The sequence below is a fragment of the Pseudomonas sp. Ps21-P2 genome, from assembly GCF_039672565.1.
Taxonomy (GTDB): Bacteria; Pseudomonadota; Gammaproteobacteria; order Pseudomonadales; family Pseudomonadaceae; genus Aquipseudomonas.
Genome location: NZ_JBDFPL010000011.1, coordinates 56,657 through 113,843 on the forward strand (window position 1 = coordinate 56,657; position 57,187 = coordinate 113,843).

Annotated in this window: 52 protein-coding genes and 2 pseudogenes (2 of these 54 cut by a window edge); 22 read left to right on the forward strand and 32 right to left on the reverse strand. The window is 57.6% G+C overall.

Annotated elements, in window-relative coordinates; translation table 11 throughout:
- Window positions 1-109, reverse strand: the 5' portion of a protein-coding gene (zigA, locus tag ABEH28_RS24395) for a zinc metallochaperone GTPase ZigA (protein WP_346631307.1). The gene continues 1,094 nt to the left of window position 1, outside the view; the window shows 109 of its 1,203 coding nt (coding positions 1-109); its start codon is at window positions 107-109; its stop codon lies off the left edge, out of view.
- 149 nt (window positions 110-258) lie between these two features.
- On the opposite strand from zigA, the gene ABEH28_RS24400 reads away from it, so the two are divergent.
- A complete protein-coding gene (locus ABEH28_RS24400; protein WP_346631343.1) occupies window positions 259-585 on the forward strand; it encodes a glutamine synthetase in 327 nt (108 codons plus the stop codon).
- Between the two features lie 245 nt (window positions 586-830).
- On the opposite strand, the gene ABEH28_RS24405 is transcribed toward ABEH28_RS24400, so the two are convergent.
- Window positions 831-2,069 (reverse strand): N-acetylmuramoyl-L-alanine amidase, encoded by a 1,239-nt coding sequence (locus tag ABEH28_RS24405; protein ID WP_346631308.1) that lies wholly within the window; start codon window positions 2,067-2,069, stop codon window positions 831-833.
- Between ABEH28_RS24405 and ABEH28_RS24410 the strand changes: the two genes are divergently transcribed.
- Entirely contained in the window at window positions 2,068-2,205 is a 138-nt protein-coding gene (locus tag ABEH28_RS24410) for a hypothetical protein (protein ID WP_346631309.1), read from the forward strand. The two genes, ABEH28_RS24405 and ABEH28_RS24410, sit on opposite strands and share 2 nt — an antisense overlap.
- Window positions 2,206-2,314: 109 nt before the next feature.
- Here the strand turns inward: ABEH28_RS24410 and ABEH28_RS24415 are convergent, their stop codons facing one another.
- Window positions 2,315-2,836: a DUF3617 domain-containing protein gene (locus ABEH28_RS24415; protein WP_192174519.1), complete on the reverse strand. Its 522-nt coding sequence runs from the start codon at window positions 2,834-2,836 to the stop codon at window positions 2,315-2,317.
- Window positions 2,837-3,012: 176 nt separating this feature from the next.
- Between ABEH28_RS24415 and cls the strand changes: the two genes are divergently transcribed.
- On the forward strand, window positions 3,013-4,452 hold the full coding sequence (gene cls, locus ABEH28_RS24420; RefSeq protein WP_282365421.1) for a cardiolipin synthase: 1,440 nt from the start codon (window positions 3,013-3,015) through the stop codon (window positions 4,450-4,452).
- A 51-nt stretch (window positions 4,453-4,503) separates the two neighbouring features.
- Here the strand turns inward: cls and cfaB are convergent, their stop codons facing one another.
- The 5 genes from cfaB to ABEH28_RS24445 form a co-directional block, all read right to left on the reverse strand.
- Window positions 4,504-5,688 carry a C17 cyclopropane fatty acid synthase CfaB gene (cfaB, locus tag ABEH28_RS24425; protein ID WP_346631310.1) on the reverse strand — a complete coding sequence of 395 codons (1,185 nt, stop codon included), beginning with the start codon at window positions 5,686-5,688 and terminating at the stop codon, window positions 4,504-4,506.
- 278 nt (window positions 5,689-5,966) lie between these two features.
- Entirely contained in the window at window positions 5,967-7,847 is a 1,881-nt protein-coding gene (locus ABEH28_RS24430; protein ID WP_346631344.1) for a cation-translocating P-type ATPase, read from the reverse strand.
- Between the two features lie 71 nt (window positions 7,848-7,918).
- Complete coding sequence (locus tag ABEH28_RS24435; RefSeq protein ID WP_346631311.1) at window positions 7,919-8,986, reverse strand: SPFH domain-containing protein; 1,068 nt, start codon at window positions 8,984-8,986, stop codon at window positions 7,919-7,921.
- Entirely contained in the window at window positions 8,983-10,011 is a 1,029-nt protein-coding gene (locus tag ABEH28_RS24440; protein ID WP_346627370.1) for a protease modulator HflC, read from the reverse strand. The genes ABEH28_RS24435 and ABEH28_RS24440 overlap by 4 nt, the downstream gene beginning before the upstream one ends.
- Window positions 10,012-10,022: 11 nt before the next feature.
- Complete coding sequence (locus ABEH28_RS24445; protein WP_346631312.1) at window positions 10,023-11,990, reverse strand: protease modulator HflK; 1,968 nt, start codon at window positions 11,988-11,990, stop codon at window positions 10,023-10,025.
- Between the two features lie 419 nt (window positions 11,991-12,409).
- Between ABEH28_RS24445 and lpdA the strand changes: the two genes are divergently transcribed.
- The 6 genes from lpdA (at window position 12,410) to ABEH28_RS24475 (ending at window position 20,474) form a co-directional block, all read left to right on the forward strand.
- A complete protein-coding gene (gene lpdA, locus ABEH28_RS24450) occupies window positions 12,410-13,810 on the forward strand; it encodes a dihydrolipoyl dehydrogenase (protein WP_346631313.1) in 1,401 nt (466 codons plus the stop codon).
- Window positions 13,811-14,004: 194 nt separating this feature from the next.
- Window positions 14,005-15,624: a glucan biosynthesis protein D gene (locus ABEH28_RS24455; protein ID WP_282365426.1), complete on the forward strand. Its 1,620-nt coding sequence runs from the start codon at window positions 14,005-14,007 to the stop codon at window positions 15,622-15,624.
- Window positions 15,625-16,082: 458 nt separating this feature from the next.
- Complete coding sequence (locus tag ABEH28_RS24460; RefSeq protein ID WP_346631314.1) at window positions 16,083-17,387, forward strand: O-antigen ligase family protein; 1,305 nt, start codon at window positions 16,083-16,085, stop codon at window positions 17,385-17,387.
- Between the two features lie 13 nt (window positions 17,388-17,400).
- Complete coding sequence (locus tag ABEH28_RS24465) at window positions 17,401-18,684, forward strand: hypothetical protein (RefSeq protein WP_346631315.1); 1,284 nt, start codon at window positions 17,401-17,403, stop codon at window positions 18,682-18,684.
- Between the two features lie 158 nt (window positions 18,685-18,842).
- Window positions 18,843-19,604, forward strand: a complete 762-nt coding sequence (locus ABEH28_RS24470) for a transporter substrate-binding domain-containing protein (RefSeq protein ID WP_192174509.1) — start codon at window positions 18,843-18,845, stop codon at window positions 19,602-19,604.
- Window positions 19,605-19,754: 150 nt separating this feature from the next.
- Entirely contained in the window at window positions 19,755-20,474 is a 720-nt protein-coding gene (locus tag ABEH28_RS24475) for a hypothetical protein (protein WP_244656049.1), read from the forward strand.
- A gap of 43 nt (window positions 20,475-20,517) precedes the next feature.
- On the opposite strand, the gene ABEH28_RS24480 is transcribed toward ABEH28_RS24475, so the two are convergent.
- The 9 genes from ABEH28_RS24480 to gcvA form a co-directional block, all read right to left on the reverse strand.
- Window positions 20,518-22,320 (reverse strand): FAD/NAD(P)-binding protein, encoded by a 1,803-nt coding sequence (locus ABEH28_RS24480; protein ID WP_346631316.1) that lies wholly within the window; start codon window positions 22,318-22,320, stop codon window positions 20,518-20,520.
- A complete protein-coding gene (gene sbnB / locus ABEH28_RS24485; protein WP_346631317.1) occupies window positions 22,311-23,318 on the reverse strand; it encodes a 2,3-diaminopropionate biosynthesis protein SbnB in 1,008 nt (335 codons plus the stop codon). The genes ABEH28_RS24480 and sbnB overlap by 10 nt, the downstream gene beginning before the upstream one ends.
- On the reverse strand, window positions 23,311-24,330 hold the full coding sequence (gene sbnA / locus ABEH28_RS24490; protein WP_346631318.1) for a 2,3-diaminopropionate biosynthesis protein SbnA: 1,020 nt from the start codon (window positions 24,328-24,330) through the stop codon (window positions 23,311-23,313). Before sbnA ends, sbnB begins: the two co-directional genes overlap by 8 nt.
- A complete protein-coding gene (locus ABEH28_RS24495; protein ID WP_346631319.1) occupies window positions 24,327-25,685 on the reverse strand; it encodes a SidA/IucD/PvdA family monooxygenase in 1,359 nt (452 codons plus the stop codon). The genes sbnA and ABEH28_RS24495 overlap by 4 nt, the downstream gene beginning before the upstream one ends.
- Window positions 25,686-25,739: 54 nt before the next feature.
- Window positions 25,740-26,687 (reverse strand): ABC transporter substrate-binding protein, encoded by a 948-nt coding sequence (locus ABEH28_RS24500; RefSeq protein ID WP_346631320.1) that lies wholly within the window; start codon window positions 26,685-26,687, stop codon window positions 25,740-25,742.
- Window positions 26,684-27,808, reverse strand: a complete 1,125-nt coding sequence (locus tag ABEH28_RS24505) for an FAD-binding oxidoreductase (protein WP_346631321.1) — start codon at window positions 27,806-27,808, stop codon at window positions 26,684-26,686. Before ABEH28_RS24505 ends, ABEH28_RS24500 begins: the two co-directional genes overlap by 4 nt.
- Before the next feature lie 20 nt (window positions 27,809-27,828).
- Window positions 27,829-29,337 (reverse strand): methionine--tRNA ligase, encoded by a 1,509-nt coding sequence (locus ABEH28_RS24510; protein WP_192174504.1) that lies wholly within the window; start codon window positions 29,335-29,337, stop codon window positions 27,829-27,831.
- Window positions 29,337-29,780, reverse strand: coding sequence for a cupin domain-containing protein (locus ABEH28_RS24515; RefSeq protein WP_346631322.1), 444 nt, complete (start codon window positions 29,778-29,780; stop codon window positions 29,337-29,339). Before ABEH28_RS24515 ends, ABEH28_RS24510 begins: the two co-directional genes overlap by 1 nt.
- 416 nt (window positions 29,781-30,196) lie before the next feature.
- On the reverse strand, window positions 30,197-31,105 hold the full coding sequence (gene gcvA / locus ABEH28_RS24520; RefSeq protein WP_346631323.1) for a transcriptional regulator GcvA: 909 nt from the start codon (window positions 31,103-31,105) through the stop codon (window positions 30,197-30,199).
- Window positions 31,106-31,261: 156 nt separating this feature from the next.
- On the opposite strand from gcvA, the gene ABEH28_RS24525 reads away from it, so the two are divergent.
- Together ABEH28_RS24525 and ABEH28_RS24530 are read left to right on the forward strand one after the other, a co-directional pair.
- Complete coding sequence (locus ABEH28_RS24525) at window positions 31,262-32,185, forward strand: DMT family transporter (protein WP_192174564.1); 924 nt, start codon at window positions 31,262-31,264, stop codon at window positions 32,183-32,185.
- A gap of 178 nt (window positions 32,186-32,363) precedes the next feature.
- The gene (locus ABEH28_RS24530) at window positions 32,364-33,296 is read left to right on the forward strand and encodes a LysR substrate-binding domain-containing protein (protein ID WP_282365435.1); all 933 of its coding nucleotides are present in this window, start codon (window positions 32,364-32,366) and stop codon (window positions 33,294-33,296) included.
- A gap of 550 nt (window positions 33,297-33,846) precedes the next feature.
- Here ABEH28_RS24530 and ABEH28_RS24535 read toward each other — a convergent pair.
- From ABEH28_RS24535 to ABEH28_RS24555, 5 genes are all read right to left on the reverse strand, one after another.
- On the reverse strand, window positions 33,847-34,029 hold the full coding sequence (locus tag ABEH28_RS24535; protein ID WP_346631324.1) for a hypothetical protein: 183 nt from the start codon (window positions 34,027-34,029) through the stop codon (window positions 33,847-33,849).
- Window positions 34,029-34,373: a helix-turn-helix domain-containing protein gene (locus tag ABEH28_RS24540; protein ID WP_346631325.1), complete on the reverse strand. Its 345-nt coding sequence runs from the start codon at window positions 34,371-34,373 to the stop codon at window positions 34,029-34,031. Before ABEH28_RS24540 ends, ABEH28_RS24535 begins: the two co-directional genes overlap by 1 nt.
- A gap of 138 nt (window positions 34,374-34,511) precedes the next feature.
- On the reverse strand, window positions 34,512-34,754 hold the full coding sequence (locus ABEH28_RS24545) for a hypothetical protein (protein WP_346631326.1): 243 nt from the start codon (window positions 34,752-34,754) through the stop codon (window positions 34,512-34,514).
- 70 nt (window positions 34,755-34,824) lie between these two features.
- Entirely contained in the window at window positions 34,825-36,141 is a 1,317-nt protein-coding gene (locus tag ABEH28_RS24550; protein ID WP_346631327.1) for a PAS domain-containing methyl-accepting chemotaxis protein, read from the reverse strand.
- A 670-nt stretch (window positions 36,142-36,811) separates the two neighbouring features.
- Window positions 36,812-37,282, reverse strand: coding sequence for an antitoxin Xre/MbcA/ParS toxin-binding domain-containing protein (locus ABEH28_RS24555; RefSeq protein WP_346631328.1), 471 nt, complete (start codon window positions 37,280-37,282; stop codon window positions 36,812-36,814).
- A gap of 227 nt (window positions 37,283-37,509) precedes the next feature.
- Here ABEH28_RS24555 and ABEH28_RS24560 point away from each other — a divergent pair, with 227 nt between their 5' ends.
- Together ABEH28_RS24560 and ABEH28_RS24565 are read left to right on the forward strand one after the other, a co-directional pair.
- Window positions 37,510-38,385, forward strand: a complete 876-nt coding sequence (locus ABEH28_RS24560; protein WP_346631329.1) for a TniQ family protein — start codon at window positions 37,510-37,512, stop codon at window positions 38,383-38,385.
- 1,327 nt (window positions 38,386-39,712) lie between these two features.
- Window positions 39,713-40,264: pseudogene (locus ABEH28_RS24565) on the forward strand (site-specific integrase); the annotation flags it as partial.
- Window positions 40,265-40,308: 44 nt separating this feature from the next.
- Here ABEH28_RS24565 and ABEH28_RS24570 read toward each other — a convergent pair.
- Window positions 40,309-40,929, reverse strand: coding sequence for a TetR/AcrR family transcriptional regulator (locus ABEH28_RS24570; protein ID WP_065987510.1), 621 nt, complete (start codon window positions 40,927-40,929; stop codon window positions 40,309-40,311).
- 666 nt (window positions 40,930-41,595) lie between these two features.
- Here ABEH28_RS24570 and ABEH28_RS24575 point away from each other — a divergent pair.
- Both ABEH28_RS24575 and ABEH28_RS24580 read left to right on the forward strand, forming a co-directional pair.
- Window positions 41,596-43,050: a family 1 glycosylhydrolase gene (locus ABEH28_RS24575; RefSeq protein WP_346631330.1), complete on the forward strand. Its 1,455-nt coding sequence runs from the start codon at window positions 41,596-41,598 to the stop codon at window positions 43,048-43,050.
- A gap of 83 nt (window positions 43,051-43,133) precedes the next feature.
- Window positions 43,134-44,147, forward strand: coding sequence for an NAD(P)-dependent alcohol dehydrogenase (locus tag ABEH28_RS24580; RefSeq protein WP_065987511.1), 1,014 nt, complete (start codon window positions 43,134-43,136; stop codon window positions 44,145-44,147).
- Between the two features lie 61 nt (window positions 44,148-44,208).
- On the opposite strand, the gene ABEH28_RS24585 is transcribed toward ABEH28_RS24580, so the two are convergent.
- Window positions 44,209-45,366 (reverse strand): MFS transporter, encoded by a 1,158-nt coding sequence (locus tag ABEH28_RS24585; RefSeq protein WP_346631331.1) that lies wholly within the window; start codon window positions 45,364-45,366, stop codon window positions 44,209-44,211.
- 193 nt (window positions 45,367-45,559) lie between these two features.
- Between ABEH28_RS24585 and ABEH28_RS24590 the strand changes: the two genes are divergently transcribed.
- From ABEH28_RS24590 to ABEH28_RS24600, 3 genes are all read left to right on the forward strand, one after another.
- Entirely contained in the window at window positions 45,560-46,312 is a 753-nt protein-coding gene (locus ABEH28_RS24590) for an IclR family transcriptional regulator (protein WP_065986030.1), read from the forward strand.
- A 429-nt stretch (window positions 46,313-46,741) separates the two neighbouring features.
- Complete coding sequence (locus ABEH28_RS24595; protein WP_208600721.1) at window positions 46,742-48,721, forward strand: CocE/NonD family hydrolase; 1,980 nt, start codon at window positions 46,742-46,744, stop codon at window positions 48,719-48,721.
- A gap of 94 nt (window positions 48,722-48,815) precedes the next feature.
- Window positions 48,816-49,451, forward strand: coding sequence for a TetR family transcriptional regulator (locus ABEH28_RS24600; protein WP_279615245.1), 636 nt, complete (start codon window positions 48,816-48,818; stop codon window positions 49,449-49,451).
- Between the two features lie 224 nt (window positions 49,452-49,675).
- On the opposite strand, the pseudogene ABEH28_RS24605 reads toward ABEH28_RS24600, so the two are convergent.
- Window positions 49,676-49,852, reverse strand: a pseudogene (locus tag ABEH28_RS24605) (methyl-accepting chemotaxis protein); the annotation flags it as partial.
- Window positions 49,853-49,955: 103 nt separating this feature from the next.
- Between ABEH28_RS24605 and ABEH28_RS24610 the strand changes: the two are divergent.
- The 3 genes from ABEH28_RS24610 (at window position 49,956) to ABEH28_RS24620 (ending at window position 52,208) form a co-directional block, all read left to right on the forward strand.
- A complete protein-coding gene (locus ABEH28_RS24610) occupies window positions 49,956-50,288 on the forward strand; it encodes a transposase (protein WP_197983943.1) in 333 nt (110 codons plus the stop codon).
- Window positions 50,285-50,620, forward strand: a complete 336-nt coding sequence (gene tnpB / locus ABEH28_RS24615; protein ID WP_192173336.1) for an IS66 family insertion sequence element accessory protein TnpB — start codon at window positions 50,285-50,287, stop codon at window positions 50,618-50,620. Before ABEH28_RS24610 ends, tnpB begins: the two co-directional genes overlap by 4 nt.
- A 61-nt stretch (window positions 50,621-50,681) precedes the next feature.
- Window positions 50,682-52,208 carry an IS66 family transposase gene (locus tag ABEH28_RS24620; RefSeq protein WP_346631332.1) on the forward strand — a complete coding sequence of 509 codons (1,527 nt, stop codon included), beginning with the start codon at window positions 50,682-50,684 and terminating at the stop codon, window positions 52,206-52,208.
- A 102-nt stretch (window positions 52,209-52,310) separates the two neighbouring features.
- Here the strand turns inward: ABEH28_RS24620 and ABEH28_RS24625 are convergent, their stop codons facing one another.
- From ABEH28_RS24625 to ABEH28_RS24655, 7 genes are all read right to left on the reverse strand, one after another.
- Window positions 52,311-52,961: a hypothetical protein gene (locus ABEH28_RS24625; RefSeq protein WP_065986026.1), complete on the reverse strand. Its 651-nt coding sequence runs from the start codon at window positions 52,959-52,961 to the stop codon at window positions 52,311-52,313.
- Window positions 52,962-53,007: 46 nt separating this feature from the next.
- The gene (locus ABEH28_RS24630) at window positions 53,008-53,286 is read right to left on the reverse strand and encodes a DUF4276 family protein (protein WP_244160272.1); all 279 of its coding nucleotides are present in this window, start codon (window positions 53,284-53,286) and stop codon (window positions 53,008-53,010) included.
- Window positions 53,283-53,573, reverse strand: coding sequence for a hypothetical protein (locus ABEH28_RS24635; RefSeq protein WP_346631333.1), 291 nt, complete (start codon window positions 53,571-53,573; stop codon window positions 53,283-53,285). Before ABEH28_RS24635 ends, ABEH28_RS24630 begins: the two co-directional genes overlap by 4 nt.
- A complete protein-coding gene (locus tag ABEH28_RS24640; RefSeq protein ID WP_346631334.1) occupies window positions 53,567-53,896 on the reverse strand; it encodes an AAA family ATPase in 330 nt (109 codons plus the stop codon). The genes ABEH28_RS24635 and ABEH28_RS24640 overlap by 7 nt, the downstream gene beginning before the upstream one ends.
- On the reverse strand, window positions 53,782-54,678 hold the full coding sequence (locus ABEH28_RS24645) for an AAA family ATPase (RefSeq protein WP_346631335.1): 897 nt from the start codon (window positions 54,676-54,678) through the stop codon (window positions 53,782-53,784). The genes ABEH28_RS24640 and ABEH28_RS24645 overlap by 115 nt, the downstream gene beginning before the upstream one ends.
- 76 nt (window positions 54,679-54,754) lie before the next feature.
- Window positions 54,755-55,594 carry an abortive infection family protein gene (locus ABEH28_RS24650; RefSeq protein ID WP_065986025.1) on the reverse strand — a complete coding sequence of 280 codons (840 nt, stop codon included), beginning with the start codon at window positions 55,592-55,594 and terminating at the stop codon, window positions 54,755-54,757.
- A 105-nt stretch (window positions 55,595-55,699) separates the two neighbouring features.
- Window positions 55,700-56,362, reverse strand: coding sequence for a site-specific integrase (locus ABEH28_RS24655; protein ID WP_065986024.1), 663 nt, complete (start codon window positions 56,360-56,362; stop codon window positions 55,700-55,702).
- A gap of 517 nt (window positions 56,363-56,879) precedes the next feature.
- Here ABEH28_RS24655 and ABEH28_RS24660 point away from each other — a divergent pair.
- Window positions 56,880-57,187, forward strand: the 5' portion of a protein-coding gene (locus ABEH28_RS24660; RefSeq protein ID WP_346631336.1) for a glyoxalase superfamily protein. The gene runs 223 nt beyond the window's last position; the window shows 308 of its 531 coding nt (coding positions 1-308); the start codon lies at window positions 56,880-56,882; the stop codon falls past the right edge of the window.

Here is a 57,187-nt window from a genome sequence, read left to right on the forward strand (position 1 = left end):
CGATCACGGCGACGCGCAGATTGTCGCGATTGCGCAGGATGTGGTTCAGCAGCGTGCTTTTACCAGCGCCAAGGAAGCCGGAGAGAACGGTAACGGGAAGGCGGTTCATGAAGGTTTCACCAGAGTACGGATGATATCGCTTTTTACGTTATAGTATAACGATACGTACACGCTAATCTTTTTTGAGGCCGCTTCATGACTCGGTTGCTTTGGCTTTTGTCAGGGTGCTTACTGGCGTTGAGCACGCAGGCCATCGCCATGCCGCCCTCGCCCAGGCTGGACAAGGCGCTATGCACACGCAGCGCGACGCTGTTGGCCTGCATCGATGCCGGCAACAACACGTACAGCGTGGCGGTTGCAGGGAACACGATATTTGTGCGCGGCGTTGAAAGCGTGGGCAATCGCCGCTGGGCGCAGACCAACAGCCGATACGGTTCGCTGACGTTTTTTACCGGGCTCGCATCGGACGGCGAGACGTGGGTGGGTTACATCCAGAAAGTGGGCTGGACGACGATCAGTCGGGTGTCGAGCTCAAATGGAAGCCGTACCAAGATCACCTGCGACCGGGTGATGGGTTGTCGGTAAGCTGACCCCTGCAGGCATCAGGGAAGATTTCGTCGTCCATACGCCGTGCTGGCTCCCTGGCAAACACTGTCCATGTGGGAGTGAGCTTGCTCACGAAGACGGTGTTCCAGGCGCTATATATGCAGCGGATGTCGACCTGTTCTCGAGCAAGCTCGCTCCCACAATGGGCGTTTAGGTAGGTGCATCTGCAGCGGTGTCACGTTGATGAGAGCGAACTTGCACATCCTGCGTCACGACTGAGTCCGTCAGACGACCGCCTGATTCGCCTTTTGCTCTTGCCGCCAGGCCACGTACGAGCCTGCCGGCGGATTGCGCTCGAAGTAGCGCTTCATGCCGTCAAACAACCCATCGGCCACGGCCTGTTGGTGGCGCGCGGTGACAAGGCGCTGACTGTCGCGGCTGTTGGAGATAAAGCCGGTCTCGACCAGAATCGACGGTACATCGGGTGACTTCAGCACCGCAAAACCGGCCTGCTCCACGCGCTTCTGGTGCAGCGTCGTGATCCCTTCCAGGCTACCCAGTACGGTGTGACCCAAATCCAGACTCGCGGCGATCGTGGCGTTCATCGACATGTCGAGAATCACGCCGGCCAGCATCGGGTCCTTGTCTTTCAGGTTCAACAGGCTGGTCGCGCCGATCAGGTCGGCGCCGTTTTCACGCTGGGCCATGAAGCGCGCCGTGGCAGATGTCGCGCCGTTCTCCGACAAGGCAAACACCGACGCGCCGGAAGCCGTCAACCGAGGGGCTGCGTCGGCGTGGACCGAGATGAACATGTCAGCGTTGTATTTGCGTGCGACGTCGACGCGCTTGCGCAGCGGAACGAAGAAGTCGTCATTGCGGACCAGGCGCACATCAAAGCCCTTTTCGCGCTTCAAGCGTTTGGCGAGCAACTGCGCGATGGACAGCACGACGTCTTTCTCGCGCTCACCCTTCGAGCCAACGGCGCCCGGGTCCTTGCCACCGTGCCCGGCGTCGACGACCACCATGATGTCGCGCTTGGATCGATCTCTCCCTGCTGTCTGCACGGGTGGCTCTTTCGCCAATGGCGCAGCGGCGGCCAACTGCACCGGAGGACGGGAAAGCACGTCATGGCCCAGATCCAGCACCAGCCGGTTACCTTGGGCACCTTCGGGACCCAGCAGGAAACTGTTGAGCTGCACGGGCGATGCGAGGTCAAGGACGATGCGCGTATCACTCTGACCGAAGTGGCCGGAGCGGATGGATTTGATCGGCGTGTTTTCGAGCGCCAGCTGACTGAAGTTGCCTTCAAGCCGCGCGCCGCTGACATCGATGATGATCCGTTCAGGCGCGCTCAGCGTGAAGGTCTTGTATTGAACCGGGCCACTGAGATCAAACACGAGCCGCAGCTTGCTGTCAGTACGCCACAGGCGGGCGTTTCGGATCTGCGTCGCATTGACTGAGAATGGCAGCGTAAAGGCAGCGCTGGCCAATAGCATGTTAAGCAGCATTTGACGTCGGTGCATGGCACGTTCCGAAGGCGAAGAGCATCCCGGCTCAGAGATGAAGGGCGATGGTTACAATATAACAGCCGGAATATCGGACGAAGATGAAGCTTTTTATAAGATCGGCGGGATTTTAGTGAGGCTTCTCAACACCTAAGGCGAAAAAGCTCATGTGAAACAACAAGATGTTCCACGTGGAACACGACTCGCTGTCAGTACAGACAAAAACGCCCTGACAAGTCAGGGCGCTTAGTAAGCAGAGAGAATCAGGTCCTTGGTTTTACAGTGCCGCATTGCTGACCGAGCCATACAGCGCGCGTGTCCATGCTGCCGTTCTGTTGCTGGCCTGTGGCGTTGAACGAGCCAATGACGTGGGTGTTGAACTCGCGGTCACTGAGGAACTGTGCAGTACCAGTGCCTTGAGCACGAGGGCAACTGAATTTAAATTTCCAGGTGGCGCCGGTGCGTTCGGTGATCTGCTGGGTGCAGCCGGACTTCGGATCTGTCAGCGGAATCTGCTCATTCTTGACCTGCTCTTGGGTCAGACAAATACGTACGCCCTTCCCGCCCAGAGTAACGCCTTGTTTTTCCAGCATTTGTTCCATGGCTGCGCGCTGCTGCGGCGCCATCATTTGCAATTGCGACAGCATCACTTGAAGGTCCGGCATCTGTTGGCCATCTACCTGCATGTTGCTGGAGCTCAGTTCCCACAGTCCGGGCTGCAGAACCTGCGCCTGGGCGAAGGGCGCAGTCATACAAACCATCAACGCCAGTACGCGCTTTTTCATGAATCGGGTTTCCTTTAATAACTCTTGGGCATCTAGATGCGGCCTGCACGCAGGCCACTGAACGTTGACGATTAGACGGTGGATCGGGCAGCCAGTTGCAGCCTCAATAAAATAGCGACAATCCCGGCGCCTTGTGGTCTGTTAGACACCAATAAGCTTATGGCACAAGGTTGCGCATGGATTACCACAGCCCGTATTTCTTTGGCTATTTGCTCGGTTTCACTCACCTGCTGGGCATTGTCGCAGCTATCCACGCCTTACTCACAGTGCGTACAGCTCAGGGCTCAATCGCTTGGGCGATGCCTCTCATCTTCATCCCTTATGTCGCACTGATTCCGTATCTGGTTTTCGGCAGGAGTACGTTTGATGCCTACATCAAGGCGCGGCGTCAGGCGAACACCGAAATGCGCGTGGCGATCGCCGACTTCAACTGGAAGCCATGGATTGAAGAGGCGGTAGCGGCGCGGCGCTCGGACGCTTATCGCTCCCTGCGCGCGATGCCGAAGCTGGGACGCATGCCATGCCTGGCGAACAACGAAGTGAAGCTGTTGATCAACGGCGATGAAACATTCGACGCGATCTTCGAGGCCATCAAAAGCGCCCGGCAAGTGGTGTTCGTACAGTTTTTCATCATCCACGACGATGATCTCGGTCGACGCCTGCAAGGGTTGTTGCTGGAGAAGGCCGCTGAAGGCGTGGCGATTCATGTGCTTTACGACCGCATTGGCAGCCATGCGCTGCCGGCGCGTTATATCGAGAAGCTCCGCGATGGCGGCGTGCAGATCAAGGCCTTTGCCACACGTGGCGGCTGGCTGACACGCTTCCAGATCAACTTCCGTAACCACCGCAAGATCGTCGTGGTGGATGGCATCAAAGGCTTCGTTGGCGGCCACAACGTGGGCGATGAGTACCTCGGCCTCAAGCCGCCGCTGGCGCCATGGCGCGATACCCATGTGAGCGTCGTCGGACCTGTCGTGGCGTGTCTGCAGGAATCGTTCGCCGAGGACTGGTTCTGGGCGACCCGGGAGATACCGCCGCTGATCCTGCCGGACAGTTACCCCGAAGACGGCGTGCTGTGCCAATTACTCGCCAGCGGCCCTGCTGATGCGCAGGAAACCTGCTCGTTGTTCTTCGTCGAAGCCATTCACGCGGCGACCGAACGGGTCTGGATCACAACCCCGTATTTCATTCCCGATGAGCCTGTCTCCGCAGCGCTGCGACTGGCGGTGCTACGCGGCGTGGATGTTCGCTTGCTGCTGCCGTCGCGTCCTGACCACTACACGGTGTACGCCGCCTCCAGTTTGTTTGCCTTTGAGGCCGTGCGCGCAGGCGTTCGCATCTTTCGCTACAAGCCCGGCTTCCTGCACCAGAAGGTGGTGCTGGTGGATAACGCGATCTCGGCGATCGGCAGCGCCAACCTGGACAATCGTTCGTTCCGGCTCAACTTCGAACTCATGCTGCTGACCGTGGATGAAGACTTCGCTCGGGAGGTGGAAAACATGCTCATCGACGACTTCGCCCTCTCCCACGAGATCTCCAGCGAAGAGAGCAAAGAGACACATCACTTGCAGCAGCTGGGGATGCGGGTTGCTAGGCTGATTTCGCCGATTCTGTGAGTGGTATTGAAGGCCTGTGGAAGTCAGCTGACTCCCACAGGCTTGGAGCACTCACCGGTACAAATCATCCCGCGTCAGCGGCAAATGATGGCTGCCGTCTGCATACGGCTTCACCGCCAATATCTGGTGCAGGTTGATCCAGCCCTTGGAAAACGCATAGGCACAGCCGGCCAGATACAACCGAAAGATCCTCAGCGCCTGCTCCGGCACCATGGCCGCAGCGACGTCGAGTTTCTCTTCCAGACGGGCACTCCAGTGCTCTAGGGTCTTGGCGTAATGCAGGCGCAGACTTTCCACATCGACCACTTCCAGACCCGCCTCGCTGATGAACCCGGTGATCATCGACAGGTGCGGCAGTTCACCATTGGGAAACACATAGCGATCAATAAAGTCACCCGCGCCGCGCCCGACAGGACGCCCGTCGGTGTGCTTGGCGGTAATGCCGTGGTTCATCACCAGACCGCCCTCCTTCACTGCGTCGAACAGGCATTTTGCGTAAAGCTCGAGATTGGCGTGGCCGACATGCTCGAACATGCCGACGCTGACGACCTTGTCGAAGCGGCCGTCTTTGGGCAGATCCCGGTAATCGAGCAGCTGCAGTTCGACACGGTCCTGCAGACCGTCTGCGCGCACCCGCGCCTGGGCCAGCGCCAATTGCTCGCGGCTCAACGTGATGCCGAACACCTTGACGCCGTATTCACTCGCGGCGAAGCGGGATAGCCCTCCCCAGCCACAGCCGACATCGAGCAGGTATTCCCCGGGTTTAAGGCGCAGCTTGCGGCACAGGTGGTGAAACTTGTCCTGTTGGGCCTGATCGAGCGTCTCGTTGCCGGTCTTGAAATACGCGCAAGAGTAGACCATCTCCCGGTCCAGCCACAGGCGATAGAAGTCATTGGAGAGGTCGTAGTGGTAGGAGATCGACGCAGCATCGGTGGCCTTGTCGTGCTCGGTGCGCACAGGGAGGTTGTCGTCGTCCTTGTCGACCAGCGCCTTGGTCAGCTCGTCGCACACCCGGACCACTTCGCTGATCGAGCCTTCCAGCTCAAGCCGGCCTTCAACGAAGGCGCTGCCAAGGAGGCCAAGACTAGGGTGGGTGAAATCGGAAACGAGGGACGGGTCCTTGACCACGATCGTGACGCAGGGATCACTGCCCAAATCAAGCTCGTTGCCGTCCCAGAGCTTGAGACGCAGCGGCAGATGAAGGTTCTGTAACGCCGGTGGAAGTTGCGCGAGCATATGAAATCCCCCTGATCCAGCTACATGGAAAAGGGTAGTCCATAACCGGCTCCAGATCAGGAGCCGTCAGGCGATTGGCTGGTTTGAACGACGACGAACCTACAACGGGTACGACGCTGTGCCCCAGAATTCGAGCCAGTGTGTCGCCTGTAAATGGAGCACCCCGAAACGAGACTGGAGTTAATTTGTAACAGAGTTCTTCAAAGCTCAAGCGAATTTTAATACTTAGTGGAGGCCTCTAACCCGGCGTTTTCGGTACAAGCGCCGGGGAATCTGGCTCAGGAGGGATTGTGAAACTTCGCGATGGGCTCGTGAAAACGCAGCAGCCGCCCGGCGTTGCCCAGTACCAGCAGCGTGCTGAGGTTATGCAAGACCGCAGCGATCATGGCGCCGGCCGCGCCCAGCACGCCGAAAGCCGCCATGGCGACAATGGCCAGCGTCCAGCCGAGTCCGATGATCACGTTCACCTGCAAGGTGTGGCGGCACTGGCGGCTCAACCGCACACAGGTGCCCAGGCGGCGCAGGTCACTGCCGATCAAGACGATGTCGGCGGAGGCCAACGCGATGTCCGCCCCCCCCGCCCCCATCGCGACGCCGACAACGCCGGCCTTTAGCGCCAGGGAGTCGTTGATGCCATCGCCGACGACCATCGGGCGAAAGCCTTTTTTGATTTCGCTCATGACCCGATTGAGCTTGTCCTCGGGCAACGCCTGGGCGTGGATATCGCTGATGCCGACCTCGTGACCCAGGCTGTCGGCAACGCTTTGCCGATCCCCAGTGAGCAACAACTGCCGACCAAGGCCCAGCTCGCGCAATTCACTCAGCGCCTGCCGGGCCTCGGGCTTGAGGCTGTCGGCCAGCAGCAGCCAGGCGAGGAAATGGCCATTCACCGCAAGCCCGGCAATCGGGCCGTCATGATCGGGAATCGGCGAAGTCGCAATGCCCAACTGCGCGAACAGCTCAGGCCGCCCCAGTGCGGCTTCACCCCGGGTCGTCTGTGCAACGACGCCCAGCCCTTGGCGCTCACGAATGTCGTCCAGAGGAAGCAGATGATCCTTGCCGACCAACGTCGCCAGCGCGCGACTGACCGGGTGGCTGCTTGCCGAACCCAGGCTTGCCGCCAGCTCGATAACGTCGTCGCCCGCGCCCTCCTCGGCCCGAACCGACTGCAGGCGCAAACTCCCATAAGTCAGTGTGCCGGTCTTGTCGACAACCAGCGAAGTGAGGTCAGCCAGCTCTTCAAGAAAGGCCGAACTGCGGATCAGAATGCCGTGGCGCGCGGCGACTGCAATACCGGCGATGGCTGTCGCCGGCGCCGACAGCACCAACGCGCAGGGACACGCAGCCACCAACACGGCCAGCATGGCCTGGGCGTTATTAGTGATGAACCAGGTCACGGCCGCAATCAGCAGCACCAGCACCATGTAGCTGCCGGCGTACTTTTCCAGCAGTCGAGTGATGGGCGGTTTGGAGCGTTCGGCGCTTTGCATCAGCGCGATGACCTTGCCCAGGGTCGACTCATTGCCGATGCGCGTCACTTCGATACGCAGCAGACCGTCGAGATTGATCGCGCCGCCAAAGACTTCCATGCCTGCACGCGCTTCAAGCGGGACGGACTCGCCGGTGATCGGCGCCGTGTCGAGGCTGGCCTGCCCCGAGATCACCAAGCCGTCAGCCGGTACGCGATCGCCAGCGCGCACTTCGACGCGATCACCTGCCACCAGCGTCCCGTTGTCGACTTCGCGGATCACGCCATCCTTGTCGATCAGTCGGGCGTGGCTGCGGGTCAGACGGCCCAATGCCTGAATGGCTTCCTGGGAGCCAATCACGCTGCGCTCCTCCAGCACGTGGCCGAAGATCATGATGATGGGCAGCAACGCGGCGGTCATCAGATCGCCCGTCGCCCAGGCGCCGAGCATGGCCAAGGCAATCAGTTGATCGGTAATGCCGTGCAGGCTGGGATAACGCAGGCTGTGCCAGCCGGCGCTGACCACCGGGATGGCCACCAACAGCGAGGCGGCGCCCAGCAGCAATTGGCTGACGCCGACTTGCTCGGGCGAGAAGAATCGCCAGACCAGCCCCAATGCAAGCAAGCCCAGGGCAAGCATCGCCAGCGTCAACTGACGGGCTGCGCTGCGCTGTTCGCGGCTGGTGAGCATGCTGCCGGGCGCGACTGGCGCGGCATGCGTGTGAGAAGAGTCGTGGGAATGGTTATGCACGGCTTCGCCACTCATTTATCAGCTCCCTGAATGATCAGGCGGGAATCGTCGCGGGGATCGACCGTGGTCACTGAACCCGCCTGTTTCAGGATGGCAGGCACCCGCTCGCGGTAAATACGCAGCAGCAATCCGGGATCGCTCTTGTTCTGGATCGACATCGCCAGGCCGGTCACCGCGGCGGTGTCGGTCTGCGCCTTGGCCAGCCGTTCGGAGGCTTGGGCATGGGCGACCTGCAGGGTACGGTCAGCCTGCTGATTGGCGGTCTGGTTGAGTTTTTCCGCATCCGTCCGCGCGTTCGCCACGGCCTGATCGGCTTGCTGACTCGCAGTCAGCACCGCGTTGAACGCATTCACCGCTGCCGCCGGCAAACTGGACTGCACGTCGACCCGTACCACCTCGACGCCCAAACCGACGCCGGTGGCCGTCAGCTCGCCGAGCCGCGTATTGATGCCCTGCACCAGGTCTCCACGCAGGCGTTCGCGACGCTCGGCAGACTGGCTGTCGGAGCCCACCAGTTCGGGACGCGCCACCAGAATGGTGTCCAGATCCCGCGCCGCCGTGAGGCTGACGGCGCTGCGATTGACCAGACGATCCAGCGCCGGTAGCACGTGCTCACCTTGCAGCACGAACTCCCGGGGGTCCGTCACTTTGTAGTACGCCGTCACGTCGAGTTGTACGACGCCAGCGTCACCCGTGAGCAGATAGCCTGACCCTGCCAGCGCGTCGCTCATCGGCGTCGCGAAGCTGGTGATCTTGTCGGCCGCCAAGGCAGTGGGTGAGCGCAACAGCGTTTCGACGTGCCGCTCGATCACGCGATCAGCGGAAGGCAGCAGCACCACCTGCTCGAACGGTTGCGGCCAGGCCAGCAGCAAGCCGGCGTTCTGCACACGGTCCAACTCGCCAAAGCGAAACACCACCGCACGGTTCTGTGGATCGATTTCCCGCACATTGGACACAGCCCAACCGAGCGCCGCCAGCAGGGTCACGACGTACAGCCCCAGAAACGCCAGGCGACTGGCCTGCAGCCAAGGGCTGTTCACCACCGGCCGCTCGATGTGCGCAGCATCGTGCTCGGTCATGGCTGCGTTCCAGCCTTGCCATCCAGGGTCGGCGGGCCATCGACGAGCACCCGGAACGGTGCGGCATCGGTGCGCAGAATCAGTTTTGTGCTCGGCCCCACCACGGTGCCGAGGGTGTCCAGCGAGCGCAGCAAGTTGTACAGCTGGGGCGAACCGGCGTAGGCACGGCCGTAAATCTGCGCCGCTTCGACGCGGGATTGCGCCTCGATGTCCGCGGCTTTCACGGTTGCATCGGCCTCGACAATCCGCGCGTCGCGTTCCGCAGCGGAGCGGATCTGCGCCGCCTCGCGCTTGCCGATGGCGGTGCGCTCGGTGGCGATCGTCTCACGCTCGGCGCGCATCCGGTCGACCGTTGCGTTGAGTGTCACCGATGGCAGCGTCAGACGCTCAACCCCCACTTGCAGAACGCGAACGCCGTAAGTGGTCAGCAGTTGCTTGTCGATCTGCTGACGCAGCTGGTTTTCGAAATCGGCGATGCGCACCTGATTGGCGTCGGTGTTGATCAGGCTCGACAGATCGAAGCTGGCGGCGGTGGTCTCCAGTGCCGAGCCGACGAAGGTGCGGATCTGCCGGGCTGCTTCGTCCGGCTGGTTTTGCACGGCGCGCATGAAGCGCTTCACGTTGTCCGGATCGCCCTGCACCTGCCAGGCCACGTACGCCTGAACGATGATGCGCAGGCCGTCACGGGTACCGACGTCCTGCAAGCCACTTGAGGTGGTGCGCAAACGCAGGTCGACGGGGATCGCTGCTTCGAATGGCGCCGGCCAGCGCCAGCTCAGGCCGGGATCGAGCAGCACTCGCGCAGGATTGCCGAAGCGCGTGATGACCGTCGCCTCGCCGGAGCGCACCTGCACCAGACTCGCCGCCGCGACCGCGAAGGCAATCAGCACGGCCGCCAGCGCAGCACGACGCCACGGAAATACGGCCGGGCCGGAGGCTTCGCCATGGTGATGACCGCCATGACCGTGACCGCTGTGGTCGTGACCAGAATGGTCGTGATGATCGTGGGAATGAAACAGACTCAAGGGAAGACTCCTTATTCAGCCGAGGGCTGGTCAGCTGATTGGGTCGACGCTGCGGGGTCGACCGGGAGGGTAAAAGATCGCAAATCAATGGTCGGCGCGCTGGTGCCGCCGAGCCGATGATCCAGCACCAGCAACTTGGCGTGGGTCAGCCCCTGGGTCAGCTGACTGAGGTACTGCTCGAGCAGGAATGCCTGGCCCGCCTTGGCGTAGCCCTGCTGTTCAGCGCTGAAGCGCAAATCCGCCCCTTGCGCCGTGGCCATGACTTCCCGCGAGGTCGCCGCCGCCTGATCGTGGGCCATGCTGGCGTGCAGCTGCGCCACATTGGCCTGATCGGCCGCCGCGCCACGTTCCCGGGCAATCAACGCCTGAGCGCTGATCTGCGCGGCCTGGACAGCGTGATAGGCGTTGGCCGCCCCGGCTGGCGGATGAATCGACTCGACCACGGTCGCGAGAATTTCCACGCCGCTGTCGAGTTTTTTCAGGTCGCGCTGTACGGCGTCGCCGATGTCGGCCGCCAGGTCGTTGCGCTGCTCACCCAGCAATTCGTCGAGGGTGCGCGAGGCAAAGTCATGCACCAGCACGCGGCTGGCGGTGCTGCGAATCAGGCTGGGAATGTCGGCGCTGTTATAGGTCGCGGCCAGTGCGGCTTCGTCCGTTAAACCGATGCGATACACAAAGCGCACGTCCATGTTGACGATCTGAAAGCTTTGCTTGTCTCCCGAGCCACTGGCGATCACTTGCGACTTGTCGTTGATGTGCGTGGCGTCCCACAGACGGTTGGCGATGGCGGGTGGCGGACCTTCGGCAGGGTCAACAGTCTGCTCGGCACCGGCTCCCTCTGAGACGCTGGTCGCCAGCTCGTGGACCACGCCATTTTCCACCGCCAGCACCGTTCCGAAAGGCCAAGGCAAACCGGCATGCAGACCCGGCTCCAGGACTTCAACCGGCTTGCCGAAGCGCTCGTAAATGCCGCGGCCCTGCATGGGGATTTCATGAACACCGCTCAGCAACCAGCCGAGGCCGACGATGACCACCAGCACCGGCAGAAAGGCGCGGCGCATGTAGGTAAACGCCCAGATCTGACGCAGGTCGATGCCGAAGCGGTTGTGCAACTCGTTTTGCAACGCCAGCAGCGGGCGCGGCGGCCAGCGCAGCAGACCGGCGACAAAGCTGGTGGCGATCAAGCGCGGCTCAAGGCGTTCATTGCGCGGACTAAAAACGGACAGCAACGCGCGGGTGAGCAACTCGACAGCAACCAGCCCTGGCAAGAGTCCGATCAACACTGCGAGCCGGGCGGGCCATACGCGGTCAACGGAGGAGAAAAACAGGCAGAACGCCGTGACCAGTAGCGTACCGATGGCGACCTTGGTCATCTGCGCCAACTGCTCGGCTTCAGGCCAACTGGCCTCGGACTCGTTGCTGAATTGCCGCTCCAGCACCAGCAGCGCAAAACCGATCAACAGGAGCAAACCGCCGACCACGTTACCGACGAGGCCGACATTGCTGCCCGACAGCGCAAGGTTCCAGATCAGGCCAATGCTGATCAGCGACAGCAACGCCCAGCCCGCCAACCAAAACACTGGCAATCCGACCTGGCCGACCATTGAGGTGCTGGCACCGCTGATACGGCCGAGCACGCGGTCGTACCAGCCCTGCTCTTCGCTGTGAAGCAGCGCTTCTTCGTCTGTTCGAATCGACTCAGGCGGAGCGAGAACGCCGACGCGCCATTGGCTGACCACGTGGGCCGACTGCAACGCCGCCGCCAGCACAAGCAGGCTGGCGGCGCTGTTCGTCAGCACCGCCGTCCACAGCGAGTTGGGGGAAAAGAGGTCGACGAAAAGCGACACCACCAAGCCGATGACGCCCATCGCTCCTGTCAGGTACGTCAGCCGTGAAAGACGTCTCGATTGAAAAGCCGCCTGCTGAAATCGCGGCAGGCTCGCCGGTGCAACGCCCTCATCATCCAGATCAACCCGCATTGCAACTCCAAAGCCCGTTTAACGCTGCCATTCATCACCCTTCCCGACCACCCACCGGCGTTGCAATTACGCGGCACAAGTGACGCTGACACAGGGCGTTACGATATAACAGAAGTCGTGAAATTTTCGTCTGATTATTCGTTTGCGTAACGCGAGATGCGGGGTCAGACAGGCAGCAGACAGGTAGATATCGCCTGCCGTCGTATCGAGTTTAGTCACTGCACAGACGGGAAGGCGCCTACCCGGCTAAAGCTGGTCCTGCACGCTTCCCGCGAGGCAGTGACCAAACTCGCTCGCTTGACTTTGAAGCGCTTCCGGGAGAAATATTACATCCATCATTTAAGCCGCCAAGTGACGCGACATTTGTCCAGACGCGGCTACGCTTCCCTCCATTGCTGGGTTCCTCGAGGAGTACGTTCATGAGTCACTACGACGTTGTCATCATCGGTGGCGGCCCCGGCGGCTACAACGCGGCGATCCATGCGGGCCAGAAAGGCTTGAAAGTGGCGTGCATCGAAGGCCGTGGAACATTAGGCGGGACATGTCTCAACGTAGGCTGCATTCCTTCCAAATCGTTGCTTCACGCCTCGGAGCTGTATGAGGCGGCGACGGGCGAGGAATTCAAGAAGCTCGGCATCGAGGTCACGCCGACGCTGAACCTGCCCCAGATGATGGCGCAAAAGGCCGAAAGCGTGACCGGCCTGACCAAAGGCATCGAGTTTCTGTTTCGCAAATACAAGGCCGACTGGATCAAGGGCTGGGGCCGTCTCGCAGGGCCCGGCAAGGTCATCGTCACCGACGCTGAAGGTGCCGAGACCGAGCTGACGGCCAAAGACATCATCATCGCCACCGGTTCCGAGCCAACGCCCCTGCCCGGCGTGACCATCGACAACAAACGTATTCTCGACTCCACCGGGGCCCTGTCGCTGAGCGAGGTGCCGAAGCATCTGGTGGTGATCGGCGCGGGGGTCATCGGTCTTGAGCTGGGCTCGGTCTGGCGCCGGTTGGGGGCAAAGGTGACGGTGGTCGAATTTCTCGACCATGTGGCCCATGGCACTGACCTGGAGGCCGGCAAGACGCTGCACCGCTCGCTGTCGCGTCAGGGCATGGCGTTCAAACTCGGCTCGAAGGTCACCTCTGCCGTCGCCGCGGACACCGGCGTCACCCTGACAGTCGAACCCGCCGCCGGTGGTGAAACCGAGCAGATCGGAGCGGACTACGTGCTGGTGTCCATCGGCCGTCGCCCGGTGACGAAAGGGCTGGGCCTGGAAACCGTCGGACTGGAAGTGGACAAGCGCGGCGTCCTGCCCAACACGGGGCATCGCACGGCGGTGGAGGGCATCTGGGTAATTGGCGACGTGACGTCAGGCCCGATGCTTGCGCATAAGGCGGAGGACGAAGCCGGCGTGTGTGTCGAGCGGATCGTCGGCAAGAAAGGCGAGTTGAATTACAACCTGATCCCCAACGTCATCTACACCCAGCCCGAGCTGGCCAGCGTCGGTAAAACGGAAGAGCAATTGAAAGCGGAAGGTCGCGCTTACAAGGTGGGCAAATTCCCGTTCAGCGCCAACAGCCGCGCCAAGGTCAATCACGAAACGGACGGCTTCGCGAAAGTGCTGGCGGATGAGCGAACCGATGAGATTCTCGGTGTACACCTCGTCGGCCCAAGCGTGAGCGAGATGATCGCGGAGTATTGCGTGGCTATGGAGTTCGCCGCGTCAGCCGAGGACATCGCCCTGACCTGTCATCCCCATCCGACAAGGTCAGAAGCGCTGCGTCAGGCGGCGATGGGCGTCGGAGGGCATACCACGCAAGCCTGAAATGCGCCGCCAAAATCGGCCGATCAAGCAACACGTTGAAGCGAAATCGGTGATGCCCTGAAACGATTTTTTTCCCTTTGCGCGAACAAGATGCCGAGATTGTTATCTGTTTGTTGGTAATTTGCGTTCGGCAAGGATTGGGAAAGCGCACTTTTTTGTGCAGGAAGGCACAGCATCTTCAGAGGCTTCACCATATGAATCGCAGGAATCTCTTGAAAGCGTCCATGGCGCTGGCAGCCTATAGCGCGCTACCCGCCTCAGGTCTTTATGCGGCACGCGCGCTGGCAGCGGCCGCCGATGGCGACATCGAACACTTTGACTTCAAGACCTTGCAGGACAACGCCAAGCAGATGGCCGGCAAGCCTTACGTCAGCACCAAGCAGAACCTGCCGCCAACCCTGGCGAACATGACGCCCCAGCAATTCAACGCGATCAAGTACGACGCCGGCCATTCACTGTGGAATGACGTGAAAGGCCAACTGGACGTGCATTTCTTCCACGTCGGCGCGGGCTTCAAGACCCCGGTGCGCATGTACAGCGTCGACCCGGCCACCCAGCAGGCGCGTGAAGTGCATTTCCGTCCCGAGCTGTTCAACTACGAAGCCAGTCGCATCGACCAGAGTCAGCTCAAGGGCGACCTGGGCTTTGCTGGTTTCAAATTGTTCAAAGCCCCCGAGATTGCCATCAACGACATCCTGTCGTTCCTGGGCGCCAGCTACTTCCGCGCCATCGACAGCAACAAGCAATACGGCCTCTCCGCACGGGGTCTGGCGATCGACACCTACGCCCACAGTCCTGAAGAATTCCCTGACTTCACACAATTCTGGTTCGAGAAGCCGACTAAGGACGCCACACGTTTTGTCGTGTACGCGCTGCTGGACTCCCCCAGTGCGACGGGCGCGTATCGCTTCGATATCGATTGCCAGGCTGACCGCGTGGTGATGGACATCGACGCGCACATCAATGCGCGGGCGGACATCGAGCAGTTGGGCATTGCGACCATGACCAGCATGTTCAGCTGCGGCACCCACGAACGCCGCATGTGCGACACGCTCCACCCGGAAATCCACGACTCCGACCGGCTGGCGATGTGGCGCGGCAATGGCGAATGGATCTGCCGCCCGCTCAATAATCCGGCCAAGATCCAGTTCAACGCCTTCGCCGACAAAGACCCGAAAGGCTTCGGTCTGGTGCAGACCGACCACGACTTCAAGACCTATCAGGACACCGTGGATTGGTACCACCGCAGGCCTAGCCTGTGGGTCGAGCCGACGACGGCATGGGGCGAGGGCTCCATCGATCTGCTGGAACTGCCGACCACGGGCGAAACCCTGGATAACATCGTCGCGTTCTGGAACCCGAAAGTGCCAGTCAAGGCCGGCATGTCGATGAACTACGGCTACAAGCTCTACTGGAGCCCCCTGCCCCCGGTCAGCACACCGCTGGCTCAAGTGCACGCGACGCGTTCAGGCATGGGCGGTTTCATCGAAGGCTGGGCTCCGGGCGAGCATTACCCGGAAGTCTGGGCGCGGCGTTTTGCCGTGGACTTCAATGGCGGCGGGCTGGACCGCTTGCCGGAAGGTTCGGGCATCGAGCCGGTGGTCACTGTGTCACACGGCAAAGTCCAGGATTTCAATGTGCTGGTGCTGCCGGACATCAAGGGGTTCCGCGTGACCTTCGATTGGTACCCGACCAGCGACTCCGTAGAGCCGGTAGAGATGCGCATGTTCATCAAAACCGGCGATCGCACGTTGAGCGAGACCTGGCTGTACCAGTACTTCCCGCCCGCACCGGACAAGCGCCGCTATACCTGAGTTTGGTCACCTGAGGGGTAACGGGATTCAAGCTTGCTCGCGAAACGGCGTATCAGCCGCTGGATATTCAGCGGTGGATACGCCGTACTTGTAACGAAAATGAGTCATAGATAGTGGCCAACAGGCTAGGATTTCTTCTCCTTTTAACAGCGTCAATTTTCTATCCGCTATATAAATCAATAAGTTACGAATACAGATATTTAGCCATCATTAAATATGTCGGTAAATTTGACTAATTGATTGACAGCCCTCCACTCTGCGGCTGATATATCCCTGTCGCACCGCTCGCGAGGGGACCGAAACGCCCCCCTCCTCCCCCGCTGCGATCACCCAAATCATCGCCACTGCACGCCATCGACGGTTATTGCTGCTTGGCCGGGCGGTAGCTTTTTTTCGCCTGGCGGCCTGCTCGCACGCTGACGCTTATCACACGTACAAATGCTCCCGAGGGGCTGCACATGATGTCGACTTCCCCCGTCTACGTTGAAAAACCTTCTTTGCTTTCATTCGATAAGTCCACGGCGATCGCGCTGGTCGCGATCAGCCTGATGCTGGTCGAGACCTTCAACGGGGCTCTGCGTTTCTATCTGGATCAGGCAGGGATCTCCGTATTGCTCTACGCCCCGAAGGTCGCCTGCCTGCTGTTCTTCGCACTGGAGCTGCGCAGCTTCAAAGCCGGGCCGGGCGTCTGGTTGAGTCTGCTGGTGCTGTTGCTGTCGGCGGGATGGGCAGCGTTGAATGGCGCCCAGGCCGGGAATTTCGCATTTGCGCTGTACGGGATCAGCCCGCTGCTCTTCGGGATCGCCTGCGGTGACCAGATCATTCGCCACAAGCGCCTGTTCATGTGGGCGATTGCCTTCTGTCTGCTGGCTTCGCTGGGCGGCATTGCCCTCGACCGGTACGTCAGTCTGCCGTGGAAGGGCTACAGCTACACCGTGGGCGGCACCGAGCTGAGCGCCAACACCGCATGGACTTCCGAAGACATGGACCGCCCGGCCGGATTTGCGCGAATCTCCAGCTCACTGGCCATCATCATCTCGATCCTCAGTCTGTACCTGATGGCGACCCTGCGCTCGAAGTTGCTGGGGCTGGTGGTCTGCGTGATCGGTCTGGCCGGGGTGATATTGACCACCAGCAAGGCGCCAGCATTAGCGTTCATCGGCGGAACGGGTCTGCTGGTGATGTTGCGGTTTCGCTGGACAGTACGGGCGACCATCGTTGTTGCGGTTGTACTCGGCATGTCACTGCCCTTCGTGGCAATGATGACCGACTTCGATGCCAACAAGATCTCGGCCACCAGTTCGCTGGCGTCCATCTACGACCGGCTGATCAACACCTGGCCCAACGTCATTCGGACGCTGATGGAGGAGGACCGAACGCTCACGGGTGTGGGCTTCGGGCTGGTTGGCAGTGCCGTCGCCGCTTTCCCAGTTGTCGGCGCCGACATCTTCATGGTGTCCGACAGCACCGTGGTGTACCTGTGGGCGACGTTTGGCCTGGTCGGACTGTTTCTCTACGCCCTGCACATCCCGTTGTTTTTCATCCTGGCCGACAGTGTCAGCCGTTATGGCAAGGCGTTGCTGGTGACGAGTTTTTGTATCTGCATTGTCAGCTGGACGACCGATACGCTGGAAGTTACCCTCGCGAACATGTTTCTGGGCATGGCAATCGGCCATGCACTGGCCATGAAATCGCGGGGCAGACTGCGGGCCCCAAAGCCCCATGAGTTGCCCACGTGGAACGGCCTCCCGGGCCTGAGTTGACCGAGGCAATCCCATGAGCTTTCGCAGCATCGGCCTGAGCGGCCTGGCACTGATGGCCGCCCTGTGCGCGGCCAATGTCGCCGTGGCCGAGCCGTTTATCGTCGGCGTCGCTACCCATTCAATGAATAACACCGGGCAACCGCTGCGCAGCCTTCAGATGGCAAGCGTGGCGGGCGTCACGTCCATTCGCGATGACGCCTTCTGGTCTACGGCCGAACCTGTGCGCGGCCAGATGCAGATCATTGCGCCTTGGCGCGCATGGCTGAGCACTGCCAAGGGACTGAATCTCACACCGATGGTCATTCTCGGCTACGGCAGCTCATATCAAGGGGGCGCAAAGCCGCGCATACCTGCGGTCAAGATTCCGTACCTGAAATACGTGGACTACCTCACCCGCCAGTTGGGCAGTCCGGTCAGGTTCTATGAGGTCTGGAACGAGTGGGACCTTGACGGCCCGACCGATCCGCGCCTGAGCAATGACTACGTCACGCTGGTCCGTGACGCGGCACCAGTCGTTCGCAAGAACAATCCCCAGGCGCTGGTACTCGCTGGCGCCGTAACGACCATGGGCATCAAGAGTGGCTTCGTCGACCGTATCCTGGCTGCAGGGGTGATGAAGTACGCCGATGGCATCTCCCTGCACCCATACGTGCACTGCGAAGGCAGCTACCGCAACACGCCGGAAAGCTGGATCGGCTGGATGCGTGACCTGGACCGTCGAATCAGCACCAAGGTTGGGAGGCCGGTGCCGCTGTATCTGACCGAGATGAGCTGGCCGAGCCACAATGGCAATTGCGGCGTCAGCGCCGAGCGCCAGTCTGCGTACCTGGCGCGCGCGTACTTCCTCATCCGCACCGTGCCGAATGTCAAAGGCATGTGGTGGTATGACCTGATCAACGATGGCACCAACCGCAACGAGCAGGAGCACAACTTTGGCCTGCTTGAGGCCGATCTCCGTGCGAAACCGGCTTATTCCGTACTGAAGGCCATCAGCCCTTATCTGCCTCAGTTCACCTACGAGCCGGCAAACAGCCTGCAGTCCGACGGCGTCTTCCAATTGGCATTCAGCAATGGCCGCGAGCGCATTTTGGTGGCGTGGGTCAGCGGTCGCGAGCACGAAGTCACCATCAGCGCCCCCGCCATGAAAAACAAGCCGGTGCGCATCCTCGACACGCAGACACCGGACAAGGGCATGACCGACTCCCCGCAGCAGTGGGTGTGCGACGCCCAGCGCTGCTCGGCCCGGCTGACGCTGACGGAGTTTCCGAAAATCATTCGCCTAAGCCCTGACGCCTGAGCCGCGACGCCTTAAGACCGCACCTGTTCCAACCCGCCTGACCTGTCAGCGCGGGTTTTTTTATGTGCGGTAGATTCAGATAGTGGCAATACGACATTTTCTGGACATGTCTTACTGCTACCTTACGGCTTGGGGCAGACACGCTGCCGGAGGAACGTATGGGGCTTCGGGGAAGATTCATCGTTGGCAGTCTGCTCGGGCTGCTCATGCTGCCAGCCGTGGCTGAGCCGTACGTCGCGGGCGGAGCTCAGTGGAAGCCGTATGCCTACGAGGACAAGGACGGCCATCTGGCGGGGATCTCCATCGACATCGCGCGACGCGTGACGAAGCTGGCCAACCTGGACGTTACCTTCGTCAGCTACCCGGTCAATCGCCTGCAGTCGATGCTGCGCAAGGGCGAGATCGATATCAATTACGCCGACGCACTGATCTGGAACAGCCCCGAGGAGCAACGTCGATACGTGTTCTCCAAGCCCTATTCCACGGTTAGAGAGCACCTGTACTTTCTGGCCGACCACCCTGCCCGCAGCCAGACCATCGCCCAACTGGAACACCTGACCATCGGCATGGTTCGGGGCTACAACTACCGGGCACTCGACCCGGCCATCGAGCAGCGCCGCCTGACCCGACTGGAAACCTCGAAGGACGAAGCGCTGATCAAGCTGCTCCAGAGCAAACGCGTCGACGCCATCGCCATGGTCGACGACATCTTTGATGAGCTGATTTCAAGCAATGACCTCGATCCCGGCCAGTTCGCCCAGGGCGCACGACTCAGCGAAGCGCCGCTGGTATTTAAGCTCCAGCCGCAATACGCCTCGTGGTTGCCGCGGATCAATAGCGCGATCGACAGCCTGAGCAAGACGGGGGAGCTGGAGCGCATTCGACGCAAGTATTTGCCGGGGATGCAGGGGGCGAAGTGAAAGCAGCCCGATCGATGAGCCAGCCATTTTGTAACCTTGGAATAGTAGACAGCGCGCATCCCAGATCTGGAAAGTACAATGCCGACCTCAAAAAAAACCCCACCGTGAGGTGGGGTTCTTGTTACTTCGTCTGTCCTCGGGGGGAGGTGCATGCACCCGCGTGTCCCGTGGCTAGTGAAAAAACTATATGGACATAGGTTTATCAAGTCAATGCAAAAAGCCTGCGCTGTCTCGACCGCCCTCTCATCGGCTCGGATGGCAACGTATCGAAGTGCGGCTGCGGCTGCCGGGTTCGGGGGTGAAGAGGCTTTGGCACTTTACGCCTGGAATGCTCGCGTATCGGGCGCACTGCTTACACCCCTGCATATATGTGAAGTCGTTGTTCGCAACGCCGTTGCTGACGCATTAGAACTAATTCACGGACCCTCCTGGCCATGGAGTTCTGGCTTCGAACGCAGCCTTCCTCGGTGCGCAGGCCCCGGCTATAACCCGCTAACAGACCTGCAGCGCCTTAAGTCGAAGCGCAGCACTGCAGGCCAGATTGTCGCCGAACTAAAATTCGTATTCTGGGAGAAAATGTTTACCAGCCGACATGACGATCGAATCTGGAACTCGTGTCTTATCCAAGTCTTTCCCAACCTGGAGCCCGCCAATACGACCTCAGAAAACCGCAAGAAGATATTTGAAAACCTGAACAACGTGCGACTGCTCAGAAATCGCATTGCCCACCACGAACCTATTTTCAGTCGAGATCTCCAAGCCGACTTCTGCATCATCATCGGACTGGTAGAAGCTCGGTGCAGAGCATCCGCCTCGTGGATGCTGAAGCAGCAGCATGCTCTAGAGGTCATCGCCACCAAACCTTTCTAGGCGTCTCTCATGCGCGAATGCGGTAGAGCGCTGAAGATAGCCTCTAAACCGTCGATTTGACCTCAACATTCAACCCCAACATCTCGCGGGCGATTCGGTCGGCGTCGACGAAGGCACGGGAATAGCTGCCCGAAGACGGGACGTAGTGGTTGTAATAAGTGGAGCCTTCGACAAGAGGGCCGGTTATCCACAGATTCGGTTGCGCTTTGCCTTCACTGTCGACGAGCACGCCCTCTCCATCTCCGGTCAGGCTGTGGATAATTCCGATGCTCTTTAACGAGCGAATGATCTTTGGCAGCGACGATTTGTCACAGGCGGTGCTAACGTGTGCCTTGATAATACTGTTTAAAGGCACCGACGGATTGCCCTCGAGAACCACCTTGGGCCCTACCCCATCTGCACTGTGGATAACTTGAGAATGCCGCACCCAGTGGACAATTCCCGCGTCGGCCAACGCCAGCAGCTCCTGATGACGTTCCTTCTGCGGCCCGGCCACCATCCGATTGACGTGGGGCGCGTACTCTCCGAAGAAGACACGGCTTGAAGCAGCTGTAAGTCCTCGGTTATCCACAACCCGACGCAGCTGCTCACGGCAACTTCTCCACACTTCGATCGCGGCTTTGATGGGGCTTGCATCAAGTCCTAAAAAGCTCTGCCCGATATCGCGCTCGATAAAAACGCGCATGGCCTGGGGATAATCCGCAGATTCAATGGTCGACCCGCGGGGGTTATACACAGCCTCGTCCAGCGGAGGCGCATGAAAACGGGATGCCATTTCTGCCGACACGGCTTCAAGCCGGCCTGAGTGATACACGCGCGCAACTTCCGCTTTGATCCTCACTGCCGATTCGCCTTTTTGGAAGGCGATCATCCCGAAGTATTCCGCGAGCATTTCAGCCCTTATCAACGGCAGGACCTGCTGCTCGAAATCCAATCCGGCAGGGTTTTCCGTTCGCAGATTAGCGACAGCCGACAATGTAAAAATCAGTGCCGCATTCGAGGTCCGATGAGGCACGATGTCCGGCCGTGTGCGGTACGGCAGACCGCTGCGCGAGAACATATAGATACGTGGCTCTCGCCCACTGGGCTTATAACGTAAGCCTTCCGCCCGTTTGGTGAATTGGCCTCCGCGACCAACCGTCAGATCGGCAACGACGTCCATGGCGGTCAGGCCCAATCCCTCGATGCCAACCGCTTCTGTGGATAACTTGGAACCACGCGAATCAAGATGTGCGTCCTTTACGAACGCTCCGGGCAGTTCCTTATCATCATCCTGCAACCGCCGCGCGTGACCCACTGTGATTGCCAGCCAATCCACAGAACACTCCACCTCGGCTGTGGACAGAACAAACTGGCCCATGTCGGTGTGCTCAATGTTATCCACAGCGTGCGGATGATGAACGACGCGCACGTTCCCCGGCAGACTGCGAACGACTTCCTCGTAAGTCCACGCCAGATACTCTCCTAGCCAGCGGCGCGGCAGGAATTCGTTGGGTCGTACTCTGCGTTCAGTCGATTTAAAACGCAGGCACCATTCGTAAAAGTTGGGTCCTTGGCGTCCTGTGTGCCCGTCAAGGGCGGCCGTGTCTGGAAACATCGAAATCTGCGAAGCAACAGTGTTGAGCATCAGGTATTCAGGCTGGTCGACGGCATGCAAACCTGGCCCCGGAGGCTGGGGATCAAATACGTTTACCTCGATGCGCCGAGCCGTGTTAATCGCCAGCGCACAGATACGCTCCAGCACTGTCAGCCCGCGTGAGCCACAACCGACGATGCCGATCCTGACGACGGGTTTGTCCAAGGTTGGGGATAACTTTTCGTCGGCCAGCGCTGCGCTCAGTTCCATCTCAGGGTTTCTCCGAAGAACGAGTCAATGGCGATGCCACGGGATTCTGCCAGTGCGGTGTCGACGATGAATTTGCTTAGGGCCAGGTCCAACACGCCCAGGCCGAATGGCGAGAAGATCGAGGGCTTCGCAGGATCAAGCTCGACCTCGCCACGGATGAGGCCGGCCAGCGTGCCGTTCATAAAAGCGCGACTGCCGGTCAATTGCTCGGCCAGATGCGGCGATGTGTTGGCCTTCATGCAGTGCTCGATGTCGTCGCAGAAGTTGTTCGCCTCCAACAGCAACTGCGGCGCGATGTCCCGCAACGAGATGTTCAGCACGACCTGCCCAGCGCGAAACGCCATCGGTGGTTTGACGTATGGCTCGCCCGCTGTGGTGGCGAAGATCACCAGATCTGCCGCCAGCGCTTGCTCCAATGACCCAATCCGGGCTGTGCATAAGTCGGCATTTTCAATAAAGCCAGTCAGAGCGTCCGCCGATGCCGCATCGAAATCATGCACAACGGCGTGACCGATGCCCCACCCTTCGACGCCGAGCATGCGCGCGATGTTGCGGGCAATGACCCCTGCGCCGATAAATCCTACCGACGTAGTCTTACGTGACTGACCGTTGAGCCAGTAAGCGCCTGACACCGCCGAGGCGGCCGTTCGCACCGCGCTGATCTGCGCGCCTTCAAGGCAGGCATAGGGATAGCCGGTTTCGCGGTCGTTGAGGATGACCACGGCCGACGCCCTCGGCTTCTGCTGCGCGACATTGCCGGGAAAGCTGGAGATCCACTTGATTCCCGCTACGGCGTCCTCTCCGTCCAGCGCCGCCGGCAGGGCGATGATCCGGTTGGCAGGCTGTTGAGGGAAACGCAGAAAGTAGCTGTCCGGGTTGAGCGTCTGGCCGTCGTGGTGCTGCAGATACACCTGCTCGATGCGCCGCACCATGTCGTGGGCGTGGCTGTCGAGGATGTCTTTGATGGCTGCGCCGGGGATCACGTGAAAGTCAGACATTCAGCGCTTCTCCCTCGAATGTGTGGACGTACTGCTTCAGATACCGGGTGATCGGTTGCGAGCTGAGCGCAGTTAGCTCGGCGCGGCCGAACTTCTGCATGACCCACTCATCGTTGTAGATGGTTTCCAGGTAACGCTCGCCTGCGTCCGGGGAGATCGCCACGACAACGGCGTCTTTGGGAATCCCCAGCGAGGGCGAGGCCAACCCGGCCACCACGGTCCCGGTGGAGCCGCCGGCCAGGACGCCATTGGATTTCGCCAGCCAGCGACACATGGCCACGGTGGCGCGCTCATCCACCACTTGCTGCTTGTGCAAGTGATGGGCGCGGAATATCGGCGGCATCTGGCTGGAGCCAAGTCCCGGAATGAAGCGCGGGCCGGGTGCCTGACCGAAAGTCACCGAACCCGCGCTGTCTACCGCAATGATCTTGGTGCGCGGCGAATGCTTGCGGAAGTACTGCACGCAGCCCATCAAGGTGCCGGTGGTGCCGGCGCCGACGACCAGGTAGTCCAGCGCCGGGAAGGCGATATGAATCGAGCGCGCCGTGGTGTTTTCATGGGTGCGCGCGTTGGCCGGGTTGCTGTACTGGTTGAGCCACAGATGACGGGGATCACGGGCCACGGCATCGCGGATGTACCGAATGCGCGTGCCCAGATAACCGTCGTTGTCATCACGCTCGGTGACGATGACGATCTGTGCGCCAAAGGCTTCCATCATCTTGATGTTGTGCAGGTTGGTGTTGGGGTCGACGACGCAGCAGAACTTGTAACCGCGCTCGGCGCAGATCATCGCCAACGCTACGCCGAGGTTCCCGGACGAGGACTCGATCAGCACGGTGTCCTTGTGGATAAGTCGGCGTTCGGCATAGGAGTCGATCAAGCCTATGGCGGTCTTCATCTTGATCGAGCCCGCAGGGTTGCATGACTCAAGCTTCAAATGCAGGTTTTCAAAACCCAGGCCTTTTACCCTGACGAAGTTCGAATCGCCGACGATGTGGGAGATGAAATTCATGGCCGTGCCTCGACGTGTGCGGGCCGGGTGTAGCTCGGCATGGTCACCACCGGCGCGCGCTGCCGGGGCTGGGTCGCCAGCAACGCATCGGTCAGGTGCTGCGCACGTAGGGCGACCATGGAAAACGACTGAGCGTCGCTGATGCCATGGGTCTTTTCCGAGGTGCCGTTCGCCAAAATCTGCATGCCCTCGCTGTGCTGCAGGGCGACGCGGTAATGCCGGTCGACCGCAAGGGTGCCGTCCTCGTCGCGGACCAGCCAAGGTTGCAGCAGGGTCAGCAGAGGTGGCACTGCAAGCTGCTCGTAGCCTGTGCCCAAGACAACGCCGTCGACGTACAGCACGGTTTCAATGCCGGTATTGCTGTCACGCAGCACCACCGAATAGGCATCGCCCACTTGTTCCACCGAGGCCACTTCGGACCAGGCATGCAGGTTCAGACGTCGGTGCCCGGTGACCTCGCCTTCGTACAGGAAGGAGTAAAGCGCCTGACTCTCGTCGACGTCGATGCCTGCGTAATTGGTCGACCGGATCTCTTCGAATACCCGATTGCGTCTGCCGGGCTCAAGGTCGTGGAAATAGTCGATGTGCTCCGGCAGAAAGGCCATGTTGGGAAACTGCCCGAGCTGTCCCACCTTGAAACCCACGCCGCGGTGCACCGAATGGACCTGCGTGGTGGGGGCGGCGCCGAGCAGGTGGGTGACCGCCTCCCCCGCGCTTTGACCCGAGCCCAGCACCAGCCAGCGCTGCGCGATAGGACCGCCACCGAGGTGGATGTTTTTCAGATACTGGGATGTGTGGAAGACACGGCCGCCGAGATGCGGGCTGAACGCCTCCGGTATCCGGGGCAGGCTGCCGTGGGAAAGCACAAGCCGTTTGGTGCGATAAGTGCCCTTGGCCGTGACGACATCAACACCCTTCAGGATGCCCTTTTCCGCCACCGGTAATACGTCGAGCACGCCTTCGTCGTAGGCCACGTAATCCTTGAGTTGCGCAGCGACCCAGGCGATGTAGTCGGACCATTCCACCCGGCTGGCCGGACGCCCAAGCAGGCCGAACGTGTGCAGACGACCCTTTTCCTTCAGGTACATGGCGAAGGAGAACCGACTGCGCGGATTGCGTGGCGTCACCAGGTCTCGAAAGACATGGTGGTTGATGTCGGTGCCCGCCAGCAGAAACGCGCCATGCCAGGTCGAATCACGCCCTTTTTCGAAGAAACGCACGCGCTGCAAAGGCTTGCGGCCGCTGTCTTCCGCCTCGTCTTCCAGCGCACAGGCCAGTGCGATACCGGCCGGGCCGAACCCGATCGAAACGACGTCAAGCGTTTCACGCACACCTTCGATTTCATACTGAGTCATGGTCATTCTTCCTGAAAGTTGCAAAAGATGTGGCGAGCTTTTGGGCAGGCCGCTTCAACACAGCAGACGTCGCTCGTGGACGTGCTCGTCGGTGTAGACCCACAGCGAAACCCGGGCGTGATCGTTCTCCCCGTCGCTGAAACTGACGGGGCCGGCAGGGGTGGCAAATTGATCGAAGCGCAGCGCATCAAGCAGTCCGCGCTGATCAGCGGCGGCTCGGTCGATCAGAGCAAATGCCGCAAGCGTCTCGACGGCGTAAACCGGCGCCTGTTCGGCGTAGATCTGTTGATAAGTCGCATCGAACGACTGCGCCTCAGCCAGATCTCCCGCGATGGGGAAGCTGATGACATACACCGTGCCGGTTTGCGCCATCCCTTCCACCAGCGCAGGAGATGCGGCGTCGTCGGTGAAGAAGATCGGCAATTCACAGCCAGCAGCGCGGTTATCCACAAGGAACTGGCGGCTGGCTCTCAGACGTCCGCAAAACACCAGAGCGTCGGCGTTATTCACATCGTCTACCAGCTCGACGGTGGATAACTGCGCGGCTGCATGCAGCTCCTGCATCTGCTGGCGCCCGTGCAGGCTCGGGTCAGTGAACAAAGCGAGCCGGCGCAAGCCTTCAGATTCGGCAAACTCGATCAACCGCGTGGCAAGGAGTCGGTCAGACGCACAAATGCGGAACGTGGTTTCTCCAGCGCGGGTCAAGGCTGCGCAGGTAGACGCGGGCAAGATCAGCGGAATCCCCGCCTGTGCATAACTTTCCACTGCTGCAGCGGCAGAGTCCGAAGCGAAGTGACCAATCACAGCATCCACTTTCGCGTCGATGAAATGCCTCGCCGCCGCCCGGCCGCCCGCTGCGCTCGCGCCGTCATCAAAGTAGAAATGTCGCGCGCGGCGCACGTGGGGAAACAGATGGCTGGACAGGTACACGCTGCGCAAGAAACCACGCGCGTGCAGTGTGGTGCCGACGTTGAGTGCCGCGCAGATACCCAGGCGCATCATGACAAGGCGACCTCGGCAAACCGCGAAGGGCGGAACGCTTCCATGACCGATCTATAAGCCGCATCCATCGACACGCCGGACATCAATCCGCTCAGCTCGAACGCCAGCAGCTCGGCAACATTCGGTGCCATTTTGAAGCCGATGCCGCAAAACCCGGTGGCGAGAAACACATGGCTGTTGGCGCTGGAACGGCCGATCAGCGGGCGGCCGTCTTCGGTATACGCGTCCCAGCCGACCTGTGTGACCACCGGCAAACTGTGGTGCCGGTCGTAGCCCAGACGAGAGACGCGGTCCATGACGTCCAGCTCGTTATCCAGCGGCGACATGTTCAGTTGGTCCGCATGTTCTGCACGCTGGCGCCGCTGGCCGCCCACTTGCACGAGATTGCGTCCCAGCGGCAGCAGGTAGGTATTCAGATGGTGAGCAATGATCGGCATGCTCGGGGCCTGATCGCAGCCGAAGCGCGTGAATGGAATCGTCCGCGCGTGCACGGCATTGTGCGGCCGGGGCAACGGGCCACTGGCGCCACAGGCATCGACGACCCACGTCGCTTCCAGGCACAGCTTGCCAGCATGAACCTGAACATAGCCGTCCAGTTCGACGCAGCGGTCGACAGCCAGGTGATCGAGGTACGTCGCTTTTTCACTGACGTAGCGGCACAGATTCGACACCGTGACGCGGGCATCCACCGTGCCGCCACTGCGTTCGATAAGCAGGCATTCGCCGACACAAAATGGCGAGAAACGCCCGTTATCCAAAGCGTCGACGCAAGCGTGCAACTCAATGCTCTCGGACCCTTCGCTGTCCACCGCTTCCAGGTATTGCCCACACACCTCGGCGCTGGCGATGTAAGCGACGCCACTGCGATTCAGTGCGCTCTCGTAGAGGGCGTGGACGATGCCGGAATTGCCGTGAAGTGATACGCGCCGGGTCAACGGACGCAGCGCGGCGTCCAGCTCCAGACCGCGAACAATGCCGCCGGTGTCCCGCGTTGCGCCCTGGGCGCCAGCGATGCCTTTCTCCATCAGCGCGACGTCGAGGCCGCTTTCGACCAGCGCCGCTGCAATCGAAGCGCCCATGATGCCGGCTCCGATCACGATCACATCAAATGAAGTTTTCATCGTCGTCGCGCGCCTCTCGGTCAGATTTCGTACTCGACCGCACTGACATACACCAGCTGCTGCAGGACTTCGTTTTCAGTGAAGCGGCAATAGCGCAGGATCTGTTTCGCCAAGTCCGGGAACACCGGCGCGCCGATGGCACCGATCAGCGCCATGTACGGCAGAATCCGCTTGCCGAGGGTCTGACGATCACGGGCGGCGTTGATGATGTCCGACAGCAGCACCGCGAGCCCCTTCATGCTGAAGTGATCCACCGACGTCACTTCGAACCAGCGCGCTACCAAAATCTTGAGGGCCGCCGCGTCCGCCGCACTGACTTTCAGGCTGTCGCCGTCCACCCGCTCGCGCTCGGCCTGGGCGGCCAGCTTGACCAGCACCTCGTTGAAGGTTTGCTCACGCCAGGCGGAGAACTTCTCGACATCGAAGTCATCGGTGTCCTGCTCCGGCGCGATCAGCGCCAGATAGAAGCGCGCGCTATCGGTACAGGCGTCTGCCACCAGGTCTCGCGCCCAGATCGCATAGTTGCGGCTGGTGGAAAGGTTCTTGCCGTTCAAGGTCAGGAACTGGTTGGTGTAGAAGGTCTGGCGCATGCGATAGCCGTGCATGGTCTGCAGCAGCGAGGGGTAAACCATCATGTGGCTGAAGGCGCAGTCATAACCCAGAAAGTGCACCAGCCGGCCTTTGCCGGAGCGGCAGTATTCGTCGTACTCCCACGGCGCAAGCTTGTGTTCGTTCAGGTATTCGCGAAAGGCCGCCAGGTAACCGGACAGGCCCATGACCCAAGTATGTATGCGCCGGCTGCCATCCGGCTTGAGATCCAGCCCGCCGTCGTGGGGCCGGGTAATGCCCCAGTCCACCGGACCGATTTCGAACTCCTCCTCCAGGAAACGGCGGATGAAAGGCCGCAGCGGCGCATGTTCGAACGTGCTTTTGAGGTGGTTGCGAAAATTCGACAGCGCCAGAAATTCACGCTCAATGGGACGCCAGATCATGGGCGTCGCACATAACTTGCAGCGGAAGTTACTCATCTTCGAGGCATTGGGCGTGTGCGCGCACTCTTCGCACTGGCTGGCATCCGAGTCCGAGCCACAGTGATCGCAGTTACCCCGGCCAAATGCTTCGTAACCCCACTTGTCACAGTGTTCGCAGTACGGTTCCTGGCTGACCTTTTTATAAATGGCCCCCGCCTTCACCGCGTACTCGTACATCTCCTCGACGGCGTTCTTGAAGTAACTGTTGCGATCCGGGCGCATCCAGAAGTCCACCTGGATGCCCATCTTCTTCAGCGTGTCGTTGATTTTGTCAGTGTTTTCCAGCGCCAGCGCTTGAGGCGCACGGTCCAGTTCGATACCTCGACGCAACATGTAGGACTGATAGTCATCGGAGTATGAAACGAGGGTGCAATCGTGGCCGCGTTGACGTTGGGCACGGGTGTAGATATCTGCCGCGAGAAAAGGCCCCGCCATATGACCAATATGCAAATCACCATTTGGCGTCGGCGGCGTGATCGTGACGAGTAACTTGCCCATCACGATGCCCTCTGATCGGACACGTCATGAATGGTCGCTTTGTGCAGGGCGAACTCATCGGCAGCCATTGCCTGCTGGGCATCTTCATTGAGGAAGCGGTTGGCGGAGTCACGGTCCCACCACACGACGTAGAAATGGAAGTCTTCGTCGGTGTCGTTGAACACATAGTGATCGGTGTGTTTGGGAATGGCGGCGATGTCACCCATGGTGAACGGGTACGTCTGATCCCCCACAATCAACTGGGCGGTGCCTTTGATGCCGATAAAGAATTCCTGGTCTATCTGCGTATGCGACAAGGATTTGGTGTGCGGGCGCACGACGCACCAGCCACCACCAATGGGCGTCGGATAGCCGTTCCACGGCAGTAACCTCGCGCCATCCAGGTCATATTCATGAACCAGTTTGTCCCACGCCATCGGGCGAAAAATATCGAAATCAGTCATGAGGGTTTCCTTCAGCCAGAGCATCCTGCTCGCTGTTTTATCGGCGCCAGACTGAGCTGACGGGCACGTGCCAGTTAAGAGGTAAACTGAAGAAAAGCGCGCGACGGGGCAAACTAGAAATCCGCAATCAGCGGTTAAGTTTGACTTAACGGGTCTTGGCTTAATTGTCTTGATAATCAGCGAGTTGACTGGTTTTAAAGGCGTGGGTGTATCACCCGTGGACACTGAAGCAGGACTTAACTGCCTTGATAACTAACCAAGACTTCATTACCCCGCAGAAATTGAGGGTGTAGGCACTGGCCTATTCCCGGCTGAAGCCAGTCCTACTGACACACCGCGTACACACTGTAGGACCGGCTTTAGCCGGGAAAACGTCGGTGGCTACAACGCAGACTCGGCGGTACGTAAAACACGAACTATCGCGTGGTGAATTCACGCTGACTGGCGTTGGCCTGGTACAGCAGCCAGTCCCGAAATAGTTTGCTGGATTTGGGAAGAATGGCCGTCTCGTCATACACCAGGTAATAGGCGATGGGCGTGTCGATCGTCGCGCGAAACGGCACGACCAAACGACCAGACGCCAGCTCTTCCCAAATCAGCGAACGGCGCACCAGCGCAATGCCCATCCCCGCCAGCGCAGCCTCGATGACGCCGTTGGAATCCACGAACACCGAACCTTTGTGTACGGCCGCCTCGCCGTCTTCGATACCCACTGCACGGAGCCACAACGCCCAGTCCTCGCGGTGTTCGTCGTGCAAGAGGTTGTAGCTTTTCAGGTCAATGGGCGAGGAAAGATACCGGGAATCCGGCAGCAGAGAGGGGCTGCAGACAGGCTGCAGTCGGTCGTTGATCAGCATCTCCACTTCCAGACCGGGGTAACGCCCGAGGCCGTGGCGCACGGCGAAGTCGACGCCGTCGCCGAGCAAATCAACCAGCCGGTTGGTGGTGCTGATCAGCACCTCGATGCCGGGACAGATGACCTGGAAATCAGGCAGGCGGGGCAGCAGCCATTGCATCGCAAAGCCGCTGGTGCAGCTCACAGTGATTGTATTGGGGCCGTTGTCGCTCATCAGACGCTGGGTGGCGTCAGATATCTGCCCGAGCGCGGGACGAATGGCCCGCAGGTAGATCTTGCCCTCGGCAGTCAGCTCCAGGCGCTTGGTGTTGCGGATGAACAGCGTGACGCCCACGGCTTTTTCGAGCTTGGCGATCTGTTGGCTAATGGCCGCAGGGGTTACGAACAGCTCACCTGCCGCGCCTTTCATGCTGGCGTGGCGCCCCGTCGCTTCAAAACACAACAGCGCGTGCAGGGGCGGGAATTTCATGCCTGACCTCGGTTAAGAAAATCTAATGTGCTTAAGAAAAGCTCGCTTGAGCACCACCCCAGACACTGCTCAAATCATCACACCCTGACTCGACGAGCGTCAATCAACAACTTTTCGGTCAGCGGATTGGCGATACGGATCAAGAAAGGAAGCGCAATGAAAGTCTCCGACTATGTTCGACTGATTGTTCTAGCTGCCATCTGGGGAGCCAGTTTTCTGTTCATGCGCGTTGCTGCCCCCGTATTGGGCGCGTTGCCGACCGCTTTCTTCCGCGTGTTGCTCGGCGCCATTGGCTTAATGGTGATTCTGGCCATTTTAAGAACCCGGCATGAGTTCAACGGCAAGTTCAAATCCACCTTGATCCTGGGCATCATCAATTCCGGCATTCCGTTTTTGATGTACAGCATGGCGGCCTTGTTATTACCCGCAGGTTATTCCGCGATCTTGAATGCGACGACACCCTTGATGGGCGTGTTGATAGGCTCAGTGTTTTTCAATGATTCGCTGACACCCAAAAAAGCCGTTGGCGTATTTCTCGGTTTGCTAGGGATAACGTTGCTGACCACGACAGGCCCGGTGACTTTCACCACGTCGGTGGTCATGGGCGCAATTGCTTGCCTGGTCGCGACCAGTTGCTACGGCGCTGCAGGATTCCTGACCCGTCAGTGGATCGGCGACCGGGGAGGCCTGGACGCGAAACTCGTGGCGTTCGGCAGCCAGATTGGCGCGACGCTGTTTCTGCTGCCCTTCTTCGCCGTCTCCGCCACCGTCAACCCGCCGGCCACCTGGGGCGACTCAACTGTGTGGCTGTCCCTGGCAGCCGTTGGGTTCGTGTGCACGGCCTGTGCTTACATTTTGTACTTCCGCCTGATCGCCGATATCGGCCCGGTCCGCTCGCTGACCGTCACTTTCCTGATTCCGCCATTTGGCGTCCTTTGGGGCGTGATGTTCCTCGGTGAAAAGGTCTCCGCCGGACACCTTTACGGCGGTGGTCTCATCTGCCTGGCGGTCTGGTTCGTGTTGAGCCAAAGCAAGCCGAAGCCGGCACCTGTTCCTCAAGACCGCGCCGCCACAACCTGACAGCAACGTTATCCACAACTGTTTTCGGCGCCGGGTAAATACCCGGCAGGGCCCGGCTGTGCCTGAAATATCCAAGCTCGGGTGATAAGAACGCTTTGGGGATTCATCCGATGGCAACTCCAACACGCTTTTCCATCACCTGGCGCACTGGCAGCACTCTCACGGCGAGGTATGCAGGATGAGCAGAGCGATCCCGTTGATAGCCCTCCGCACGTTCGTTGAGGTGTGCAAGGCCGGGAGCATGAAACGTGCAGCGGACCAGCTGTGTGTGTCACCGGCCGCCATCAGCCAGCAGATCAAAGGGCTGGAAGACCAGATCGGCAGGCGGCTGTTCGAGCGAGACGCCAAGGGCATCCAGCTTACCCCTTCCGGACGCAGCCTGTTCGACGAGCTCGCCGGCACCTTTGACGTCATCGAAAAAGCCTGGTCGCGCGCTGCACTCAAGGCGCCACGTCAGACGCGCCTGGTGATCAGCACGACGTCCACCATCGCAAGTTCGTGGCTGATCCCGGCACTGGGTGGTTTCAAGGAACGTTGCCCCAACGTCGAAATCTCGATTCAGATCTGTAACGGTCTGTCGGAGCTCAAGCACGGCCATGTGGATATCTGCATCCAGCGCGAGATGGCCGCCAGTTGTGAAAACCACGCCACGCACTTGTGGTCGTCCTACTTGATCCCCGTGTGCAGCCCGCATCTGCTCAGCACCCAGCGCAATATCGAGAGCCCGCAGGATTGCCTGACCTTCCCGCTGCTGCAGGACACCGAGCGCAACTACTGGAAGGTCTGGATGAACGCCTTCGGCATGAGCAACCGCAAGATGATTCAGGGTTCCAGCTATGGCGACGAGTCCCTGTTGATAAGTGCGGCCTGCGCCGGCCAGGGCATCGCGCTGGTCAACAGCGTCTTCGCGTCCGAGGCATTGCAGAGCAAACGGCTGGTGCAGGTCACCAATGCCACGGCGGAGCTCAAGTTCGACTATTTCGTCTATTGCGCGAAAGAGCGGCGGGAAGAATGGGCGATTGCTGAGTTCATGAAATGGGCTGTGCAGCAGGCGGGCAAGACAGCGAAGGGGCATGCCCGGGAGATTGAAAGCGCGAGCCAGGTGGCTTGATTCACGAAGCTCGGCGAGTGGGTTTCACTGGGTCATACGTGTTGAGCTGACGGCGTCGCATGCCATGTGCAGATCTGTGCCCGTTAGCCATTTTCCGTAATGAGCTTTGAGCTCATCTTCCCAACTCGAGCGGCCAATGCGTTGTAGCACCTGCGTTTGAACAGCTCTTGCAGGTCCTCGTCCGGGACTCCTCTGCGTCGCATCTCGTCTGCCACCGATGCATACCGCCAGTCGCGGTGGCGCGGTTCGTTCCAGTCTGAATCGAGCAAAGTGAGTGCGCTCAGCATCGGAATGCGATGGGCGCCGTCCGCACAACCCGGTGTTTGCGACGTGCATGCCCTTGGAAGCGGCGAAGGTCATGCAGGCAAATTCGATGGAGGGGAAATCATACTCATCAAACTGGTCACGGGGCTTGGCCAGGATCAGCATGCCTTTGTCTTGCAGCGTTCGCTTGGGCCTGGCTCCACCGAGGGACGAACGCTGCTGCCGTATGTTTAGCGTTACGAGCGATTCGGCATCCAGCTGCTTGTCGTAAACCGCTTCACAGGCTTCAATGAATTTCGCCAGACCATTGAGCGTGGGTATAGTTGATGGGATCTGGCACCCATCCACCCCGTTTCACGTGATCAGGCGCATAAAGAAACTCACCCACCGCGCCTTTGAGCGTCAATCTGCCGAGCGTCACCACGTCTTTGGTCTTGGGGTCTTCCATATAGATATAGGCGCGAGACATCAAAAGTCCTCCGACTTGGGTTTCGCCAACCGCACCCGTCGCGCTGCGAGGCCGTCCTTCGCATCTTCGTCGCTGCCATAGCGAGTGATTTCAGACGTTTTTTCAATCCCGTCCAATGGCGCGAAAACCTGGTCGCTCAAGCCCAGGCGCCATAGCACCAGCATGAATGATCGCAAGTCGACCCGTTCCGAGCCGTTTTCGATCTTGCGTAGCGTGTGCGCGGAGATGCCGATCGAGCGTGTGAGATCAGCTTGGCGCAAGCCTGCTGATAAGCGTCGGGCCTTCACCAGCAGCGCGATTCTAGCAAGGCTATCGGCGCACGCGACGGGGAAGAAGTCAGTCATAACACTCACCTGGGTTTACCTTAACTGACTTAAGGTAAACAAGCTGAGTATTAGCGCGATGTGAAGGTCAATTAATACGCACTTAAATGCGTTTTAGGCCGCCTAAAGCTTACTGTGGTGAGTTTTATGTGTGGGTGCCTACGACTCGCACGATTTTCCGTCGGCTTGGGAATCTGCGATGCGCCGCTGGCCTGCGCTGCGAAAGCACCTTGAACGTTCGTTCCGGACATCATAGAACAGCTGTGTGGCCTGCTCGCCAGTCACAGTGCCTTCTGTTTGTGCCTGCTCGATCCGGCTGAATAGCGAGTCACACTCATCTTCAAGCCTGGGCCGGTCGATCTTATGCAGATCGTTTATGGACTGCTTGAGAGCATCGAGCATAAGGATCACCTGGATCGCGCTTTACCTTGGGGTCACTGAGAGGTGCAGACGTGAAGCATTGCAGCAATCATTATTGCTCGGCTTGACCCGAGAACTGCTCAACGGCGACCACAACACTGTTGGCACCTTGTTGAATGTCCTTGATCACCTCGTCCGCCTCACTGGCTAAATCAAGTGCCGCCCCGGCCTGTTGCCTGCTTTTACCGATCATGGTCACGGCGCTGGACGCCAGAACCTGATTGTTTTTCACGACCTCGAAGATTTCCGCCGTTGCTTTAGTGGTTCGAAGGGCCAGGTTTCTCACCTCGTCGGCGACCACAGCAAAACCCCGACCCTGTTCACCGGCACGTGCGGCTTCGATTGCTGCGTTCAAGGCCAACAGATTGGTCTGGTCCGCGATGCTGCCGATGGTTTTGACGATGGTGCCGATTTCCTGGCTCTGGGCATCAAGGGCTTCGATGCCATGGGCAGCATCTTCCATCAACGCCGAAAGCGTATTGAGGGTCGTCACGGTGTTCTGGATGACTTCGCGACCTTGCTCTGCGCTGGCGTTGGTTCGAACCGACGTGCCGTGGGCCATGCCGGCTGCTTCGGATACAGCGCGCTCACGGGTGACCTGGTCGGTGATAACGGTGGCTATTTTGGCAATCTTGTACAGCTTGCCATTGGCATCCACGATTGGATTGTAGGAAGCCTCCAGCCATACCTCGTTGCCATGTTTATCCACTCGGCAAAACCTTCCCGCGACATAGGATGCCTGTCTAAGGGTCTGCCAAAACCGATCATATTCTTCCGACTGAGCGTCGGATGGCATGCAAAAGATTCGGTGGTGCTTGCCCAGGATTTGGGGAAGCGTATAGCCCATAGCGTCCAGAAAATTCTGATTGGCTGCCAGCACTAACCCATCCAGAGAAAACTCGATGACGGCAGTGGAGCGCATCAGAGCCCCCACCAGCGCTTCATTCTCCCTGGAGGCTTCAATGGTTCTCGTCAGCACGCTTGAATACAAAACGATGCGTTCGACCCGCCCGCTGTCACCTGCGAAGGGTATGACCATTGCCCGTAGCCAGACGTGTCGACCTTCACGGCTGCACAGACGCAACGTGCCGCTGTAATGCTTGCCCTGGGCAACAGCATCAAGAGCCCGGCGCTGATGGACGTCTCCGCTCAGCTCTGAAGGACTGAACTCACGGAGGGCACGACCGGACAACTCGGCCTGGGTGAATCCCAGCTCTGTTTCAAACAGAGCATTCACCTCAAGGATGACGCCTGCCGCGTCCAGGGTGACCGACACGGTTTCGAGATCCAGCGTCGCCTTGACCTGCTCAAGAGCCCCCAGCCGTTTTTCCAATTGCTGGATTTTATCTTTTAACCGGGTATTGAACATGGAGGCCGCTCGCATTGACTTGAGAAGCTATCGACGCGGCGAGCGAAACCTTGAGAAGCATGGCCAGCAGCCTGATGGCCGGTGCAGATCAAGCATTCGGTCCAACGTGTAGGCCCTCCTTTGCCTACACATTAACAATCTGCGACTGCGCTGATTCCCTAAGAACCAGCTGGATCGAAAGAATAAAGATTGTCACATGCCCCCACGGAATTCGTGGCTTTCAGTTGCGAAAAAACAACTGAAAATTAATAAAGGCTGTCACAAACCCTCTGAAGTCATAGTATGACGGTGTTTTCTGAACAATAAAGGTTGTCACAAACACCTACAGATTCAGAAAAAAACGTCTGCTCGGCGCTCTTTCATTCGATACCAGGCTTAGGCGGGAGTCGGATCACCCGCCTCAACCTCAGTTCCACCGGAGTTAGCTGTACGCAGGGCAGGACGTGGCCTCATGGAATCGGAATCAGCCAAGGGATCAATTCTACCTAGTCACCGTACTTTGCCGAGCGCCCCGATGTACGTGGCTTCAGCAAACCGACTAAAACGGCGGCAGTCATCCACCAAGTACACGGGAACTCGATCAAATCAGCCCCGTGTCCGATCGACCGTAATCCGCTGAGCGCTCTCCCCAAATCGCTTCATGAGAATTTCCGGACGGCAGTGTGAGAAATCACTGATAAACCCCCAACTCGATTCTTGCCAAGTAGCTTTCAACGACCTGAAATCCAAGAGAATTATCGAGGAGATCGACGGGTAGATTGTCCGCGAGGTGCCTGCACGGTCGGCCAAGCCATTCCTCAGCACATTTCTGTGTACCGAACACAGCTATCGCATGTTCCAGGGCCTTCGCGTACTGGAAAGCTACTGAACTTTGATAGGGATTGAGGCGATATGATTCTACTAGACCTAAGCGGCGGATCGTACGCTTGGATTTGCCTAGGATCCGAACCACTACCTGTTTTGATGAGTAGAGGTTCGAAAGCGCGAGCATCGTCTCAACGTCCCTCAATACGAAACCTTCCTTCACCAGTCGGTAAATTTCCAGTTCGCTCAGCAGCTCGGTATCGGCCTGAGTCAGACAGTCAGTCGGCTTCGGGGCCGATTGTTGATGCCGTGGGGAGCACGCGGATGTTGTAGCCATCGGTTTTGCTTCAATTGAGACAATTTTTCTAGCTTAGCCTGCTCTACCGAAGTTCGCTCGTGGATCAGCACCTTATCAGCTTTGGTCTTGTTTTCGTCTTGCGGATCGCAATGCGTGCCTAAAGCGCTCCGGCAGCACCAGCTATTGAGAGCGGGATGGTCAGGTGCGGTAACATAGGATGATACGTGTTGCGAATATGCTATCGCGCCTGACAACGAGCACTTGATATGAGAATTTTTTCACCGCTACCAGGTGAGTACATTGCCTCAGCGCTAAAACGAGGAAATGAGCTACTCGGTATCCAACCTTTGTCGATTGATGAGTTCTATATTAAGTCAGCCCCTAGGGGACCTGCCGGCTTAAGCAGAAATTCTAGAACTCTTCGAACGGAATGGCGCGAACAGGCAGAATTCGAATTCCCGCCATTATTTACTAAATATAACATCGAAGAACACGTTCTAAAAAACAACACATTATACCCCCTGTATTCGGCACTAGGCCGTACGCGAACAATTATTAATGTCACCCCAGCAAAGTGGACAAGGATCTGCCCTGATTGTGTGAGGGAAGATTATGAGGCTCACGGATGTGCGTTTGTACACACGAGACATGTTGAGGCCTTTGTACGGCTCTGTAGCACGCATGCTACAGCTTTACTTGAAGAGTGTCCTTATTGTACCGTTCCGATAAGAAAGCATGGAATTGCCAAACTAGGGTTTTGTGGTAGAAATTACGAGCGCTTTGAGCAATACCATAGCTCGCGCGAGCATCAATATGCTAAATTTATCGCAGGCCTGCTGAATTATCGAGGTGAGATGGTTGAGCCGGATATTGCGGGATGGTTAGTACACGACAGCACGTGGGTACAATATTCCAAAGAAATAAATCTTCGGCAGATGCATTTAGATGTCCCCAAGATCATAAATCGAGAACTTGGCGTAGAAATTAAACCTTCAAGCTCGGGGGGCGTACCGTACAACGCTTTTCCACTTGAGGCCTTTATAGGCTGCATGACATCTGAACACTACTTGGACCTTCTGGATAGTGGGAGAGCGCAGGAAGTGCTGAGAGTAAAAGCCGGCCAAATTCGTGGGTATGAATGAAGAACCCCGTGGATATTTTTGTTTAGAAGCCAACAGCTCAAACTGGAGAGATGCGTCGTTCACCAGCATGAGATATTCACTGTATCAGTTTAACCAACCGATCTACGCTATTCGGACACTGAACAGCATTCATATAAGAGACGAAATGTTGTTGCTACGAGGAGCCCTTCGGCGTATTGCTTCTCGGCTACAGAATCGAACAACCTAAGGGCTAGCGCCTGAGTCCCAAGGTTGGGTCAAAGCCCTTTCTATGGCGCCACGCAGCAGATGTGTGATTAGCCTCTGCCGTTGACTAGGCGTCAAACCGGGGGGGCACATCCCACAGCGGAGCTGATTGTTGAAATGAGCCGTCCGTAACTGGCGGCTATAGGCGGGTAGTAGAGACCGTTAGATCCATGCTTGTTGATGCTAACGCCGAATTGATCATGCGCTCACGCACAACCGCCCCCCTCGTAATCTGGACAAATTCGGCAAAGGCAACGGTTCGCCAAAGACGAAATGGGTCAGCGATACCTAGGTAACTGGATCAATTCGACATCGGCGCCAACAGTCATATGACTTCTCGCTCCTTATCAGCGGCATTCCGGCTTCCAGCGAGTATCCCGACAGGTTCATCAAGCAGCGTCTGTGCCGCAATGTCTAACAAACGACCGGCATCGGGCCTAGAGGAGCTACTGGCCCGGGCCTCCCGGATGAACTGATCGCGAAGCATCCACTTGTCGGTCGTGGCCTTTCGGTGCCCCTTCATATGCCCCCCCTAGGTCGGACTCGACCACACCCTTCTGCCAAACCGAACATGCTCCACCAGTCGCCCAGATTAGCGACCGAACTCCTTGAAAAAGTCGTTCCTGGCAACGAGGCCAAGATCGCTGGAGTATTCCGCCAGGTCATCACTGCACATCTGTTCTGCCGCCGCTGCTCCTTGAGATTTGCCAGGGCCTGAAAGAAGCAACATTCACAGAGATGGACCTCGTAACGCTCTCCGTCATGCTGGATCCCTTATCTCCAGTGCGCTTGTAGCGTCCCGAACTGGTATCCGTTTGCCTCGATGCGCATGGAGGGGCTAGCTGCTGACGTAACGGTCCGGCAACGAACGAGCGTTACCTGTGAAGCGCATCCTGGGAGCTGCTATCAGCCAAAAGCGGCCCTTTCTGATGTCGGTAATCAACATCTGAGCGAACTGTGTCGACCTGAATTACTACCAATAAAATAGGTTATCACCAATTATTACCGTTTATCCGATCTTCGTACGCTGAAAGCTTAGCGCGGTGTTTTTGTGACTGGGATGACCATTAGTGATCGTGACGGTGCCAACAGAGAGATAGATATGCAGGAACTGACGAAAACTGCCCAGAACGATCAGCGTAGGCTGACGGCGGTCGAATTTCAGGATTTGGCTCGGGTACCCGCTGCAGTCGAGTGGTTTGCCAACCTGGACAACCCTCGAACACGACGCGCCTACCAAAATGACCTGGAAGACTTCTGCGGTTTTGTCGGTTTGGCTTCGGCCGATGAGTTTCGTGTGGTGACCCGATCGCACGTTCTGGCCTGGCGTGCCCAGCTCGAGCATCGCGGCTTAGCGGGAGCGACGATCCGGCGCAAATTGGCCGCGCTGGCCAGCCTTTTTGATCACCTCCTGGAAAGCAATGCGATCGCAGGTGGCAATCCCGTGCATGGGGTAAAACGTCCCAGGATAGAAAGCAACGAAGGCAAGACGCCGGCACTGGGCGATCACCAGGCGAAGGCGCTGCTCGAAGCGCCGGATGAAGCAACACTTAAAGGGCAGCGCGACCGGGCGATATTGGCTGTTCTTCTCTATCACGGGCTGCGCCGTGAAGAAGCGGCGCTGCTGCAGGTGAGCGACATCCAGGAACGCCGCAGATATCGATCAGCACACTTAAGTAACAACGCTTCAATGTTCGCCTAAAGTCTTTTCACTGCGCCACCCATGAACATCTCAATGGCTGACGCGGCCATGAGCTTGATTCGTGCCAGCGTCACCGGCTCTGGTGCAATCTGATACACCCGTTGTTCACATTCCACCGTTATGAGCGACAGCAGTTGCGATGCTCGCAATGACGCATTCTCCTCGAGCAAAATTCCGCGGCGCATTGCAGTGCTCAGCACTTCAGATAGAGCATCAACGCATTGCTGTGGCCCAGATTCATGAAAAATCTGGCCGACCTTGGAGCGCCCCGACTCGCCCACTACCATCCTATAGACCGCAAGGGCGGTAGTATCATTGGTAACTACCGTCAGGACGCCCTCGGCAAAGCGTAAAAGCAAGCATCGCAGACTTTGCACATCCTGACTGTCAGCATTCAACATCGACACCGCGCTAGACAAATGAGACATGGCATAGCACTCAACTACAGCGGCAAACAGTTCATCCTTGGAGGTGAAATAGCTGTATAGCGTCGTCTTGGAACCACCAGCTCTTCGTGCGACCTCGTTCATCGCGGCTCCCTCATAGCCCATTTCCAGAAATACGCTGGCAGCAGCATCGATGATCGCGTTGCGGCGTGATTCTGTTCTAGCCCTCATTCCTTATGACCTAAAAAAAGCATTGACAACTCCAAAAAGCCGAGAATATTATAATTCATAAGTGTACCGTACGGTACGGTACGATTTATCTGAAGATGAAGCGGCACACATCACTTTAATAGTCCTTTTCCATCTGTTTACGAAGAGCCAATACAATTATGGAAGAAATAATATTTTGCCTGCAAGGAGTCGTATTTTTTTTCCTAGCCCTCACAAACTGGCCTTCTGGATACCCTGGAAGTCCATTCCAAATCGATTACTTTGAAGAAAATGGCGATCAATAATAAATGTTGTAGTATCGAGTGCAGAGTGCATCGAGCACGGCTCCCCCTAGAGCATGGTGTACACCATCGACTTCTGGATGCCGCTGCGCATTAGTGATCTTGTGCCTGAAGGGCGGTAATCTGCTCTATTCCTTAACCTGAAGAAACAGATACGCCTCTGATTCGACGGCCTGCGTGCCCTGCATGGCCTGGATAACGCCGCGATAAAATCATCCGGTTTGGCTGCTATAGAGGTCGCGCAAGGCAAAATGGTAGAACGCGGTAATTCTGGCGAGTGCTTGATCGAGCGATCCTGGCGCCAAGTCATCGTATGATGATTTAATGGGGGTTCCGCACTGATCGATTACATCAATAATGATGCCCAGACCCTAGGACGCCAATAATGATTCGTTTAGCAGCCTTAATTCCTCTTGCCTTTTCATTGACGTCAAACGTTTCGCAGGGCGCGGAGCCTTTTTGGTGGGGGGCTGCCTCAGCTGCTTATCAGGTGGAGGGAGCTACGCGAGTGGATAATCGTGGCCCCTCCATCTGGGATGTTTACCTCGATGATCATAGCCTCGCTGGGCCGGGCGTCTCTGGTGCCACGGCAATCAATTTCTATGATCGCAGCCAGTACCTTGAAGATATCGCCATGATGAAGAAGCTCGGGTTAACGAGCTATCGCTTCTCGATTTCCTGGACTCGACTGATTCCTGACGGCTTGGGGCCAGTAAACCCGACAGCTGTCGCACACTATCGTCAATTCATTACCGATCTCAAGGCAGCGGGAATCAAACCGATGCTCACCCTCTACCACTGGGATATGCCTGCGAGCCTGTCGCGTGAAGGGGGATGGGCTAATCGCAAATCCGTGGATTGGTTCAAGAAATACGCAGACGTGGTATTTGCGAATTTCCACGACCAGGTTGACCTGTTCGTCCTGGTCAACGAGCCATCCGTTGAGCGCGCCACTCAAGAAATGGCTGAAGAACGGCTGGCCGGTAAGCCAGGGACGCTAGCGATCATTCCTGATGCGGCTCACCTAGAAAAAGCACTTAAGGTCTTCAACCACATCCTGCTTGCATCCGCTGCCGCCAAAGAAAGCTTTGCGGCGAGCGGGTATCAAGGTCGACTGGGTCTAGCGGTGCCGCTATTCCCCATGCTGACAGGTGATGGAGCGTCTGTTGAGGATAAGCGCGATGCTAAGCTCGCTGATGGGGTGTTGAATCGCTGGTTCCTTGATGCAATGTACAAAGGCCATTATCCAAAGGACGTTCTTGATCTTGCCAGCAGTAGAGGCCTCGCTATCGATGTGCAGCCGGGAGATGCGGAGCGGATCGGTGCGGCGAAATTTGACTATTTAGGCGTTAATTTCTACTCGCCGCTGTACGTTCGGCATACGGCAGGTGTCAGTGAATACAATCCCCAAATGTGGATTCCGGCCGGAGTTCGAGCAGCTTTCAATGGGGCAGTAAGACCAGACCAGTTTCGCCTTCTGCTCGATCGGATCCGCTCCGATTACGGTAACCCAACCGTATTCATCACTGAAAACGGTGCCGGCTTCCCCGACGAGGACACGCTGGTTAATGGCTCAGTGCATGATGTCAACCGATGCCGATATCTGGTTACCCACATTGACGCTATGAAGCAGGCGATTGAGGCAGGGTCAGATGTACAGGGCTACCACGTCTGGTCTAGCCACGATAACCTCGAATGGCTCAGCGGCTACGGCAGCCGGTTCGGGATGATTTACGTCGATTTCGACACACAGAAAAGAACTCCGAAAGATAGTGCGCTGCTCTATTCAAGGATTATCAAAGGGGAACAGGTTTCTGAAGCCGATTGCTCAAAGCCTTGATGGAGGGGCTTGTCGCTCGACATTCAACAGCATCTAAAATGGGGAATCGCCCCCCTGACATCATTGATTTTAGGAGAAGCACCATGCCGACTTTCCGACTGGGTAAGATCCCCGGTATCGAACACATCGTTTCGGATAACGAATCCGTCCAGAGTGAACCGTGTCCGGGAGAGATCACGGTACGGGTGTTGGCCACTTCGTTGAATCAGCATGATTACAATGTCGTGATGGGTCGATTGCCTAGTGAACCTGGCCGCGTCCTGCTTTCTGACGCATGCTGCATAGTGGAATCAGTAGGGGACGGTGTAACTCAATTCCAGGCAGGAGACCGCGTCATCAGTTGCTTCTTCCCATCTTGGAACTCAGGTCGACAAAAAGTACCTGGATTTTCTACCGTTCCAGGTGACGGCGTAGATGGTTTCGCTTGCTCTTTTGTGACCAAACCGGCCTCACATTTTGTTCATGCGCCCAGCAACCTTGATGCCTTCGGATGCGCAACGCTGACGACCGCGGCTCTTACGGCCTGGCGTGCGCTAGTGGTCGAGAATCAGGTCAAACCGGGGGACTCCGTGTTAACGCTGGGAACCGGCGGCGTATCGATATTCGCTGTGCAGTTCAGCAGGATGCTGGGCGCAACGGTTATCGGTACATCGTCAGCTGATTCTAAGCTTGAAAAGCTTCGTGCGCTGGGTGTCGGCGAGTGCGTGAACTATTCGCAGGATGAGAACTGGGGGCAGCGCGTCAGGGCTTTAAGTGGAGGGGTGGGAGTTGATCATGTCGTTGAGGTCGGCGGGCAGGGAACGTTGGCCCAGTCCATCGAAGCATCTCGTGTGGGCGGCTCTATCGCATTGATAGGCGTGCTTACAGGGATTGGTGGCTATGTTCCGTTGGCGGCGATGATGGGCAAGCAGATTCGCTTGCAGGGCATCACCGTAGCTTCCCGGCAAGATCTTGAAAACATGGTCAAGGCGATTGAGGCAAATCAACTGCAGCCAGTGATCGACACCGTATTTCCGCTTTCGGATTTACAAGGCGCTTTCAGACATATGGCGAGCGGCCAACATTTTGGGAAGATCGTGATAGACCATACGAAATAGACAATGGGTACTCGTTGAAAGTGGGCACCATCGGGTGCCTACTTTTTAGCCCTTAAGTCTCTTAACCCAAGTGGGCACGTTGCTGCTGGTGGCCGGCCAGTAGGAGTACTGCACTGACCAACCCCAGAGCCGCTGCACTGGAAAAAATGACCTCGGGATTACCAGGGATGAGATCCATACCGGCGGAAATAAACTGACCGAAGAAGATGGCCATCGACAGATAGGCAAGGTTTCGGCCGCGTAGCTGGCTGTGGCTTTGCTCAATCGTCATGTGGTTGACCAAGGGTACTGACAGTCCGAAACCCGCGCCGAGCGCGATCGCGCCCCCTAGATAAATCGACAATCCATCGCCTATAGCGAAGACGACATGGGCTACCGCGTAGCAAGCAAACGCTATGGCAATGGTGCGGTGTTCCCCAATCCTATTGACGAATCGGGGCATCATGGCGGCGGCGCCGACAGCGATCAACGATATAAATGACAGAAAATACCCGGTCTGGGCTTCATTGAGTCCGAGCTCACGCAGAGCGATTGGCAGCACGATAATGCCGGTAAAGAAGCACAGCATTGACATAACCGCAGCTGTGAACACTATCTTCAATGATTGGGGCACTGCCGCATCACGGCCGCCCTCATCGCCTCTCTCTTGCGGGCTGTGCTGTAGGCGCGGGACGAAGCAAAACAACATCGCGGCGAAAATCCAAGCGACCAGGTAGAGCACAAATGGCCAAGCCCATCCGATCGTTGCAAGCAAGCCGCCGATGAACAGGAATACAACCCCTCCCAATTCGATCGACATGCCCTGTCGGGCAATCATGGTTAGGCGTGCGGATCCGGTGTAGAGCGCGGAAATCAATCCTGTACCACTCGACATGATAACTGCGGTAGCAGCACCGAGACAGAGGCGGTCGGTGTATACAGCCCATGGGCCGTGTATTGCGGCCCCAGCCATCCCCAGCGCTCCATAGGCAATCAGCCCTGCCATCAAGGAGTTATACAGCCCAAATCGATCCACAAGCCTTCCTGCTATAGGCCCAAACAGTACTACGCCTAGCGCCGGGAGGGTCACGAGAAGGCCGACCCCGTGATCGATCCCGAGCTCTTCAGCAATTCTAGGAAGGCCAGGGACGATTACGCATCCCACCATAATTGTGAGGCATGCAATCGCAAGGAGTGTGAAGGCAGCTAAGGCTGACGGGGTGGAAGTGTGAGAAGTCATGCTTTACTCGTTCCGTATGGTGGATTATAAAACCACTGAGCGGAACATGCTCATCGCTCAAGCTTGAGCTGTCAAGCTTTAACCGCCGGATAACCTTATCGATAACGCGCTGCGGGCCGACCGTGGCATAGGGAGGTCATGGATGAAGGATGAGGTATGCTTTCGAGATGATTGCTTGGTAGGGAATTTATAGATGAGTCAAGAGAAAGAAGGGTCTGGGAAGCAAGTGATCGCCCGTGCCGCAGCGATCCTGACGGCTCTTGAAAAGTTTCCGTTCGGCGCGAGCCTCGGAGAGTTGAGCCAGGCCTGCGATCTACCTAAGACTACAGTTCATCGGATGGTCAGCTCGCTGGAAGCACAGCAACTGGTGAGCACTGATGGAAGCGGAGTGAGACTTGGGCCTGCCTTGGTGCGCTTGGCGGCGTCAGCGCACAAAGACGTAATCGGCATTGCTCGTCCTTACATCGAAGCGCTTGGGCGTAGCACCCGAGAAACGGTCGATTTATGCATCTACCGGGGTACCCATTCTGTTTTGGTTGACCAGTACGCGTCAGATCAGGAACTGCGGGTTGTTTCTGCAATAGGTACTGCGTTTCCGATTCACTGCACGGCCCACGGCAAAGCGTTGCTGGCCCAGCTAAGCGACGATGTCTTTGCGATGTTGTCGACAGGGTTTTCGTTAGAAAAACGCACTGAACAGACTCTTGTGAACATTGATGCACTGAGGGCTGACTTGGTAGTCGGTGCGAAGTCCGGATGCTTTATCGACAGGGAGGAGCATGCGCGTGGGGTGTGCGGCATAGGCCTGACACTGCGCACCGGATTCGTCGATCAGTATGCGTTGGCCTTGGCAGTACCGGCGCTCAGATTCAAAGACCATTTTGAAGAACTGAAAAATGCGCTTATTCAATGCAAATCTCAAATCGAAGCGGTGATAGGTGCTTAGCTCAGTCCTGCTCGTCCAACGCGACCAAGAGCCCTAACGCTTGCTTTAAAGGTTTGGCGCAACGCCTGTACCGCCCCTTACCAAGGGCGATACGGACATTGAGGCAGTCCCGATACGAAGTTTTTTTAGAAATTAAGCCATGTATCAACCAGCAAGGCGGCTTAAGGATCGAGGCGGCCAAGTTTGCACGTGCGCACTCCTCCACTGTCTGACTGCCCGTCATTACGGATTTCTGGGCGAACGAGATCGTTATAGGTTCCTGGCTATGCTCATCCCGTCCTACGCTGATTGCACTAGGGTGCCTTGGCGCTATGGAACAGGTTTGCACTCTCCTTTTTTCACGCCTTGAGCCGTACGGCGCCTCGTCAGGTGACCTTTGACAGGGTGTGAGAAAGCGTCCAGTATAAATCATCAATCGATGATTTATGGATGCATGAGTTGAAGGACAATATATTTTCTGACGCGCTGATAATGCCTCGCCGCACAGTTTTGGCAGGTGCAGTCAGCATCGCCTTCATGTCTGCTCTCGGCAATGTTGCTAGAGCCACCACCATTGGAGATGACGTCATGAAAAAAACGTTTCCCACCCGAATTTATGGCAACAAGAGTCTGCCAGTTCCTTACCGTAAAGCTATGCCTCCAGAGGCTCCCCGCGCCCGGTATATGGGGTTTTCCCCCGGCCAAGTCGTTCTGCCTGAGGGCTCAGTCCGACGTGCCGGTGCCAAGCCATTGCCGGTGGATATCGTTCTAGAGCGCGACGTCGCGGTGAAGATGCGCGACGGCGTGACGATGTATGTGGATGTGTTCCGTCCCGCAAAGAGTGGGAAGTACCCTGCGCTGATCTCGTGGAGCCCTTATGGAAAGCAGCTAGGAGGCCAATGGTTGGACGACATTCACGGCCGTGCTGGAGTGCCGCTGGAGTGGGTGTCGGAGCTACAGAAATTTGAAGGTGCCGATCCGGCTTTCTGGGTTGAGCAGGGATATGTAGTGTTGAACCCAGACCCCCGGGGTGCCTACAATTCTGAGGGTAATATCTCCTACTGGGGGCGTCAGCTTGCAGAGGACGGATATGACTTCATCGAATGGTGTGCCGAGCAGCCGTGGTGTTCGGGGAAGGTCGGCATGGCTGGCAATTCCTGGTTGGCCGTTTCGCAATGGTTCATCGCGGCGGAGAAACCTCCACATCTGGCCGCAATCGCTCCCTGGGAAGGTTTCAGTGATCATTTCCGTGAAACTGGAAACCGTGGTGGTATCCCAGCCCCCGCGTTTCCTGAAGCAATCATCCAGACCTTCGCTGGTAAGAACTACATTGAAGATCAACCCAGGATGATCATTGAGCAGCAGTTGATGAGCCCTTACTGGGAGGACAAGAAGGCACGGCTCGAACGAATTCAGGTGCCCACTTATGTTGTAGCCAGCTATACAAACGCTGCTCACACACATGGAAGCTTCGAAGGGTTCCGCAAGCTGGGTTCGAAAGATAAATGGCTGCGAGTCAACAACACCAATGAGTGGCTCGACTTCTATACGCCAAAGTATGAGCAGGAATTGCTGAAGTTCTTCGATCATTACCTCAAGGGTGAGGCCAATGGATGGCAGGACACCCCTAGAGTCCGCATTTGCGTCCTGGATCCGAGCGGCACCGATGTGGTTGACAGGGTGGAAGATGCCTGGCCTCCCACGCGCGTTGAAGCCAAAAGCCTCTACTTAAATGATTCAAATGGCTTGATTGAGGAAAAGCCTCCACATGAGGGTAAAACGACCTATCAGGTTGCGCCCAAAGGCAGCGTCCATTTCACCTATCGGTTCGATCAGGATGTAGAGCTTATCGGCTACATGAAGCTTCGTCTGTGGGTCGAGGCTGAGGGCGCAAACGACATGGAGCTGTCAGTCACGGTCGAGAAGCGCGATTCGGAAGGTAATCCATACAATCGCGAGCTCGGTGAAGGCATGGTGGGCCCAGTGGCGGCAACCGGCCTACTGCGCGTATCCCAACGAGAGCTTGATAGCGCTAACTCGACTCATTTCGAACCGTACCTGAAGCATGAGCGTGAGCAATTGCTGAAGCCTGGGGAGGTCGTCCCTGTCGAAATTGGGATCTGGCCAATGGCGATGCGGTACAAGCGGGGGGAGGAGCTATACCTGACCATCAGCGCTCACCAGCCAATGGACACCCGGTTCGATATGGGCTTCGGGGCGGTGCCCATTGAGGTAGCACAGGACAGTTTCACCTACGATCCTAAGCAGAAGGTCGCGGTGCGTTCCTATGGTGGAAAAGCTGACACCTCGCCGAAAGCTATTGGGGAACAGCGGGTTCCGACGCCCGTCTCATGCAATCAGGGTCGCCATGTCATCCACATGGGCGGCCAGTATGATAGCCACCTGTTGATCCCTTTGGTTACCATTTGATCGAGCCGTGGCCAGTTGAGCCTCAATTGGCCACGGCTTCAAAGACGTATCGCACTAGCTTCCTCCCATATTAGGAAATTCGTTGAACGAGACATTGCCAGTCAAACCGGCACGCGGTCGGCGCCGCAGCGGCGAGCCAAGCGGTAGAGAGGCACTGCTACGATCAGCGCTTCAGTCCTTTTCCAAGTACGGCTATGAAGGCGTTTCGCTAAGAGCCCTGGCGTCTGACGCAGGAGTTGACATGGCCCTCGTTGGCCGGATTTTTGGCTCCAAAGCGAATTTATGGAACGCGGTTGTCGAGCACCTTGCTGAAAGACAACTGCACCATCTGGAACAACTAAGGCTTTTGGCCGTTCAGGTGGATAGCCATCCTAGGGATGCAATCATCGGATTTATTCGTTTGTTTGCTGACATTTCATATGAAATGCCCGAGTTCCCAGCATTTCTCATTCAAGAAGCCAGCAACCCTGGAGACCGATTAACTAAGCTGAGCGTCGAGCTTGTCGGGCCCTTCAGCGTCTCTTCAAAACCGATCATTGCCAAGGCTCAAGCGGCAGGCGTGATTGTCGCCCCGAATGAACGCCTCTTCTTCGGGATGCTGACTTCCGCTGTGTCATTGCCAATGGTGGCACCCAGCGTGTTCTGTGGCAAAAAAAAACTGACTTTGAAGCTGAAAAAAGAAATCGCCGAGCAAGCCATCGCAATGTTTGTACAGGCGTTGCCTGCGTAGCCACTGCCTACGAAGCGCCGTTTTCGAGGATCTGGTGGCGGAGAGGGTAAATTATCGCCCTTGGGGGGGGGAACAGTGCGCAAATCCTCAGGCGCATCTATTTGACTTCTAGCCCAGCTCTCGAATTTTGCTCGGCTTTAAGAATGTGTTAGTGACGCTGATTGATATGCTGGAACTTGGAACCAGCAAACCTATGGCCTGCTGGCACTTGATTCATGGGAGTTTCAGGTTTTGAAGCGGGCTACCATCTGATTCAAGTTAACTGCCAACTGCGACAGTTCGTTACTGGCGATCAAGGTCTGCTGCGTGCCCTCGCTGCTCTGGAGTGAAAGATTGCGGATGCTTATCAATGCGCGATCCACTTCGCGAGCCACGTGGGCCTGCTCTTCAGAAGCTGTGGCGTAAGCGTCCGGCCAAGTCATCTACCCAGCCCCGCAAAGCCAAGACATGGTGTGCACTTAAATTTAAGTGGGCACCAGTTCTAGCCTTTTAAGCGGGTATTTCATGCAGCCAACACGCCGTTCCTACTCCAAGTCCTTCAAAGCCCAAGTCATTCAAGAGTGTGCCCAGCCCGGTGCTTCGATTGCCAGCGTCGCACTCAGCCATAACCTCAATGCAAATCTCGTCCACAAATGGATTCGGCTGCAAGCGCAGAAAAGCACAGCGCTGCAACCTGCCTTTATTCCGTTGCCCGTGTCGCTGGCTGGGGCGAAATCCCACCTGTCATCATCGAACATCTGCGTTGAAATACAGCACCCGCGAGGCACCGTCAAAGTGAACTGGCCCACTGAAAATGCTGCTGCCTGCGCGACCTTTCTTCGAGACCTTTTGCGATGATTCGCATCGACGCCATCTGGCTCGCCACCGAGCCGATGGACATGCGCGCCGGTACCGAGACGGCATTGGCCAAGGTGATCGCGGTGTTCGGTGCGGCGCAGCCGCACTGTGCTTATCTGTTCGCCAACCGCCGCGCCAATCGCATGAAAGTGCTGGTACATGACGGCTTCGGGATATGGTTGGCGGCGCGCCGGTTAAACCAAGGCAAGTTCCACTGGCCTTGCATTCGCCATGGTTCTGAAATGGAACTGGATCCCGAGCAACTTCAGGCATTGGTGCTGGGTCTGCCATGGCAGCGCGCAGGTTCTAGAGGCTCGATCACACTGCTTTAACGGCTGCCATTAGCCTATCGGTTTATCGCCGCGAAGCGCCTGCTCTGGCAAAATCCGGCGCATGACTTCTTCTCCCAATCTCGACCAAATGTCCCCCGACCAACTGCGTGCTTTGGCAGCGCAGTTGCTGTCGCAAGTCGACACGATGGGCAAGAAAATCACCCGTGATCAAACAGTCATCGAGAAACTGACCTTCGAGATCGCCCAGCTCAAGCGTTTGAAGTTTGCCAAACGCAGCGAGCACATGAATCCCGAGCAAGCCAGTTTGCTCGATGACCTGATCGATACCGATATCGCAGCGATTGAAGCAGAGCTTCAGGCCTTGCAAACAATGCCAGCGGCGACCGAGAAAAAGCAGAAGCCCAAGCGCACTGCATTACCGGCTGAGTTTCCACGCACGCTGATCCATCACGAACCTGACAACACTCACTGTTCATGTGGCTGTGCCCTCAAGCGCATCGGCGAGGACGTCAGCGAGAAGCTGGACTACACGCCAGGCGTATTTACCGTTGAACGCCATGTACGTGGCAAATGGGTTTGCGACGACGGCGAAACGCTGATCCAGGCTCCGGTTCCGGCACAGATTATTGATAAGGGCATCCCAACCGCCGGCCTGCTGGCCCACGTCATGATCGCCAAGTTTGCTGACCATCTGCCGCTTTATCGTCAGGAATCGATCTTTGGTCGAGCGGGCTTGGCGATTCCACGCTCAACCCTGGCTCAATGGGTGGGTGTGACTGGTGTTCAGTTGCAGCCGCTGGTCGATGCGCTGCGCGACGTGGTGTTCGGGCAGCAGGTTATTCATGCTGATGAAACTCCAGTACAGATGCTCATGCCAGGAACGAAGAAGACTCACCGTTCCTACGTGTGGGCCTACGCCACCAGCCAGTTTTCGGACGTGGCAGCGGTGGTTTATGACTTCAGCCCCAGCCGCGCCGGAGAGCATGCTCGCAACTTCCTGCAAGACTGGAGGGGCAAGCTGGTCTGCGATGATTTTGGCGGTTACAAAGCCAGCTTCGAACTTGGCGTGACCGAGATTGGCTGCATGGCCCATGCACGGCGCAAATTCTTCGAACTGCACGCTACGAATAAAAGCACGCTTGCAGAGCAAGCCCTGCGTTATATCCAGTTGCTGTACGAAATCGAAAGTGAAGTCCGCGACCTGGAACCGGATTTACGGCGTCGAATACGGCAAGAAAAGGCCGTCCCTATAATGAACATGCTGCACGCCTGGATGAGCGCCCAGCGCGATCTTGTGCCCGAAGGCTCAGCCATCAGCAAAGCACTCGATTACAGCTTGAAACGCTGGGCAGCGCTGTCGCGCTACCTCGATGACGGGGCTGTACCCATAGACAAAAACTGGGCGGAAAACCAGATACGACCATGGGCTCTTGGGCGTAAGAACTGGCTCTTTGCAGGATCGTTACGCAGCGGCAAACGAGCGGCAGCGATCATGAGTTTGATCCAGTCTGCGCGCCTGAATGGCCATGATCCGTATGCATATCTGAAGGATGTTCTTACGCGGCTGCCGACGCAGCGGGCGAGTGAAATCGATCAGTTGCTGCCGCATAAGTGGCGACCGATTTAATCACGCAAGGCGTGATGCCCGGACGCTTACTTTTTTTCCACATCGGCAACATTTTGGAAGCGATTTTTCCTACTCTGCTTGTGCCGTGACCTTATCTGACAATCAGTGGGCTATATCGCGGTTTAAATCATCAATCCCCAGCGATCTGCCAATGTCGTAGTCATGAGCGATTCTCAACGTCAGCGGTTTGCGGGGTTTTGGCGTCTCGAAAGTGGATATGACAGTCAATGCTTCGTGGTAAATGGCTGCATCGAACCATTCCTTACGCCCGCCAGCTCCATATGGTACTGCTGGTGGCTCTTTTCTCGCCCAATCAAACAGGCGCTTCAGGTAGCTTTCGGCCGCTAGAGCGCTCGCCTTGTCGTGAAAGGAAAAGCTAATGCTGCGGTCAAGGTCGAACTCGCATTCGAAGGCTAGGGCACGCTGTATCCAGTCACCTGAATAGCCGATTTTGATGCTCGAACTGGCTAAATGAAGAAGCATATACACCCGATAAAGCGGAACGTTTACTGGCGCATAGACTTGCGTTGGAACCTTTACACCGTATCGTTTGAGCAGGGTTGAAACGTAGATCCGCTCACCCGGATATTTTTCGGTGTACCTAGAAGCGCTCCTGGTAACCTTCTCAGCCCCAATTTTTCCAGCCAAGTAGAGCAGGCGGCGAGCGTCCATTTCGTTCCCAATATGGACCCCGTAATGGTCTGCGGGTAAGCCGGCTACAAACGGACACGACTCATTCATGACGGCTTTCATTCTGCGTTTCCTTTAACTGTCTTCCTACGTATCAGCTCAGTACTCTTCACACCGTGCGGAAGTATTCGATCAGTTCTTGTGCGCTAGGGCAGGCGGGATGCGCAGAGGCATTTTCAATAGTAAAGCCCCAGTACTTAGTAACCTTTGTGGCAAATGCCACCTTGCTGCCAGGGCCGCGCTTACCGCGTTCCGCTGCGACCTGTTTGAGCCGCTCCCAAGGTTTATCTGGAGTAGCTTCAGGGTTAGACTCATGAAAGTCGTCCGTACCCAACCAAGCATTCATCGCCACGCTATCGGCCAGATACCAGGCCTCCAGTGCCTTCACGGCGATGAAGGCAAGTGGATACGCTGATGCGCCACCCGCTCACGCACCGTCGCTACCTGAGCCTCGTCCTCCAGATCAGTCAGCACGAAGATCCGCTCTGCACCGGCAGTATCCAGCCGGGCGATGAAGGCATTGATGTTCTGCGGTAACAGGTTGCCACCGCCCTTAGCATCGACCACTGGAGTGATCAGCTCGTAACCACAGGCGCGTAGCAGCTCCCTGAACATTGGCGATTCGACCACGATCCTTTCGCTGGCCCCTTCTACAATAAAGCCTGCCTTCACCATGGCAGCCCCCCGTCAAACAGATTGCTTAGCCAGGCGGTATCCAGCGGGATTTGCTTCTTGTCCACACAGGCACTGGTCGCTGTCTGCACCTGGGTTTTGCCGTCCGCCTTGCTGACGAAATACAACTCCGGCGTTTCCAGACTTCTGACGATCGACTCGCTGTGGGTGGTCAGAAAAATCGGATGATCGACCGAGGCGCTTTCCCTCATCAGTTGCACCAGCTCACCAATCGCCTTTGGGTGAATACCGCGCTCGGGCTCTTCGATGATTGTGATACCACTCTTGTGGGCGCGGCTGAGCACAGCAGTGAGAATGCACAGCACAAAGATGGTGCCGTCTGACACCAGCTTGGCCGGGAACGAGTTTTCGTGCTGGTTTCTTTAAAGGTAATTACCGTAGAACCATCAAGGCGCTGCTGCTCGGTGGAGACGTTCTCCATGCCAGGCACGATCAGCTCCAGCCACTCCAGCACTTGTTCGCGAAAGTCCGCATCTCTCTGCAGTACCGATAGCATGGACGCAACATTCTTACCGTGGGCGTCCAGCTCACTAGTATCGGTGGTCGAGCTGGATGGTTCCTTGGCCGCCAGCGGATCGAAACGGAACACTTTAATGTTAGCCAAAAAAACATACAGCGGGCTTTGCCCCAGCAGCATCAGTGCGGTCATATCCTTAGGGTAATCCGGCAGACTCTGCAAACCGTCCGCCTCGGTGAGTTGCAACTTGGTATCGTTGCCTCGACGGTCGATCACTAGGCGGCCATCGACCTTTAGCGTCTCAGCAATCTGCGGTGCCTTGTTCAAGGAATGGATACTGATGGTGTAGTCGTACAGACTCCCGGCCAGCTCCAGAACCATCGAGAAGCTGATCGTCGTGCGCTGCTCCTTGCGATACTTGAAGCAATGGATCTGTGAAAAACCGCCAAACTGCGTACGGGCCTGTAGCGCGCCGAATTTGACCACCGCACCGAGAAAAGCCAGTGCATCGACGATGTTGCTCTTCCCAGAGCCGTTGGCCCCAGCGAACACCAGCAGTGGCGATACGTCCTGCAGCACCAAATTGGCCACGCTCTTGTAGCCCTTGATATGCAATTTGCGGATATTCATTAGGTTTCCTATGGTGCATCTGGATCAATGGCGACCCACGCTTTCGCGCCGTTGTAGTCATCGCCGCCTATTACAATCATCCCTCCACCTTTGCGGCTCGCTCGTCCCAAGTTTCAAGAACGAAAGCGGCAATGGTGTGTGCTGCATGCACTGCTAACCGAGCGTGTCTAGGTTTTAATCTGTAAGGTCGCTTCACCGGACCATGTGCTGAGCTTCCATGCGTGCGCAGCGCACCGATCCCATTCACTGTGGCCATGATTCCACTAATAATCTCCTGAAGATCGCGCTCCTCTATGATCGATGCATCTAGTCCAAGATCTGCTTTAACGACCTTCCACACTGCTTGAAGGTCCTGCTTGGCTGGCATTGAGAGGTGTGAGTGTTCCTCAATATAAATTTTGAAAATCGTTTCTAATATGTTGCACGCCGCTGATACTGCTTCTCTTGGGCTTGCCACGACATTTTTCAGAGCCCGATCGAATTCAAAATCAATCACTTCTAGGTTCCGAGCCTTAACTAGCTCTGCCAGAGATTTTGTAGCAATACCTTGTCCATGGCTAAGAATTCCGCCAGAGCTATATGAGAAACCAGCTCTGGCCAGCGCGTCCTTGATTTTTTTCACCCTCAACTTATGCGCCTCAACGGCAGCTTCGGGTTGCCAAAAGGAGGCACTGGGTTCCGGGGCATCCAGATATTTTTCGACAATTCGCCCAATAATCGAAAGCGCGCGGTCGCCACTCTCCTTGTTTACTCGTCTCAACCAGTCAAGCGCCTTTACCGGCTTGCTTCCCTCGGGAGGATCGCCAGGTGCTTCTGCGTACATAAATAAGCTATCTAAGCTTGCGTGAGTTTCGGCCTCTGCTACCGCGTCAGCGACCGCAGCGAGTACGAAGGCGGGTACCGGAAACTTATTCATAATCAGAGAACTCGGCCATACAGTGGGTGATCGATTTCTTGCCGCTCCACCTCCAGCGCAGGTACTCGGCTTTGAAATCCTCCGGGGTCAATCTTTGAACCAACATCAAATAATTCTCCGCACTATGTCGCCCAGACGGGCTGGATCACCTGCGCATAGCTTCTTGACCGCTTCCAAACTCTCGATGCCCAATATCTCGCTGATGTGCCGTAAGTCGATGCCGCGGCGTTTCAACTTGACCGCAAGTGTGCGGCGTCCAGACTGTGCGCTGGCCCCCTCGATCCCGGCCATGCTGAACAGGCGTGTATAGAGTCGGCTGAGCTGGTTCGCGCTGTAGTACGTTTTACCGTCACGCTTCTGAGCGCTGATCTTCAACCCCTCGCCAGTGCGACCGGACACGAACAACGGCGAGTCAGGATCAAGTCCACGAAAGGCCATCACTCTGGTTGAAACGCCGTGACCACGCGCGAGGCGTTCGGCAAGGTGCGCGTCTATGGCATTAGTCAACTTCTTGCTGGTCCAGCACAACGGCCTGGAGCGATGGTTGTAGGCGATTTCTGCACGCACCAGGGAGTCGATCAGCACAGTGCCGGATTCTGTCAGGTAGTCGCTCACGCGAAGGCGGCAGATCTCTGTCACGGTCATGCCGGTGCCAAAGCATGTAAGCAGTAGCGCCGCATCACGACCGCCATTCTCCGGGCTGCTCACTTTGGCGACCCGTACAGCGTGTTCTAACTGCTCATCTTCGATAACGATCGCCTTGGGCATACTTCACTCTAAATGCTTATTTGCCATCAATCCTGACATAGTACGTCAACAAATAGGCCGGGGATAGCCCGGCCTGCTCGATGTATCTGGTGTACACGGAAATTTGGGATCCCCGTCCTTCTGCAGCTGCTTTCTCGTGAGTCAGTTGTGGCCTTCCACAGAAGGCCCCCAGACTTCACGCAAAGTCCGGAGGCCTATTTAACGGATATGCCGCTACGCGCAGTGAAGACGCAGCAAGATGCCGAAGGGCTGAGCGCGGCTTGAGTCGATAGCCGTCGGCAGTGGATGACCGCTTTCGACCCAAAGCAGACTGATTATTCGTGCCGGAGACATGCAATCGAGACAACTTTCGCTGGTGGGAGCCGCCGTGTATTATCTGGGCGGGCTGATGCTGCCCGCCGCTCGCTCCTGAAAGGAAAGGTGAAAGCATTTCTTCTCCTCCCAAATCCTGTCGCAACTCTTGAGAATCGAGGTTTGGCAATGCGAGCACCAGAATGCCTCGGTTACAGGAGGAACGATGTTTTCAATCGAACAAGCCAAGCAGATGGCCAAGAGGCTGCGTGCCTCGCTTGAGGCGCGCAATCAAGAGGCGTCTCACTCAACGGCGCTTGAACTGGTAGCACATCAATTGGGCTTCAATGACTGGAACACCGCGTCTGCGATGCTTCCCTATGAGCTGGCCCAACCCGTTATAAGCTTCGACAAAGCCATCCCGATATTGCGGATGTTTGACGAAGCCAAGGCGCGCCAGTTTTACCTTGATTTTCTAGGGTTCAGCGTCGAATTTGAGCACCGATTTGAAGCAGATCTGCCGCTATACCTGGG

Coding starts and splice junctions, on each gene's coding strand:
- sbnB (WP_346631317.1), bottom strand. CDS start 23,318: ATGTCTGACTTTCACGTGATCCCCGGCGCAGCCATCAAAGACATCCTC.
- ABEH28_RS24570 (WP_065987510.1), bottom strand. CDS start 40,929: ATGAGGGCTAGAACAGAATCACGCCGCAACGCGATCATCGATGCTGCT.
- ABEH28_RS24530 (WP_282365435.1), top strand. CDS start 32,364: ATGAGCAGAGCGATCCCGTTGATAGCCCTCCGCACGTTCGTTGAGGTG.
- ABEH28_RS24620 (WP_346631332.1), top strand. CDS start 50,682: ATGACTTCTTCTCCCAATCTCGACCAAATGTCCCCCGACCAACTGCGT.
- ABEH28_RS24430 (WP_346631344.1), bottom strand. CDS start 7,847: ATGCTCACCAGCCGCGAACAGCGCAGCGCAGCCCGTCAGTTGACGCTG.
- ABEH28_RS24445 (WP_346631312.1), bottom strand. CDS start 11,990: ATGCGGGTTGATCTGGATGATGAGGGCGTTGCACCGGCGAGCCTGCCG.
- ABEH28_RS24650 (WP_065986025.1), bottom strand. CDS start 55,594: ATGAATAAGTTTCCGGTACCCGCCTTCGTACTCGCTGCGGTCGCTGAC.
- ABEH28_RS24645 (WP_346631335.1), bottom strand. CDS start 54,678: ATGAATATCCGCAAATTGCATATCAAGGGCTACAAGAGCGTGGCCAAT.
- ABEH28_RS24625 (WP_065986026.1), bottom strand. CDS start 52,961: ATGAAAGCCGTCATGAATGAGTCGTGTCCGTTTGTAGCCGGCTTACCC.
- ABEH28_RS24585 (WP_346631331.1), bottom strand. CDS start 45,366: ATGACTTCTCACACTTCCACCCCGTCAGCCTTAGCTGCCTTCACACTC.
- ABEH28_RS24550 (WP_346631327.1), bottom strand. CDS start 36,141: ATGTTCAATACCCGGTTAAAAGATAAAATCCAGCAATTGGAAAAACGG.
- ABEH28_RS24460 (WP_346631314.1), top strand. CDS start 16,083: ATGATGTCGACTTCCCCCGTCTACGTTGAAAAACCTTCTTTGCTTTCA.
- ABEH28_RS24455 (WP_282365426.1), top strand. CDS start 14,005: ATGAATCGCAGGAATCTCTTGAAAGCGTCCATGGCGCTGGCAGCCTAT.
- ABEH28_RS24400 (WP_346631343.1), top strand. CDS start 259: ATGCCGCCCTCGCCCAGGCTGGACAAGGCGCTATGCACACGCAGCGCG.
- ABEH28_RS24595 (WP_208600721.1), top strand. CDS start 46,742: ATGCATGAGTTGAAGGACAATATATTTTCTGACGCGCTGATAATGCCT.
- ABEH28_RS24610 (WP_197983943.1), top strand. CDS start 49,956: ATGCAGCCAACACGCCGTTCCTACTCCAAGTCCTTCAAAGCCCAAGTC.
- ABEH28_RS24540 (WP_346631325.1), bottom strand. CDS start 34,373: ATGACTGACTTCTTCCCCGTCGCGTGCGCCGATAGCCTTGCTAGAATC.
- gcvA (WP_346631323.1), bottom strand. CDS start 31,105: ATGAAATTCCCGCCCCTGCACGCGCTGTTGTGTTTTGAAGCGACGGGG.
- ABEH28_RS24465 (WP_346631315.1), top strand. CDS start 17,401: ATGAGCTTTCGCAGCATCGGCCTGAGCGGCCTGGCACTGATGGCCGCC.
- ABEH28_RS24410 (WP_346631309.1), top strand. CDS start 2,068: ATGGCACGTTCCGAAGGCGAAGAGCATCCCGGCTCAGAGATGAAGGGC.
- ABEH28_RS24480 (WP_346631316.1), bottom strand. CDS start 22,320: ATGGAACTGAGCGCAGCGCTGGCCGACGAAAAGTTATCCCCAACCTTG.
- ABEH28_RS24560 (WP_346631329.1), top strand. CDS start 37,510: ATGAGAATTTTTTCACCGCTACCAGGTGAGTACATTGCCTCAGCGCTA.
- ABEH28_RS24415 (WP_192174519.1), bottom strand. CDS start 2,836: ATGAAAAAGCGCGTACTGGCGTTGATGGTTTGTATGACTGCGCCCTTC.
- ABEH28_RS24405 (WP_346631308.1), bottom strand. CDS start 2,069: ATGCACCGACGTCAAATGCTGCTTAACATGCTATTGGCCAGCGCTGCC.
- ABEH28_RS24495 (WP_346631319.1), bottom strand. CDS start 25,685: ATGACTCAGTATGAAATCGAAGGTGTGCGTGAAACGCTTGACGTCGTT.
- ABEH28_RS24580 (WP_065987511.1), top strand. CDS start 43,134: ATGCCGACTTTCCGACTGGGTAAGATCCCCGGTATCGAACACATCGTT.
- lpdA (WP_346631313.1), top strand. CDS start 12,410: ATGAGTCACTACGACGTTGTCATCATCGGTGGCGGCCCCGGCGGCTAC.
- ABEH28_RS24435 (WP_346631311.1), bottom strand. CDS start 8,986: ATGACCGAGCACGATGCTGCGCACATCGAGCGGCCGGTGGTGAACAGC.
- ABEH28_RS24510 (WP_192174504.1), bottom strand. CDS start 29,337: ATGGGCAAGTTACTCGTCACGATCACGCCGCCGACGCCAAATGGTGAT.
- ABEH28_RS24635 (WP_346631333.1), bottom strand. CDS start 53,573: ATGGTGAAGGCAGGCTTTATTGTAGAAGGGGCCAGCGAAAGGATCGTG.
- ABEH28_RS24555 (WP_346631328.1), bottom strand. CDS start 37,282: ATGGCTACAACATCCGCGTGCTCCCCACGGCATCAACAATCGGCCCCG.
- ABEH28_RS24475 (WP_244656049.1), top strand. CDS start 19,755: ATGCACCCGCGTGTCCCGTGGCTAGTGAAAAAACTATATGGACATAGG.
- ABEH28_RS24500 (WP_346631320.1), bottom strand. CDS start 26,687: ATGATGCGCCTGGGTATCTGCGCGGCACTCAACGTCGGCACCACACTG.
- ABEH28_RS24575 (WP_346631330.1), top strand. CDS start 41,596: ATGATTCGTTTAGCAGCCTTAATTCCTCTTGCCTTTTCATTGACGTCA.
- sbnA (WP_346631318.1), bottom strand. CDS start 24,330: ATGAATTTCATCTCCCACATCGTCGGCGATTCGAACTTCGTCAGGGTA.
- ABEH28_RS24535 (WP_346631324.1), bottom strand. CDS start 34,029: ATGTCTCGCGCCTATATCTATATGGAAGACCCCAAGACCAAAGACGTG.
- cfaB (WP_346631310.1), bottom strand. CDS start 5,688: ATGCTCGCGCAACTTCCACCGGCGTTACAGAACCTTCATCTGCCGCTG.
- ABEH28_RS24525 (WP_192174564.1), top strand. CDS start 31,262: ATGAAAGTCTCCGACTATGTTCGACTGATTGTTCTAGCTGCCATCTGG.
- ABEH28_RS24655 (WP_065986024.1), bottom strand. CDS start 56,362: ATGCCCAAGGCGATCGTTATCGAAGATGAGCAGTTAGAACACGCTGTA.
- cls (WP_282365421.1), top strand. CDS start 3,013: ATGGATTACCACAGCCCGTATTTCTTTGGCTATTTGCTCGGTTTCACT.
- ABEH28_RS24590 (WP_065986030.1), top strand. CDS start 45,560: ATGAGTCAAGAGAAAGAAGGGTCTGGGAAGCAAGTGATCGCCCGTGCC.
- tnpB (WP_192173336.1), top strand. CDS start 50,285: ATGATTCGCATCGACGCCATCTGGCTCGCCACCGAGCCGATGGACATG.
- ABEH28_RS24505 (WP_346631321.1), bottom strand. CDS start 27,808: ATGAAAACTTCATTTGATGTGATCGTGATCGGAGCCGGCATCATGGGC.
- ABEH28_RS24470 (WP_192174509.1), top strand. CDS start 18,843: ATGGGGCTTCGGGGAAGATTCATCGTTGGCAGTCTGCTCGGGCTGCTC.
- ABEH28_RS24545 (WP_346631326.1), bottom strand. CDS start 34,754: ATGCTCGATGCTCTCAAGCAGTCCATAAACGATCTGCATAAGATCGAC.
- ABEH28_RS24515 (WP_346631322.1), bottom strand. CDS start 29,780: ATGACTGATTTCGATATTTTTCGCCCGATGGCGTGGGACAAACTGGTT.